39 protein-coding genes are annotated in these 42,435 nt (G+C 66.1%); 24 read left to right on the plus strand and 15 right to left on the minus strand.

Going from position 1 to position 42,435, the window contains the following annotated elements; translation table 11 throughout:
* The first annotated feature begins 438 nt into the window (after positions 1-438).
* Together AC0CH8_RS18010 and AC0CH8_RS18015 are read left to right on the plus strand one after the other, a co-directional pair.
* Positions 439-825 (plus strand): DUF4011 domain-containing protein, encoded by a 387-nt coding sequence (locus AC0CH8_RS18010; RefSeq protein WP_465241095.1) that lies wholly within the window; start codon positions 439-441, stop codon positions 823-825.
* A gap of 133 nt (positions 826-958) precedes the next feature.
* On the plus strand, positions 959-1,399 hold the full coding sequence (locus tag AC0CH8_RS18015; protein ID WP_465241062.1) for a hypothetical protein: 441 nt from the start codon (positions 959-961) through the stop codon (positions 1,397-1,399).
* Here the strand turns inward: AC0CH8_RS18015 and AC0CH8_RS18020 are convergent.
* The 3 genes from AC0CH8_RS18020 to AC0CH8_RS18030 form a co-directional block, all read right to left on the minus strand.
* Complete coding sequence (locus tag AC0CH8_RS18020; protein ID WP_465241063.1) at positions 1,359-1,877, minus strand: hypothetical protein; 519 nt, start codon at positions 1,875-1,877, stop codon at positions 1,359-1,361. The two genes, AC0CH8_RS18015 and AC0CH8_RS18020, sit on opposite strands and share 41 nt — an antisense overlap.
* A 149-nt stretch (positions 1,878-2,026) precedes the next feature.
* Positions 2,027-3,157, minus strand: a complete 1,131-nt coding sequence (gene uvsE / locus AC0CH8_RS18025; protein ID WP_465241064.1) for a UV DNA damage repair endonuclease UvsE — start codon at positions 3,155-3,157, stop codon at positions 2,027-2,029.
* A 52-nt stretch (positions 3,158-3,209) separates the two neighbouring features.
* Complete coding sequence (locus AC0CH8_RS18030) at positions 3,210-4,196, minus strand: bile acid:sodium symporter family protein (RefSeq protein WP_465241065.1); 987 nt, start codon at positions 4,194-4,196, stop codon at positions 3,210-3,212.
* Positions 4,197-4,361: 165 nt separating this feature from the next.
* Between AC0CH8_RS18030 and AC0CH8_RS18035 the strand changes: the two genes are divergently transcribed.
* On the plus strand, positions 4,362-5,225 hold the full coding sequence (locus AC0CH8_RS18035) for a 3-keto-disaccharide hydrolase (protein ID WP_465241066.1): 864 nt from the start codon (positions 4,362-4,364) through the stop codon (positions 5,223-5,225).
* Between the two features lie 148 nt (positions 5,226-5,373).
* On the opposite strand, the gene AC0CH8_RS18040 is transcribed toward AC0CH8_RS18035, so the two are convergent.
* Both AC0CH8_RS18040 and AC0CH8_RS18045 read right to left on the minus strand, forming a co-directional pair.
* On the minus strand, positions 5,374-7,188 hold the full coding sequence (locus AC0CH8_RS18040) for a DUF885 domain-containing protein (RefSeq protein ID WP_465241067.1): 1,815 nt from the start codon (positions 7,186-7,188) through the stop codon (positions 5,374-5,376).
* 56 nt (positions 7,189-7,244) lie between these two features.
* The gene (locus tag AC0CH8_RS18045) at positions 7,245-8,222 is read right to left on the minus strand and encodes an MBL fold metallo-hydrolase (protein WP_465241068.1); all 978 of its coding nucleotides are present in this window, start codon (positions 8,220-8,222) and stop codon (positions 7,245-7,247) included.
* Between the two features lie 115 nt (positions 8,223-8,337).
* Here AC0CH8_RS18045 and AC0CH8_RS18050 point away from each other — a divergent pair, with 115 nt between their 5' ends.
* The 13 genes from AC0CH8_RS18050 to AC0CH8_RS18110 all read left to right on the plus strand — a co-directional run bounded on the left by AC0CH8_RS18050 (position 8,338) and on the right by AC0CH8_RS18110 (position 18,566).
* Positions 8,338-9,711: a LysM peptidoglycan-binding domain-containing protein gene (locus AC0CH8_RS18050; RefSeq protein ID WP_465241069.1), complete on the plus strand. Its 1,374-nt coding sequence runs from the start codon at positions 8,338-8,340 to the stop codon at positions 9,709-9,711.
* Between the two features lie 25 nt (positions 9,712-9,736).
* Entirely contained in the window at positions 9,737-10,204 is a 468-nt protein-coding gene (locus tag AC0CH8_RS18055) for a hypothetical protein (RefSeq protein WP_465241070.1), read from the plus strand.
* Positions 10,205-10,302: 98 nt separating this feature from the next.
* Positions 10,303-11,094 (plus strand): ThuA domain-containing protein, encoded by a 792-nt coding sequence (locus tag AC0CH8_RS18060; RefSeq protein WP_465241071.1) that lies wholly within the window; start codon positions 10,303-10,305, stop codon positions 11,092-11,094.
* 224 nt (positions 11,095-11,318) lie between these two features.
* Positions 11,319-13,322 carry a TadE/TadG family type IV pilus assembly protein gene (locus AC0CH8_RS18065; protein ID WP_465241072.1) on the plus strand — a complete coding sequence of 668 codons (2,004 nt, stop codon included), beginning with the start codon at positions 11,319-11,321 and terminating at the stop codon, positions 13,320-13,322.
* Entirely contained in the window at positions 13,319-13,930 is a 612-nt protein-coding gene (locus AC0CH8_RS18070) for a TadE/TadG family type IV pilus assembly protein (protein WP_465241073.1), read from the plus strand. The genes AC0CH8_RS18065 and AC0CH8_RS18070 overlap by 4 nt, the downstream gene beginning before the upstream one ends.
* A 7-nt stretch (positions 13,931-13,937) precedes the next feature.
* Complete coding sequence (locus tag AC0CH8_RS18075; protein WP_465241074.1) at positions 13,938-14,579, plus strand: TadE/TadG family type IV pilus assembly protein; 642 nt, start codon at positions 13,938-13,940, stop codon at positions 14,577-14,579.
* Positions 14,580-14,686: 107 nt separating this feature from the next.
* On the plus strand, positions 14,687-14,887 hold the full coding sequence (locus AC0CH8_RS18080) for a hypothetical protein (RefSeq protein WP_465241075.1): 201 nt from the start codon (positions 14,687-14,689) through the stop codon (positions 14,885-14,887).
* A 96-nt stretch (positions 14,888-14,983) separates the two neighbouring features.
* Positions 14,984-15,304 carry a hypothetical protein gene (locus tag AC0CH8_RS18085; RefSeq protein ID WP_465241076.1) on the plus strand — a complete coding sequence of 107 codons (321 nt, stop codon included), beginning with the start codon at positions 14,984-14,986 and terminating at the stop codon, positions 15,302-15,304.
* Positions 15,286-15,723, plus strand: coding sequence for a CsbD family protein (locus tag AC0CH8_RS18090; protein WP_465241077.1), 438 nt, complete (start codon positions 15,286-15,288; stop codon positions 15,721-15,723). Before AC0CH8_RS18085 ends, AC0CH8_RS18090 begins: the two co-directional genes overlap by 19 nt.
* Positions 15,724-15,731: 8 nt before the next feature.
* On the plus strand, positions 15,732-17,252 hold the full coding sequence (locus tag AC0CH8_RS18095) for a PAS domain S-box protein (RefSeq protein WP_465241096.1): 1,521 nt from the start codon (positions 15,732-15,734) through the stop codon (positions 17,250-17,252).
* The gene (locus AC0CH8_RS18100; RefSeq protein ID WP_465241078.1) at positions 17,249-17,446 is read left to right on the plus strand and encodes a CsbD family protein; all 198 of its coding nucleotides are present in this window, start codon (positions 17,249-17,251) and stop codon (positions 17,444-17,446) included. Before AC0CH8_RS18095 ends, AC0CH8_RS18100 begins: the two co-directional genes overlap by 4 nt.
* Before the next feature lie 33 nt (positions 17,447-17,479).
* Positions 17,480-18,361: a hypothetical protein gene (locus AC0CH8_RS18105; protein WP_465241079.1), complete on the plus strand. Its 882-nt coding sequence runs from the start codon at positions 17,480-17,482 to the stop codon at positions 18,359-18,361.
* Positions 18,362-18,425: 64 nt separating this feature from the next.
* The gene (locus AC0CH8_RS18110; RefSeq protein ID WP_204200132.1) at positions 18,426-18,566 is read left to right on the plus strand and encodes an entericidin A/B family lipoprotein; all 141 of its coding nucleotides are present in this window, start codon (positions 18,426-18,428) and stop codon (positions 18,564-18,566) included.
* Positions 18,567-18,605: 39 nt separating this feature from the next.
* On the opposite strand, the gene AC0CH8_RS18115 is transcribed toward AC0CH8_RS18110, so the two are convergent.
* From AC0CH8_RS18115 to AC0CH8_RS18125, 3 genes are all read right to left on the minus strand, one after another.
* Positions 18,606-19,283, minus strand: coding sequence for a hypothetical protein (locus AC0CH8_RS18115; protein ID WP_465241080.1), 678 nt, complete (start codon positions 19,281-19,283; stop codon positions 18,606-18,608).
* An 83-nt stretch (positions 19,284-19,366) separates the two neighbouring features.
* Positions 19,367-19,675: a hypothetical protein gene (locus AC0CH8_RS18120; protein WP_204200134.1), complete on the minus strand. Its 309-nt coding sequence runs from the start codon at positions 19,673-19,675 to the stop codon at positions 19,367-19,369.
* Between the two features lie 162 nt (positions 19,676-19,837).
* A complete protein-coding gene (locus AC0CH8_RS18125) occupies positions 19,838-20,359 on the minus strand; it encodes a hypothetical protein (RefSeq protein ID WP_465241081.1) in 522 nt (173 codons plus the stop codon).
* Between the two features lie 279 nt (positions 20,360-20,638).
* On the opposite strand from AC0CH8_RS18125, the gene AC0CH8_RS18130 reads away from it, so the two are divergent.
* The gene (locus tag AC0CH8_RS18130; RefSeq protein WP_465241082.1) at positions 20,639-23,482 is read left to right on the plus strand and encodes a glycoside hydrolase family 127 protein; all 2,844 of its coding nucleotides are present in this window, start codon (positions 20,639-20,641) and stop codon (positions 23,480-23,482) included.
* 170 nt (positions 23,483-23,652) lie between these two features.
* Complete coding sequence (locus AC0CH8_RS18135) at positions 23,653-24,207, plus strand: alpha/beta hydrolase (protein WP_465241083.1); 555 nt, start codon at positions 23,653-23,655, stop codon at positions 24,205-24,207.
* A 328-nt stretch (positions 24,208-24,535) separates the two neighbouring features.
* Here the strand turns inward: AC0CH8_RS18135 and AC0CH8_RS18140 are convergent, their stop codons facing one another.
* Together AC0CH8_RS18140 and AC0CH8_RS18145 are read right to left on the minus strand one after the other, a co-directional pair.
* Positions 24,536-25,009, minus strand: coding sequence for a hypothetical protein (locus tag AC0CH8_RS18140; RefSeq protein WP_465241084.1), 474 nt, complete (start codon positions 25,007-25,009; stop codon positions 24,536-24,538).
* Positions 25,010-25,017: 8 nt separating this feature from the next.
* Complete coding sequence (locus AC0CH8_RS18145; RefSeq protein WP_465241085.1) at positions 25,018-26,118, minus strand: LysM peptidoglycan-binding domain-containing protein; 1,101 nt, start codon at positions 26,116-26,118, stop codon at positions 25,018-25,020.
* A 294-nt stretch (positions 26,119-26,412) separates the two neighbouring features.
* On the opposite strand from AC0CH8_RS18145, the gene AC0CH8_RS18150 reads away from it, so the two are divergent.
* Positions 26,413-27,795, plus strand: a complete 1,383-nt coding sequence (locus tag AC0CH8_RS18150) for a M20/M25/M40 family metallo-hydrolase (RefSeq protein ID WP_465241086.1) — start codon at positions 26,413-26,415, stop codon at positions 27,793-27,795.
* Between the two features lie 71 nt (positions 27,796-27,866).
* Complete coding sequence (locus tag AC0CH8_RS18155) at positions 27,867-28,328, plus strand: DUF3833 family protein (RefSeq protein WP_465241087.1); 462 nt, start codon at positions 27,867-27,869, stop codon at positions 28,326-28,328.
* Positions 28,329-28,443: 115 nt separating this feature from the next.
* Here the strand turns inward: AC0CH8_RS18155 and AC0CH8_RS18160 are convergent, their stop codons facing one another.
* Both AC0CH8_RS18160 and AC0CH8_RS18165 read right to left on the minus strand, forming a co-directional pair.
* The gene (locus tag AC0CH8_RS18160; protein WP_465241088.1) at positions 28,444-29,268 is read right to left on the minus strand and encodes a DeoR/GlpR family DNA-binding transcription regulator; all 825 of its coding nucleotides are present in this window, start codon (positions 29,266-29,268) and stop codon (positions 28,444-28,446) included.
* Positions 29,269-29,277: 9 nt separating this feature from the next.
* Positions 29,278-30,828: a glycerol-3-phosphate dehydrogenase gene (locus tag AC0CH8_RS18165; RefSeq protein WP_465241089.1), complete on the minus strand. Its 1,551-nt coding sequence runs from the start codon at positions 30,826-30,828 to the stop codon at positions 29,278-29,280.
* 126 nt (positions 30,829-30,954) lie between these two features.
* Between AC0CH8_RS18165 and AC0CH8_RS18170 the strand changes: the two genes are divergently transcribed.
* The 3 genes from AC0CH8_RS18170 (at position 30,955) to AC0CH8_RS18180 (ending at position 34,899) form a co-directional block, all read left to right on the plus strand.
* Positions 30,955-31,773, plus strand: a complete 819-nt coding sequence (locus AC0CH8_RS18170; RefSeq protein ID WP_204200144.1) for an MIP/aquaporin family protein — start codon at positions 30,955-30,957, stop codon at positions 31,771-31,773.
* 29 nt (positions 31,774-31,802) lie between these two features.
* A complete protein-coding gene (glpK, locus tag AC0CH8_RS18175) occupies positions 31,803-33,302 on the plus strand; it encodes a glycerol kinase GlpK (RefSeq protein ID WP_465241090.1) in 1,500 nt (499 codons plus the stop codon).
* A 97-nt stretch (positions 33,303-33,399) separates the two neighbouring features.
* On the plus strand, positions 33,400-34,899 hold the full coding sequence (locus AC0CH8_RS18180) for a hypothetical protein (protein ID WP_465241091.1): 1,500 nt from the start codon (positions 33,400-33,402) through the stop codon (positions 34,897-34,899).
* Positions 34,900-35,006: 107 nt separating this feature from the next.
* On the opposite strand, the gene AC0CH8_RS18185 is transcribed toward AC0CH8_RS18180, so the two are convergent.
* The 3 genes from AC0CH8_RS18185 to manD all read right to left on the minus strand — a co-directional run bounded on the left by AC0CH8_RS18185 (position 35,007) and on the right by manD (position 41,059).
* A complete protein-coding gene (locus AC0CH8_RS18185) occupies positions 35,007-36,329 on the minus strand; it encodes an MFS transporter (RefSeq protein ID WP_465241092.1) in 1,323 nt (440 codons plus the stop codon).
* A 130-nt stretch (positions 36,330-36,459) separates the two neighbouring features.
* Positions 36,460-39,702 carry a TonB-dependent receptor gene (locus AC0CH8_RS18190; protein ID WP_465241093.1) on the minus strand — a complete coding sequence of 1,081 codons (3,243 nt, stop codon included), beginning with the start codon at positions 39,700-39,702 and terminating at the stop codon, positions 36,460-36,462.
* 145 nt (positions 39,703-39,847) lie between these two features.
* Positions 39,848-41,059: a D-mannonate dehydratase ManD gene (gene manD, locus AC0CH8_RS18195; protein WP_465241094.1), complete on the minus strand. Its 1,212-nt coding sequence runs from the start codon at positions 41,057-41,059 to the stop codon at positions 39,848-39,850.
* 185 nt (positions 41,060-41,244) lie between these two features.
* Between manD and AC0CH8_RS18200 the strand changes: the two genes are divergently transcribed.
* Positions 41,245-41,991 (plus strand): FadR/GntR family transcriptional regulator, encoded by a 747-nt coding sequence (locus AC0CH8_RS18200; protein ID WP_204200150.1) that lies wholly within the window; start codon positions 41,245-41,247, stop codon positions 41,989-41,991.
* The last annotated feature ends 444 nt before the right edge of the window (positions 41,992-42,435 follow it).

The raw sequence follows: 42,435 nt of genomic DNA on the forward strand, positions 1-42,435 counted from the left end.
AACAGGTCGCTCATTCCAGTCTCCTCTCAGAGCCTGAATCAGATCGCGCCTCTCACATCAATGGGTCCTGACCCTAGACACGGCCGAAGACGGCGTCATCTGCGCCTTCATCAGAGAAGATACCCGTCAAAGCAGGACGTTAGCTGCACCGATGAGGACGCGATCGGTCCGCGACATTCGACGCTCGCCATTTTCCACTGTCGTGCTGGGCATGTCCGCAGGTCGCAGCGGTGATGACTTGCGCGCATTCGGCCGCCGACGTCGCCACTTTCGATGGGAGTTCTATGGACTTGCGCAATCCCCCCGGCCTTAAGGTCGAAGGCGGGGCAGAATGGCGACGAATCCAGAGCACGATGGTGTCGGTGAGCAGACCTCGATCTTCCAAAGTAAATTGCCACTTCGCGAAAAACTGGACGCGCCCGGACCGAACTGCTCGACCTGTCGGCCAGAAACCGCCTTCTCAATATGCCGCGGTCGGCCAAGGGCGCGCGGGCGGTCGAGATCGTAGACGACAAGACCGCTGAGATCTTCCGCCTGCTGGTACGGGACAGTCGTCCCTTCACCTTCGTCGCCGGAAAGGCGGCCCGCATCAGCGACGAGACCGAACCGGCTGACGAGGTCGACGAGATCGACGACCTTGCCCAACCGGTCGACGACGAAACCGACGAGCGTGGCGTCAGCATGCGGCACAGCGACATCCGCCTCCAGACGCGGTTCACGCCCAAGGGACTGCAGAAGCGGTTGCTCGGCCGAGCGATTCCTCGTGCGCTCCGGCAACTCTGCGCAGGAGTTAAGCTCCAGCCAGATCGCAGCGTACATCCGTGAGCATTTTGGCGGATGAGGGCGCTCGACGAAGCGTATGACCGGCCGATTCTCCCATGACCTCAATGCCCCTCTTCGCTATGGCCCGGCACATTATCGGACACGAACGACGGGTTCGACGAGGTGGGGAGGCGAGGTGGACAAGAGCTGGGGCGCATCGCCGACGAGCGGCTTCCGCATCCGCACCAACGCCAGCCCCGAGGATCGGGCGGCCGAACGCGCAAAGGCGCGGGACGAACGCGCCAAGGATCGCGCCACCTTCGCCAAGCAGCAATCCGAGGCCCGTGCCGCCAGCCGCGATGCCGACCTGCGCGCTCGCGAGCAGGCGCGGATCGAACGCCGGGAGCAGGAGCAGCAATCGGCCGCGGGCGATCCGCACAAGGCGGCGGCGCAGCGGCACCGGTCGTCCGGTCGCAAGGATGTCGTCCGCGAACAGCGTGATACGCGGTCCTACACGACGGTCGTGGATGTCGCCCGCATGCGCGAACTGGCGAAACGCGGCGCGTCGGTATCCGGTCTGGCCGGCGCGTTCGGCATCACGACCGACGAGGTCGAGGCGGCGCTGGCGCAGGACTGACCCCGGCCGGGCGCGGTGCCAACGGCGTGCCCGCAGCGGCACAGACATAGGTCGCCAGATCCTCGCGCAGCGGCAGCCCCTCGATCGACCGCAATGGACCGTCATAGGCGATCGCGGTCTCCGCGAACGACCGGCGGTTGCCCACGCCCAGGATGTGGAACAGTCGCCCTTCGCAGTTCACGCCGACGCGGGCATAGGCGACCCGGCCACCGCGTTCCTGCCGGATCACGGCGACCAGCTTGCCGGCCATCAGCGGCTTGCGCTGCCACAACAGGAAATAGCGCGACTGCGTGTCGGACGGTGTCGGGATCAACGTGCCGATATCGTCCCCGCGCGCCGGGGCCGACGTTGCCGCCGTCAGGTTGCGCAGGGTCACGCGCGGCGTGGCATCGGTGTCGTTGCCGAACGTGTCACCGCTGGAACACGCGGCCAGAAACAGGAACGCGGCCGGGACGATCCGCGCCGACGATATCGGCATAGAGGCAACTCTGACGCAGGTTAAGGGACGGCGGCGATACCGGGCGAGCCGTAGCCGGGCAAGCATGACGCTGCGGTGAACCCGTCCGGTTCGGCCGAATTCGGGACTGACCGCGTGTCGCCGACAGGCGTTGTGCCGCGCCCGTCCCCCTAAACCTCGATCCCCTCGTCCACATCCGCCTCGTCCTCCGCGCCGACGCCCTGCTCCAGCCGCGCCTCGTCGGCGGCATACGCTCCGGCGTCCTCGGCGGTGATGCCGAAGCGCGCCGCGACGTCGGGGGCGAACCGCAGCAGGTCGGGGCGCAGCCGCAACAGGCTCAAATCCTTGGACTTGCCCTCCATCATCACATCGAAGACCAGTCCCTCGGCCATACGCATGAAGGTGGCGAATTCGAACGGGTTGGTGAAGTCCGCGTGCCCCGTCCAGATCGGCGGGCGGAGCACCGTCTTGACCCGCGCGGTCGGCTTGACCGGAGCCTTGAGCAACTCGCCCGGCTTGCCCTTCTTACCCGCCCGCGCCGCCGCGCGCTGCTTCGGCGTGATCTTCTGCTTGATCTCCCGCAGCTCGGTGCGCGGCGACGAAAAGTGAATCTTCGGCCGCACCCCCGCCGGCCACGTCGCCAGAAACCGCTCCAGCGTGTCGCGCATGTCCAGCCGTTCGGGGTTCAGGCACCAGAAATGCTGGTAGTCGAAGATCAGCCGCACGCCGGTGCGCTCATGGATCCACAGCGCGTCGGCGGCGGAGAAGCGAACGTCGTCATTCTCCAGCACCAAACGCCGCCGGACATGCTCCGGACACTGTTCCCACCCCGCAATCCAGCGGGCGCGGCTGGCGTCGTGATCGTCATAGACGCCGCCGACATGCGTGATCATCACCGCCTCTTCGTCCAGTTCCATCCGGTCCAGCATCTCCGCCTGCGACGACAGGTCCCAGATGCTCTTGCGCGTCAGGTCCGGGTTGGGCGCGTTCAGCAGCACATATTGCGACGGGTGGAAGGACAGGCGAATGTCGTATTCGCGCGCCTTTGCTCCGAATGCGCGCAGTTCCGCATCGCTTTCGGCGACCATATTGTGAAACTGCGGCATGTCGGGATGCGTCGCGTACGGCGCGATGTCCGACGACAGCCGGTACATATCCAGCCGCTCCGATCGCAGATAATCCAGCACCCCGTCGAGCAGCTCAAGCGAGCATTTCAGGTGCGGGTTCTTCTGCCAGCGGCGCGTGTCCTGCACCTTCAGATCGGGTCGCCCCATCACCTTGACGGGGAAACCGAGGCGCAAAGGTCGTTCGTTCATAAAGACATAACGACGCCGACCCGGACAGGCTCCGCCCTCAGCTGGCGATCACCGCATTCTCGACATCCTCCTCGCGCGGCGCGGTGCCGGCATAGCGCTGCGCCAGATTCGCGCAGACCAGCAACTGCAACTGGTGGAAGATCATCAGCGGCAGGATCACCGCACCGACTTCCGCCGACGAGAACAGCACCCCCGCCATCGGCACGCCCGCCGCGAGGCTCTTCTTCGACCCGCAGAACAGGATGGCGATCGCATCCGCGCGATCGAACTTCAGCCGCCGGGTCACGAACCGCGTCGTCAGCATCGCCGCCGCGAGCAGCACCGCGCAGAACAGGAACACTAAAGCGAGTTGCCACACCGGCACGCGCGTCCACAATCCCTCGACGACCGCGGCGCTGAACGCTGTGTAGACCACCAGCAGGATCGATCCGCGATCGACATAGGACAGCATCGCCCTGCGCCGCTCCACGAACCCGGCGGTCAGCGGTCGCGACAGATGCCCCGCTACGAACGGCACCAGCAACTGGAACACGATCGTCCAGACCTCGCCGCCGGACACGCTCCCATGCCCGCCCATCAGTAGCGCGACGAGTGCGGGCGTGAACAGGATGCCGAGCAGGTTGGATGCGGACGCGCTGCACACCGCCGCGGGCACGTTGCCGCGCGCGATCGAGGTGAAGGCGATCGACGACTGCACGGTCGAGGGCAACAGAGTCAGGAACAGCAGTCCGCTCGCCAAAGACGGCGCAAGCAGCGGCAGCGCCAGCGCGTGTGCCGCCAGCCCGAACATCGGAAATAGGCAGAAGGTGATCGCGAGCACCAGCAGGTGCAACCGCCAGTTCGTCAGCCCCTGCACGATCGCCGCCCGCGACAGCTTCGCGCCGTGCAGGAAGAACAGCAGCGCGATCGCGCCCTCCGTCGCATAGCCCAGGATCGTCGCGGTCGTGCCGCGGCACGGCAGGAACGACGCGAACACGACGGTCGCGATCAGCAGCAGGCTGTAACGGTCTATGCGCTTGAACATCGTGCCTAATCGTCCCGGTGATGCAGTGCGTCAACGGACGGGGCAGCGATACGATGCCGCAGCTTTGGCTACGCAGACGATCCGCCTTCGACTATGACGGCGGGATCGAAGCGATTACCAAGGGCGGCGGATACCGACCGTCGTCGGACAGGAGTAGGGTCAGGAATGGAAGCTATGATCGCGTGTGCCGCCGCTGCAATCGCCTTGACCGGCATCGCCGCCGCCACCCCGCAACCGCAGGCCGCACCCGCCGCGCCCAGCGCGATTGCGGCTTCCGCCGCGCCCAGCGCGATTGCGGCTTCCGCCGCACAGGCCGCCCCCGCCGGCCGACCCGAGGATACCGAGGTCTGGGCGCCCGAGGTGCCGGTGATCGTCCCCGGCCCGGCCACGACGACGCCTGCCCCCTCCGACGCGATCGTGCTGTTCGACGGCAAGGACCTGAACGAATGGGTTTCGACCAAGGACAAGGGCGCAGCGAAGTGGACCGTCGCGGACGGGGTGCTGACCGTGAAGAAGGGCACCGGCAACATCCAGACCAAACGCAGCTTCCGCAACTATCAGGTGCATCTGGAATGGAAGGTGCCGGCGAATATCACCGGCGAGGGGCAGGCGCGCGGCAATAGCGGGCTGTTCCTCGCGTCGACCGGCGACGGCGACAACGGGTACGAGCTCCAGATCATGGATAGCTATCGCAACAAGACCTATGTCAACGGTCAGGCGGGCGCGATCTACAAGCAGTTCGCCCCGCTCGCGAACCCGGTCCGTGCGCCGGGCGAATGGCAGAGCTACGACGTGATCTGGACCGCGCCGGTGTTCGCCGCGGACGGATCGGTGACCAGCCCCGCTTACGTCACCGCCTTCGTCAACGGGGTGCTGGTGCAGGACCATGTCGCGCTGAAGGGCGAGACGGCGTATATCGGCGCACCCCGCTACAACGCGCACGGACCGGCTCCGATCAAGTTGCAGGATCACGGCGATCCGAGCGCGCCGATCAGCTACCGCTCGATCTGGATCCGCGAGCTGAAGTGATCTTGTGGGGGGAGAGCTGCGGCCCACCCCCACTTCCCCGGCGAAGGCCGGGGTCCAGTCGCGGTGAGTTCATTGAAAATCATGAGGTCAGCGGCAACTGGACCCCGGCCTTCGCCGGGGAGGGGAACGGGCGCTGATCGGCAGTCCCCTACTTCGCCTTCGTCGCGGCGATGTAGCGGTCGACCTGCTCCTCCAGCACCGCCAGCGGCAGCGCTCCCTGGCTCAGCACCGCTTCGTGGAAGTCGCGGATGTCGAACTTGGGCCCGAGTTGCTGTTCCGCCCGCTTGCGCAGCTCGGCGATCTTGAGCTGACCGACCATGTAGCTGGTCGCCTGACCCGGCCAGTTGAAGTACCGGTCGACCTCGCGGCCGATGTCCTTCTCCGACACCGAGCTGTTCGCCTTGAAGTACGCAACCGCCTGTTCGCGCGTCCACCGCTTGGAATGGATGCCGGTGTCGAGCACCAGCCGGATCGCGCGCCACACCTGCAGCGACAGCATGCCGAACCGCGCATAGGGGTCCTTGTACACGCCCATCTCGTTCGCCAGCCGCTCCGAATACAGGCCCCATCCTTCGACATAGGCGCCGTAGCCGCCGAACTTGCGGAACTTGGGAATGCCCGTCATCTCCTGCTGGCGCGCGATCTGGAAATGGTGGCCCGGTGCGCCCTCGTGCGCGGCGATGCCGGCGACCTGCACCTTCTGCGTCTGGTTCATGTCGACGAGGTTGACGTAATAAATGCCGGGCCGCGATCCGTCGGCGGAGGGCGGGTTGTAGAACGCGGTCGACGCCGTGCCCTCCCGCCACTTCTCCACCGCACGCACCTCCAGCGGTGCCTTGGGCAGGACGCGGAAATAGCGCGGGGCGGCGACCATCACCGACGCGATGACGGCACGGGCATCGCCCAGATACTCCTCGCGGCCGGCTGCGGTGTTCGGATATTTGAACTTCGGATCGGTGCGGATACCGTCGAAGAACTGCTCCAGCGTGCCGGTAAAGCCGACCTCGCGCTTGATCGCCTCCATCTCCTGACGGATCGCCGCGACCTGACGCAGGCCGAGGTCGTGGATCTGGTCCGCGGTCAGGTCGGTTGTCGTCGAACCCTTCAGCCGGTCCGCATAATAGGCTGCGCCGTTGGGGAGGCTCCATGCGCCGAAATTGCCCTTCGACAGCGGCTCGATCGTGTCCAGCGCCGCGAACAACGTGTCGTAGCCGCGGCGGAACGGGCCGGTCAGCGCCGCGCCGGCATCCGCCAGCAGCTTCGCCTTCATCGCTTCGGGTGCCTTCAGCGCCGTCACCTTCTTGCGGAAATCGGCCATGACGGTCGAATCCGGACCATTGTCGAACGGCGCGCCGGTGATGACCGCCTTCGCGTCGGCACGGGCGGGGGCGAAATTGACCTTGTTCGGGATGATCCCCGCTGCCGCCTGCTCGCGCATCGTCGCGGCGACTTCGCGCATCACCCGCTCGGTTTCGCGGAGGCGCGCAATATAGCCCTCGGCATCGGCGACCGTGTCGACCTTGTGGTTGTTGATGAGCAGCACGGGAATGTCGCCCGCCGGGCTGCCGTTGGTCGACACCGGGAAGCGCAGTTTGCGGAACTGGAAGGACTCGCCCTCGCGCTCGACCTGATATTCGAACAGGCGATAGCTGACGCGCGCACTCTCCCCCAGTTGCTCGGGCCGGAACTGCGCCCGCATCGCCTTCAACTGCCGCTCGGCCAGCGCCCGCCCCCGCACCGCGGCGGCATCGGTATAATCGTCGAGCTTCCCGTAATTCGTCTTGAACCCGAGCTGCGTCTGGTTCTCCGGGCTGAGCGCCAGTTGCTCGTCATAGGCGCGGTCGAGAAATTGCAGCAGCGCGGCGTCCTGCGCCTGAGTGGCGGCGGCTTGCAGCGGCACCGGCGCGCTCGCCTGGATCAGCGGAGTCAGGGGCAAGGTCATGAGGGCGAAGGCAAGACGCATCGAATACTCCTGTGTGTCAGGCGCTTGTCGCCCACCCACCCCTGTGAGGCAATCGCCTAGAAGTGGTAGACCCCGCCCGGCTCGGCGGCCACGAACCGGTCGGCGGCGATGCCCGCATCGACCAGTGCCTGCTGGAGGCCATCGCGCGGTGCCTCCCGCGCTTCGTCGGTCAGTTGAAACGTGCCCCAGTGGATGCCCAGCGCGCGACCGACGCCGACATCGGTAAAGATCCGCACCGCTTCCGCCGGGTCGACATGCTGCGCGGCCATGAACCAGCGCGGTTCGTAGGCGCCGATCGGGATCAGCGCCACGTCCGGCGCTCCCAGCCGCGTTCGAATGTCGCTGAAGATGCGGCCGTCGCCATAGCCGGTGTCGCCGACGAACCACAGCGACCCCGCCGGCGTGTCCAGATGATGGCCGCTCCACAGCATCATGCGCGAGTCGCTCGGCCAGCGATTGGACCAGTGATAGGCGGGCGTCAGCGTCGTCGCGATCCCCTCCGCCAGCACCAGCCGGTCCCACCAGTCGCCCGCGACGCAGCGCGCCTCCGGCACCGCCGCCCGCACGATCGCATCGTTGCCCAGCGGCATCGCCATCAATGGCGCATGCACCGCGTGGAGGCGACGCAGCGTGTCCACGTCGAGGTGATCGTAATGGCCGTGGCTCAGCAGCACGGCATCGATCGGTGGCAGGTCGTCGAACGCGATGCCCGGCGCGGTCACCCGCTTCGGTCCGACGCGGCGGAACGGGCTGGCGCGGTCCGACCAGACCGGGTCGGTCAGGATGTTGACCCCCGCGACCTGGATCAGCAGCGCGGCGTGCCCGACCATCGTCACCCGCAGGCCGTCGACGCGCGCCTCGGGCCTGGCGGGCGTCACCGCCACCGACGCGGGCCAGCGCGCAGCCGCCCCCGCCAGCTTCCAGCGCAGCATGTCGCGCAGGCCGCGGTCGGTAGACGGCTGGCCGGGATTGAAGAAGCGGGTGCCGTCGAAATGATCGCTCGGCGCGCCGTCATAGTATCGGTTGCGGGGCATGCCGCATCCTACTGTCCGGCCGACGCTCCGCGCAAACCCAACTAATCGCTTCGACTAACGACAAGACCCTGCAAGCGTGGGACATTCCGGATCGTCAGCAGAGGAGTCCCGCGTCATGGTCAGCGCAGTATCGGTCGCCGCGAGCGTCCGGGCGGATGCATCCCTCCGTATCGGTGGCGAGCCGCCGAAGCCGGGTGGCAGCCACATCGTGACGTCGGGCGAGACGCTGTCGTCGATCGCGCATCGTTACCAGACCGATGTCGGGGTGCTGGTGCGGCTGAACGACATCCGCAATCCCGACCTCGTCCATGTCGGCCAGACGCTGACGCTGCCGGCCGGCGCAGGCCAACGCTATACGATCGAACATGGCGACACGCTGGGCGACATCGCGGCGAAGCACGGTGTCGGACTGAAGGCGGTGCTGTCCGCCAATCCGCAGATCGACAATCCATCCCGCATCTACCCCGGCGACACGATCACGATCCCGGCCGGTACGGGAAGCGGCGGCACGGGCAGCGGCGGCACGACCCCCACTCACGCGACGGCGCGCACATCCGCTACCGCCGGCATCAGCCAGTCGACGCGCATCGAGAACGGCACACTGTCGTTGACGGACGCCGACGTGACCAACCTCAAGAAGACGTTGCAGACCGAGTGGGTGCAGACCGCCGGCGACGCGCAGGCGCGCGGCATCGTCGACACGATCCTGAACCGCACCGCGTCGGGCCATTGGGGTGAGAGCGTCGCCGACGTGGTCGACAGCTACAACCAGTTCTCCGACATCAACGGTCCGATCGCGCGCCGCGACGGCCGCAATTCGGTCGAGGACATCCCGAACAGCCGGATCAGCACGCGCGTCGATACCTTCGTCGACACCTATCTGGCGGAGCGGGCGAGCGGCACGCCGTCGTCGATCGGATCGCACCTCAACTATGCCAATCCGAACTATTCCAGCGCCAACAATCTCGGCTGGATCAACGCGCTGGACGGGCCGGTGCTGGGGCGCGGCAATGCCGTGCACCATCACGGCACCGTTCCCGAACTGGAACGCTACCGTCCCGGCGAGGTGACCGTCGCACTGCCGGGCACGGCCGCCGCCAACGTCGACGCGAATGCCACCGCGACCGGCCGCATCGACGGCCATACGGTGGCGGCGGAGGCCGGGGTTCAGGTCAAGAGCGACGGCGTGCATATCGGCCGGCTCGACGCGGCGATGTCCCCCGCGATCCGCGCCGTCGCGCAGGCGGCGGAGAAGCTCGGTCTGCCGACGCCGGTCATCACGTCCGGCAACGACAGCCGCCACTCGACCGCGTCGCTCCATTATGCCGACCGCGCGCTTGATTTCCGCGGCAACAACATCACGATCCAACAGGGTCGCGCTTTCCAGGCCGAGGTGCGCGGGATATTGGGCGCGCGATACGACGTTGTGTTCGAGACGTTCGCCAATCGCAGCAACAACCATCTTCACGTGGAGTTCGACCCTGACTGACGGCCTGCCCCGCGGATCGATCCGCATGCTCGTGATGTCCTGCCTCGCGCTGGCCGGCTGTTCGCAACCCGCCCCGGCGACCAAGCCAGCGGAGTCCGCCTCGCCCACGGTTGCGCCCCTGGTTGGGCCCATGCCGGTGGCGGCAAAGCCGACCCCGCCGACGGCTTCGGCTGCGCAGGCCGGGTCGCGCGTGCTCGCGAAGAAGGACTTCGCGTTGCGCGGCAAGCCCGCCTGCAAGGTCAGTTACCGGTATGCGGGACACGCCGCCGACACGCTGTTCTGGGAAGAGCCCTGCGCTGCGGTGACCGCGAAGATGATGACGCAGCCCGAACTGGCGGAACTCGGCAAATGGGATCGCCTCGACGAGTCCGCGCGTACGTTCGTTGCCGCGCTGCCGGGCGGCAAGGTACTGTATGTGGAGGGGAGCTTCAGTGCGTCCGTCTACCCGATCGGGACCACGGGATCGGCCTATGAGGTATCCGTCGCGGACTGAGCGCAGATCTCGCGCGTCGTGCTACGCATCATAGCCATCCTATAGGATTGTGCCCGCGACCGCTTCCCGGCATGACTGTCGGTCAGGAGAAACGCAGGATGTACCGAATTCTGGCAGTGGTCGGGCTGTTGACGGCAGCGCAGTCGGCCCCCGATCCGCACCTTCCACGGGCGACCTATGACACCGTGCGGCCGGTGCTTCCGGCAAAGCTGGACCGCGCGGTGTTGATCGTGTCGAAGACCAACGGCTGGCGGCACATCGAACACATCCCCCATTCCAACGACGTGCTCGCCGACATCGCACGCGGTCTGGGCCGCGCCAGCTACGCGACGGAAAATGCCGCGGTGTTCAACGACGAACAACTCCGCCATTTCTCCGTCGTGGTGCTGAACAGCGCCAGCGGCGACTTCCTGACCCCCGATCAGCGCGCCGCGTTCGCACGGTTCGTCGCGCGGGGCGGCGGCGTGGTGGCGCTGCACGCGGCAGGCGACGATAGCCACACCGCACCCTGGTATGTCGACACCGTCATCGGCACCAAATTCATCGGTCATCCCGGCGGCGACGACCACATCCAGTCTGCGCGGATCGTCGTCGACCAGCCTCGCCACCCGGTCATGGCCGGCGTGACGCTGCCCTGGTCACCGAAGGACGAGTGGTACTCGTTCTCCGGTGATCCGGCGGCCAAGGGTATGACCGTCCTCGCGCGCATCGACGAGGCGAGCTATCGGCCGGGCGCGAAGCTGACGATGGGATCGCATCCGGTGATATGGTTCAATCCGCGAAGCAAGGGGCGGGTCGTCTATTCTGCGCTGGGCCATACGCCGGAAGCGTATGACGACCCGAACTACCGCCGCATCCTCGTCAACGCGGTCCGCTGGGCAGCGCGGTAGCGGTACGTCTTCGCAATGTGTGACGACGTGCATGCAGACACACACAAACATTCGACCCACAATCCTTCTGGAACACAGATTATTGACGTAAGTTCGTTTCATCTGTGGTGAGGATGTTCCCGCAAGTATTTGCAATCGTTCAGAATGGTTTCTTAACTACCGTGACTGCACAGCGGTTTAGCGGGTAGCTGTGGCACCCGCCGTCGACTGCGGGGTCCGGTACAATGCATTTCGGTTCTGACAGACCGCGCGCCTTTCTGGTGCGTCTGGCGCAAAGTCGTCGCGGCAACACGCTGGCAATCATGGCCGCCGCGCTGATCCCCCTATGCGGCATGATCGGCGGCGGAGTCGATGTCGCGCGCATGTACCTCGTCAAGACACGGCTCCAGCATGCATGCGATGCCGGCGCGCTCGCCGGGCGCAAGGCGATGGGCGGCGGCCAGTGGAGCCAGAGCGGCAACATGCCGAACACGGTCGCGCAACGCTTCTTCAAGGCGAACATCGCCGACGACGCGTACGGCAGCAGCGGCATGACGTCCGCGTTTTCGGAGTCTGCGGGCAAGGTCACCGGCACGGCGTCGGCGATATTGCCGATGACCCTGACCAAGGTCATCGGCGCCACGACCACGACATTGTCGGTGACCTGCGAAGCGGAGATGCGCCTGCCGAATACGGACGTGATGTTCGTGCTCGACAACACCGGATCGATGGATTCCAAGGCGGTGTCGACCGACAGCCAGACGAAGATGCAGGCGATGCGCTCGGCAGTGAAATGCTTCTACGAGATCGTCGCCCGGCTGGATACCGACGAGGATTGCGTCGGTGGCGCTCCTTCGGGCGGACTCAGCGATCAGGTCCAGGTGCGCTTCGGCTTCGTGCCCTACGCGATGAACGTCAATGTCGGCCGCCTGCTGCCGACCGACTACATCGCCAACAACTGGACCTACCAATCGCGTGAGGTCGACGACGATCCGGAATATGGCGCGTTCGACCGGTGGAACGACACGTTCGCGACCAACACCGTCGGCAGCTACGGCACCGCCATACCCGTGCAGTTGCGCGGCGTCGGATCATCGGCGGACTGCAATTCGAGCACGTTCCCGACGCCGGCCGATACGTACACGCCGACATCCGGCCAGCGGCAATGGCCGATCGAGAATAGCGACAACGGCACCGAATGGTCGGCCTATACGCCGACGATTCATCGCACCTACAGCACCAGCTACTCCAGTTCGCTGAAGATCTGCACGCTCCGCTATCAGGAACGGACGATGTTCCGGCTGGCATGGCACAAGCGTGTGTCGTCGAAAGCCGCCGGCGCGGTCGGCTTCCCGATCTTCGCCTATCGGCCGGTGCGGTTCGACATAAGCCAGTTGAAGAACAACCCCGGCATGGCCAACGTGTCGCTGCCGATCGGCAAGTTCAATGCCGCCACTTCGGTGGCATGGGGCGGCTGCATCGAAGAACGCCAGACGGTTCGCGCGACCTCCTACGACCCCATCCCCGGCGACGCGCTCGATCTGGACCTGAAGACTGCCCCCACGGGCAGCGAGGAGACGCAGTGGGGCCCATTGTTGCCGGGTGCCGTCTTCGGCCGCAAGAACGCCAGCGGCGTCTATACGACGGACACGATCAGGACGTTCAACGCCCTGCCCTTCTCGCGCGTGTCGGAATGCCCCGCCGCCGCGACGAAGATGATGAAATGGCCCTATGCCAACGAGTTCAGCAACTATGTCGACGGCCTCGTCGCGAGGGGCAACACCTATCACGATATCGGTCTGATCTGGGGCGCGCGCCTGATGTGGCCGACCGGCATCTTCCGGGCAGAGAACGAATTCACGCCGCAAGGCGGCGAGATCCAGCGCAATTTGATCTTCATGACCGACGGCGATGCGTGCACCGACATCGACAATTATCAGGCCTATGGCTTCGCGGCGATCGATCGCCGCCAGACTCCGGCGAATACGTTGCCGACCGAGGGCTGCACGACAACCGGCACCCTGACGCAGCAGGTCAACGCCCGCTACCAGGCGGTGTGCAGGGTGGTCCGCAACGAGAACATCACCTTATGGGTGATCTGGTTCGGCGTGAAGAACAACACGCTCGAAACGCAGATGCGCAACTGCGCCACGCCCGGCCGGTTCTTCGCGGCACGCAACCAAACCGATCTTCAGAACACCTTTCGCCAGATCGCCGACCAGATCTCGCAGTTGAGGATCACCAATTGAACCGGCCTGCGTCCCCCCGTCCGTCGCTGTGCACCGATCGGAAAGGCGCGGCGCTGGTCGAGTTCGCCGTCGTCGCGCCGGTCATGTGCCTGCTGCTGGTGGGCAGCTTCGACGAGGCGCACACGCTGTACATGCAGGCGGCGCTGCAAGGCGTGGTGCAAAAGGCCGGACGCGACAGCAGTCTGGAAGACTCCACGTCCGACGTCCAGAATGCGATCGATGCGCGGGTCAAGGCGCAGGTGCTGGTCCTGGCCAACAATGCCGACGTGACGATCGGACGTAAGTCGTACCGGACCTTCTCCGACGCCGTGAGTGCCAAGGCGGAGAACTGGACCGACAACAACGGCAATGGCCGGTGCGACCAGCACGAACCCTATGTCGATGCCAACCGCAACGGCAGTTGGGACAGCGACGGCAGCAACGGGGCGCAGGGCGGCGCCAAGGACAAGACGATCTATACCGTGACCGTGAAGTATCCGCGGATGCTGCCCCTCAACAGGTTCATCGATGTCCCCGACAAGCAAACGCTGGTGGCGCAGGCGGTGGTGCAGAACCAGCCCTATGCGGATCAGTCGGACGTCGGCACCGACGTGCTGCATTGCGATTGAGCGACCGATGATGTTTGCGACCTTCGCCCGCTGTCTCCGTCGCGATCGCCGCGGCCTCGCGCTGATGGAATTCGCCATCGTCCTCCCGGCGCTGGTCCTGTTGTGTCTGGGCGGAATGGAGATCGCGAATTACGTCACAACCAAGATGCGGATGAGCCAGATCGCCTTGCAGATCGCGGACAACGCTGCGCGGATCGGCTCCGGATCGCCCCTGGCGGCGAAGACGATCACCGAAAACGATGTCAACGACCTCTTCATCGGTGCTCAAACCGCGTCGGGTAAGTTGAACCTGCGCGAGAATGGCCGGGTCGTGCTGTCGGATCTCGAACCGCAGGCGAATCCCAACACCACCAGCAAATACAAGATCGCGTGGCAGCGGTGTTACGGCGCGAAGGTGCACCCCTCCACCTATGGCAATGCCGGCGCGACGAACCTGGCGGGCATGGGCCCCGCGGGTCGCCTCGTGACCGCGCAGGACGACAATGCGACGATGTTCGTCGAAGTCTATTATGTCTACAAGCCGATCGTCGGGCTGACCTGGACGCCGGCGACGGAGATGGTCGAGATCGCGTCGATGGCGGTGCGCGATCGCCGCGACCTTGCCTCCGGATTGACGAATGCGGACAAGGTGACGCCCTCGACCTGCTGATCGGTCGGAACCGTCGACATGTCGCGGCGCGATTGGTGCCGATCTACCAACCCAAGGGTATATCAGCACGATATGGCCGCACCCGGGCGAGTGGTAGCGACGTCAACATGAGCGACGATAGCGACCCTGCCCCCAACTCCGTCCTGCGCCTGGATGCGGAGGAGTATGAGTATCTGCGCAAACGTGCCGCGGATCACCAGCAACTTGCGGAAAAGGCTGATGATTTTGCCTCGAAGACCATTCATCGCCGGCTTCGGCAACTCTACGAGGATCGGGCCAGGGCGCTCCGTTTAGTGCTTCTCCACTAGTAGAACGCGCAAAAATACCAGGAACGCCCAGTCCCGTGACTGGTTGATCCGCCCGAACCAGCTGGACCCGGCGGTACCGGTTGTGGAGGATCGATCATGAAAGCCCTGACCGTCGCGCTTGTCGGCGCGACATTGCTGTCCGGCTGTGCCGCGCCTGCAACCCGCATTTCGACGGGGCTGCAGCGTTACGGATTGGACGGCCCGCGTGCGGATTGCGTCGGCGACCGGTTGCAGGGCGACCTGTCGCTCGGCCAGCTCCAGCAGCTCGGACGCGCCGCTGCCGCCTATCGTAAGGGCGATACCGATCCGGGCGTCCTGACGGTCGGCGACCTGCTTCGGGTCGCGGGCGAGTTGAAGGATCCGGCCATCGCGATCTCCGTCGGCAAGGCTGCCGCCGGGTGCGGCGTCCTTCCCTGACCCCGATCCGTACCTCCCCTTTCGAGTCGACCCAGCAGCAACAGGACAAGATGATGAACAAGGACGAATTCCAGGGCGGCGCCCGCTATGTCGGCGGCAAGGTCGAGAAGGCCGTCGGCGATGCAGTCGACAGCCGCGACTGGCAGGTGGACGGCGTGGTCGATCAGGTCGCCGGCGGCGTGCAGCACGGCTATGGCCGGGCACGCTCGATCGTCGAGGATGCCGTCGACAGCGCGCCCGAGTTGGCCGACGCCGCCCGCGAACGGCTGAAAGCGGCCGGCGAGCGCGTCGCCGACAGCGCCCGGACGGGTGGCCACGCCGCCGTGCAGACCGTTCACGATACACCCGCCCTCTGGGCCCTCGCCGCCGCCCTCGGCGGCTATGGCCTGGCGTGGTTCATCCACGGTCGTCGCGACTGACCCCCGTCATGGCCGAGGCAGCGTTCAAATCCCTTCGCGAGACCGCCGATCTGCGCCACCTGCGCCAGATCATCGTGGGCCTGGACGAGGGCGTGATCCTGATCGATCCCGACCAGAGCCTGCTCTGGGCGAACGACGCTGCCTTGGGCATGCACGGGGTCGGCGACATCGCCGAACTGGGCGCGACCGTCGACGAGTACCGGGCGCGCTTTCAACTGCGCTACCGCAACAACCACCGGGTCGAGGCCGACGATTACCCGATCGAGCGGGTGGTGGCCGGCGACTCGTTCTCGGAGGTGGTGGTCGAGGTCACCGTCGCCGGGGAGGAGTCGCCACGCTGGGTACATCAGGTCCGCAGTCTGGTCCTCAACGACGCCGACGACAGCGAACCGGCGTGCCTCGTGCTGATCATCCAGGACGTCTCCGCCCGGTATGAGGCGGAGGATCGGTTCGAACAGTCGTTCAACGCCAATCCCGCGCCGGCGATCATCTGCCGGCTGAGCGACTTGCGATACGTCAAGGTCAATCAGGGCTTTCTCGACATGACCGGCCACCACCGCGACCAGGTACTGTGCAGGACCGTGTACGACATCGACGTGCTGCGCGGTGCCGAAAAGCGTGATCTCGCGAAGGAACGGCTTGGGGAGGGTCGGACCGTCCCGCAGATGGAGGCGGAGCTGGAACTGCCGGACGGCAGCACCAAGCTGGTGATCGTCGCGGGCCAGCCCATCGATATGGGCGATCAGCCCTGCATGCTGTTCACCTTCGCTGATCTCGAACCGCGCCGAAAGGCGGAGGGCGCCCTTCGCCACAGCGAGGAACGGTTTACGCGCACCTTCCAGATGGCGCCCGTGCCAATGGCGATCGGTGCGCGCGACGGCCATCTGCTTTGCGAGGTGAATGCCAGCTTCACGCAGATGACCGGTTACGGGGTGACGGAGATCATCGGCCGGCCTTTGGGCGACGTTCAGCTGTGGGAGAGCGACGCGACGCGGCGCCAGATCGAAGCCGCCATCGACGGCGGCCGGGACCTGCGCGCGCACGAGGCCCGCATCCACGCACGCGACGGCGCGGCGATCGACTGCCTGATCTCGACGGAGGCGATCCGCCTCGGCGACGATGCGTGCGTGCTGTGGGCGTTTCAGGACATCACGCAGCGCAAGGCCACCGAGCTGGAGCTCGTCGAGGCGATCGAGGCGGTGATGAAGGACACGAGCTGGTTCAGCCGCTCGATCATGGACAAGCTGGCGCGGCTGCGTGCGCCGCAAACCGACGCGCAGGGCCCCGGTCTCGACGACCTCACGGCACGCGAACGCGACGTGCTGGGCCTGATCTGCCGCGGCTGCGACGACAAGACGATCGCTCGCACGCTGGACGTCGCCAGCAACACCGTGCGCAATCACGTCGCCCGCATCTACGCCAAGATCGGGGTCAATCGCCGCATTGCCGCCGTGGCCTGGGCCCGCGCCCGTGGCTTCGACGGAGAGGGCGTCGCTGTGGACAAACACCAACGGGAGACGGCGGCATGACTGCCCGGCCGACGAACACGCGCGCTTCGCGGGACGACAAGGCGAAGGCCGCCACCACGCGGGAAGCCAAGGGATCGGTTCACGAGGCGATCGGCAAGCTGATCGGCGACGATGCCGCCCAGGCGGCCGGCACTGCCGAACGGCAGGCGGGCGCCGCCGATGCCTCGGGCGTCCGGAAATCATCGCGGCCCTGACCGCGGCGTACAATCAGTTCAACAGGAGTAACTATGGCTACCTACGCTACCACCGGCCTCGCGCCGGTCGATGACACGCATCCGGGCAAGACGGCGACCCGACTGTCCTGGGGCGCGATCTTTGCCGGCGTCGTCATCGCCGTCGCGGTCCAGCTGGTGCTCGGCATCCTCGGCGCGGGCATCGGACTGACGATGGTCGATCCGGTCGAGGGCACGACGCCGGGCGCGGCGGGCTTCGGGATCGGTGCCGGCATCTACTGGCTCATCACCACCGTCCTCGCGCTCGGCGCGGGTGGCTTCGCGGCGGCGCGCGTCGCGGGCGTGCACGAGCGGTTCGACGCGCTGGTCCACGGACTGGTGGTCTGGGGCGTGACCCTGATCCTCACGCTGTACCTGCTGACTTCGGCGGTCGGCGGCATCATCGGCGGCGCGTTCCGGACCGTCGGCTCCGTCGCGGGCGCGGCCGGGGCGACGGTCAGCGCCGCCGCACCCAAGGCGGCGTCGCTCGCCGGCATCGACGAGAGCGACGTGCGCAGCGAGGCGGCGGCGTACCTGTCGGACGCGCCGACCGACCCGGCGCAGATGACGCCGGAGCAGGCACAGAAGGAAATCGCGCGCGAGCTGCCCGCCCTGGCCCGCGGTGGCAATGACGGTCGGCAGGCGGAAAGCCGGATCGTCGACATCGTCGCGGCACAGCGCAAGATCAGCCGTCCGGAGGCACAGGCGCAGGTGACGCGGGCCAAGCAGCAGTTCGTGCAGACGAAGAACGACACCGTCGCCACCGCCAAGTCGGCTACCGACGCAGCGGCCGGTGCGGCGGCGGGAACCTCCTTCGTCCTCGTCCTGGCGCTGCTCGTCGGCGCGGCGGCATCCGGGTTCGGTGCCACCACCGCGACCCGCCGGCGGCTGCGGTGAGTATCCGCGGCGGACCGGCGTATCGGGTCCGCCGCCTTCGCTTCCAACGAAAAGGAATGACAGCATGACCAGGAAGATCGGGCTTGTGTTCGCCCTCACCACGATGATCGCACTTGCGGCCTGCAACACGGTCGATGGCGCGGGCAAGGATCTCAAATCGGCCGGCTCGGCCGTGTCCAGCGCCTCGGGCGAAAGCAAGAAGTAACGATCGTGGCGGAGCGCCCCCGGCGCTCCGCGCTTTCGCCTAAGTTGCGGCCCGCTTCATCAGCGCCTGCACGCGCAGTCGCGGGAAGACCTCTTCCAACGGCTTGGTGTCGGGCAGGATGTACACGTAGCCGCCCTTCCGCTGGAACATCGGCCGCAACCGCTTGGCGTAGAACGCCTTGGGTACGTTGATGCAGCCGAAGGTGATGCGGTTGTCGTCCGGGGTGGGAGACAGCATCCGCTCGCGCCGCTGCTCCTTCTTGCCGGCATCGGTCGGGATGGGATGCATGGCCACGGATGTGGCATAATCGACCCACAGGATCCGCTCCTTGCGGAAGGGTATCCCGAACTTGGCGAGAAAACGTCCCGCCGGAGTCGTCTTTTCGGCCGGTCCGATCTCGGCGAGCGTCTTGGCCCCGACACCGGGCGTGGCATCGTCGCCGGGGGCGATCCCGACCAGCACCGGCACCGTCTCGATCAGCTTGCCCTTGCCGTCGAACAACACCAGCGACCCGTTGATCTTGTCGACGATCGCATAGGGTAGCGCATGATTGTCCTTCGACGCCGCCACCCATTCCGTAACCCGGACGACGCCTTCGGACGGGCCGACAGCGGCTTCAACAGGGACAACGCCCGCCTCCGTCACGCCGTCCTGCGCGACCGCCGCGGCGGGGAACATCAGGATCAGTCCGGTCAATATCCGCAGCACGATGGTCATGGATCGATAGCACTTACGCGAAAAGCCGGCCGTCCCCACGAGGAACGACCGACGATCATCAAACGGGAAATAACGTCGTGCGATCAGTGCCGCGGACGCTTCGGACGTGCTTCCTGCGCCTGCAACCGCTGCTCGACGCCGTCGACGCGACCATTGAGCTGGTCGAGCCGCTGACCGGACGCCTGCAACTGGCCGGACGCGGCCTGCGCCTCCGCCAGCGCCGACTTGGCGGTGCCGTCGGTTTCCTGCAGCTTGGCCTCCAGCGTGTCCACGCGCTGGCTGACCGGGGCGACCTGCTCGCGCACATAGGACTTGGTGGCGCAGCCGCCGAGACCGACCGCACCGGCCAGGATCACCATCGCGGGCATGAACTTAGACGCAAACTGAGACATTGCGGTTTTCCAATCGTTAACCAGTCGGAACAACCAAGCCGAGCAGCGATGCGTCGCCAATCCGGATTCTGTTCGGACGTGCATCTTCTCCGTTCAACGGATGAAATTTGCGGGTTCGCACAGGTGCTTGGCAGCGCTTCTCAGGCGCCGAATCGGGCGGAGCTACTGGCGCCGCTTGCGCTTCGACGACGGTGCGAAAGGATCTTTGGGAATATCGTCTGTGCGCGGCTTGTCCCGGATGGCCGCCACTGGCCTGGCGCGCTGGGTCTCCACGCAGCGCCGCAACGCGACGATCGCCGCCCCGCTGCCGTCCAGGTTCAGCCGCTCCACCGGCACGTCGCCGCGATTGATCTCCAGCGTCCGCGAATTCGCGAAATAGGTCGGAAACTGCGGCTCGAAACTCGTGACGAAGCCCGGCTTTCCGTCCGACATCAGACCGATCGCGAAATGGCCGGGATAAGCGCCTTTCGACAGACGGAACGTTAGCTTCAGGCGGTCTTTCGGCCTGATCGACCAATTGGCGTTGAGGAGAGTCAGGTGGTTCGTGCCGTCGGTATCGATCCCGAGCAGCAGCGTGGTGTCTCCGGCGCGATCGAACTCGCGGGTCAGGAAACAGCCCTTGCCATCCTTGCTCACCGCGACCGTCCACTCGCCCACGTCCTGCGGCCCCGGCTGGGCCTGCACCGACGATGCGATAACGGGTGTGAGGAGCAGTGACACAGAGCGAAGAACGGCGGTCGATGGTCGCAGGGTCACCATGGACGCGACTGTAACCGCCCAGGATGCGATTGGCTACGCGTGCTCGACTCCGGCGTCGGCCCGGAGGCGGCGGCGTTCACGGCATTCGTGACGGGTCGTTACGATCGTCTAGTCAGACAAGAGAAGTTCGTATACCATTTGCCGCGTTCACCCTGTCGCACGAGCAGGAATGGCGCGGCCGACGCGGATCGAAGGAGATGATGCATGCCATCCACACCGAAGCTGCCCATGGCCCTGCCCATCGGCCATGCTGACATTCGGCGTCGCCACGTTCTGAAGGTCGCCGCCGGCGCTGTCGCTTTCTCGCTGGCGGACCGTGGACTCGCCTTGCCGCGCGCGGATGCGGAAATCGTCAATCTCGCCAAGGCCGCGACGCCGGGTGGCCTCTACGTTTCGGGCGACACCAGCTTTTCCGCCCTGAACAACGGCGCGGAACCGAGCGGTTCGGACGATGCCGGCAAAGGCGCGTACGGCACCTGGCCCCGCACCGACCGCCAATGGGTCACGTACGACTGGAGCCAGCCGGTTTCGACCGACAGCGTCGACCTTTACTGGTGGCATGACGGCCGGGGCATCGCCGCACCGACGTCTGCACGCCTCCTCTACTGGAACGGCAGCGATTACGTGCCCGTGCGCAGCCGCCGCGCGGCCGGCCTGCTGACCAACCGATTCAATCGGGTGTCGTTCGATCCCGTGACCACCACCCGCCTGAAATTGGAGTTTGAGGGAGACGGCGAGAAGTCGGTCGGCCTCCTCCAGTGGAAAGTGTACAATGCCGGACCAGTCCCGGCGTTCGCCCCCACCGTCGCGGCCGGGATCGACCGCTCGATGGTGATCGGCGCACAGACCTTCCTCGCGGGCAAGGCCGACTGGCTGCAGCGACGGCCGGGCGACGCCCTGCGCTGGACGAAGGTCAGCGGGCCCGGCGACGTGATCTTCGCCGACGCCGCGGCGTCGACGACGCGCGCCACGGTCAGCCAGCCGGGTGATTACGTCCTGAAGCTGGCGGCGAGCGCGGGCGCGAAGACCGCCGCCTCCACGCTCAACCTGCGCGTCGTGGCGCCACCGCCCGCCAAACGCCTCGATGTCGTCTATACGACCCCCTACGCGATCGACAGCCCGCTCTGGAACGAGCGGGCCAAGGCGCTGATCGTCAACTGGATCCCGCACTGCATCGCCTACTGCGAGCGCACCGACCTCAAGGACGGTCAGGGCGGCCTCGATAATTTCATCGAAGCGGCCAAGGCCTTGCGCGGCCAATCGCATGCCCAGCACAAGGGGTATGTCTTCTCCAACGCCTGGGTCCACCAGACGATGGAGTCGATGTGCATCGCACTGATGGTGGACCCGCAGGGCGACGCGGAGATCGCGACGGCGCAAGGACATATGCGCCAGACGCTGGAGCGCTGGATTCCGATCGTCCTCGCCGCGCAGGAACGTGACGGCTACCTTCACACGGCCTACACGCTCGCCGATCGCAGTGCGTGGCCGGAGCGCTGGTCGCCCGAGCATCGCGGCGATCACGAAGGCTATGTCGCGGGCTATTTCATCGAATCCGCGATCAACCACCACACGCTGACCGGCGGCCGCGATCTGCGGCTCTACGACGCCGCGAAGAAGCTGGCGGATTGCTGGGTGGCGAATATCGGACCCGGCAAGAAGCCCTGGTTCGACGGCCATCAGGAAATGGAGCAGGCGCTCGTCCGGTTCGGGCGCTTCGTCAACGACGTGGAAGGCAAGGGTCGCGGCGACGCCTATATCCGGCTCGCCCGTTTCCTGCTCGACTCGCGCGAAGGCGGATCGGAATACGACCAGAGCCATTTGCCGCCTGAACAGCAATATGAGGCTGTCGGGCACGCGGTCCGCGCGGTCTATTTCTATTCCGGGATGGCGGACATCGCCGCCGAAACCGGCGATCGCGACTATCAGAGCGCGACCATGTCCCTGTGGGACAACATGGTGAACCGCAAATACTATGTCACCGGCGGCGTCGGCAGCGGCGACACGTCGGAAGGGTTCGGCGGCAATTACGCGCTGCGCAACGACGCTTACTGCGAATCCTGTTCGAGCTGCGGCCTGATCTTCTTCCAGTACAAGCTCAACCTGTCGTACCACGACGCGAAATACGCCGATCTGTACGAGGAGACGATGTACAACGCGCTGCTCGGCGCCACCGATCTGGCCGGGAAGAGCTTCTGCTACACCAACCCGCTGGTCGATACCGAGCGCGCCAAATGGCACACCTGCCCATGCTGCGTCGGCAACATACCCCGCACGCTGTTGATGATGCCGACCTGGACCTATGTGAAGGACAAGGAGGGCGTTTACGTCAACCTGTTCGTCGGTAGCCGCATTGAGGTCGGCGACGTGGCGGGCACGCCGGTCCAGATGGTGCAGGAAACCAATTACCCCTGGGAGGGCGCGGTCAAGATCACCGTCAACCCCAAGGAGGCCAGACGGTTCTCAGTGCGCGTGCGCGTTCCCCAGCGCAAGACCAGCGCCTTGTATTCCGCCGTGCCGGCGGTGGAGGGACTGACGCGACTGGCGGTGAATGGGCAGGCGGTGACGCCCCGCATCGAAAACGGTTACGCCGTCATCACGCGGGAATGGCGTCGGGGCGACCGGATCGAGCTGCAACTGCCGATGGCGGTCCAGCGTGTGACGGCAGACGACCAGATCGAGGCGACGCGCGGCAAGGTCGCGGTGCGCTATGGTCCGCTGATCTACAACGTCGAGTTGGCCGATCAGCCGCGCATCGACCAACCCCTCTCCACTGCGCCCCTGACGGCGGAGTGGCGCCCGGACCTTTTGGGCGGCGTGACGGTGATCCACGGGACCTGGGCCGACGGGACACCGATGCTGGCCATCCCGAACTTCGCCCGTGCGAACCGCGATGGTGGTGCGATCCCCGAATTTCCGGGGCAGCACGACGGTGTCGAATACGCCCCCGGAGCATCGCAGGGCGACGCCGCTACTGCGCAGGAGGCGGGTCCATCGTCCGGCCGACGGCGCGGGGGGCGATCGCAGGTCTGGCTGCGCAGCGTGTGACGCCGCGGCCCTGTCGCACCGAACCGATCGGTCCCTACCGGCGGTTTTCGGCAGGACGGGCAGGTTGATAGACGATCGGCAGATCGGGGGCTGGTGCTTCCGGTCGCCGCCGCTACGCTCTTTACGGACGATCGCGACGGCAGGGCGATCCTGATCTGGAAGGAACGCTCATGGCCGGTATCGCCCTGCTTTCCCAGCCGCTGGACCTCGTCGTACTGGGCGACGCGGATCGTTCGTTCCTGTCGCGGCTCTCGCCGATGCCGGCCCGGCACATCCCGTTGCGCGCCGACACATCGGCCGACCGCAAGCTGACGGCATCGCACCTCGACCGGGCCGTGCTGGATGCCGGTCGGCCGGTCTTGCTCGTGGCACAGGGAGCGGCATGTCTGGCGGCGGCGTGGTGGACCCGGCTTTCCCCGCAATCCTACGTTTCGCGCGTCACCGGTGCGCTGATGCTGGCGCCCAGGCGTGCAGGAGAACGCGATGCGATGTTCGCCTCGCCGGCATCACGATTGCCCTTCCCGTCGATCGTCGTCGGGGCGGACGATGCGAGCCAGCAATGGGCGGTGGAATGGGGCAGCCGCCTGATCGATGGGCCCCTGCCAGGCGTCGGCCCCGCTCTCAGCAACCGTTTCCAATCGATCCTGAGCCATTTCACGCGCGCCATCGTCGAACGGGATATCCGCACGGCGGAGCGGCTGATGGCGGCCATCGGGGACCATTGACGCCAGCCCGTTTCGGACCGGACTGGTCGTTCAGGCAGCTTGAGCCGCTGGTGCTTTTTGCCGCGGAGCAGTGTGACGATCCGTTCGCCTTCGTCCCTCAGCGCCTTGGTGCGTGCTCGCATGTCGGTGCTGATGACACGGGTCTGGCACGCCACGGTCGTGGCTTGGTAGAACAGGTCGCCCGACGAAATCGGGCGTCTCGCACGCGGAACCATTGGAACGCTCGATTCCGACGTCGCTCCAGCGTTCGCCTGCGCAAGGGCGGCCTAACCGCGAATACTTGCGATCTCCCGCCAAGGCGTGGTCCGCTCGGCCCGAACGTTCCGTTCTACCGCTCGCGAACGGCAATCAGCTTCGTGACGCGTGTGCCGGTGCGACCCGGTTCGCCACTGAGTTCGACGACGATCGAGCGATCCTCGTCGATGGCGATCCGGTACCGCCGCGCCGCATTCGGCAGCGAGGGACTTGGCTTCGCCTCGCCGAACCGCGCGGCGACGGCGTCCAGCTTCAGCCAGACACCCGCCGCCGGGACCAGCGTCAACGTGTCGGGACTGACGCTGACCGCGTCGGTCGCAACCGCGACCGACGATCCCCGGTCGGCCAGATCGGCTATGCGGAAAGCATAGTTGCCGGACTTCGCGAACGTGTCGTCGATCGCCGCCTTGCGGTCCCGAAGGTTGGCAAGAGGATCAGCCCCCTTCAGGAAATCGTCCGCCAATGCGAGCAGCACCTCGGACGATCCCTGTTTCGCTTCGACCGGACCCGTCGCCATTGCCATCGTCGCAACCACCGTCGCCGCCATCACTGGCCTCAGCCATACCAGAGATTGGTGATCATGCCACCGACGCGCCATGCGTCCGCCTCCTCGGGAAGCCTGCGATAATCCGCATATTCCTCGGGCGTGACCGTGGTGCCGTCGTTCAGTGCCGTCAACACGTCGTTACGACGATCCGAACCGCTGCCGTACACGCTTCGATACATCGCGTTGGTAAACCGGCCGCGATCGGTGTCGAGGTCGATCGCCCCCGCCTCCCGCGCGGCCCGGATCACGCCGCGCGGCATGTCGAGTTCGCTCGCCGGACGGCCCTCCGCCAAGTGAATGCGCGCCATGTCGAACCATTGCTCGGCATGGCGGCCTTCGTGATACACGGTATCGGCGAGGTCGAGGAGGTCTTCCGACTTGACGCCGTCCTTCGACAGCAAGGCCGAGTCGACCTTGATGGTGTGGGTGGTGAAATCGTAGACACCGTTACCGTCCAGTCCGTCGATGACGAGGTCGACCGGCGGCACGCCACGCGTGGCCAGCCGCTCGTTGATCGCGTCCTCCAGCGCCTGGAGCCGCTCGGACGGCTCGAGCGCATTCCATTGATGTTCCAGCGTCTTGATATCGGCGATGACCGCCTTGGCCGATGCCTTCGTCCCCAGACCGTAGGCGGTTGGCGGCACCAGCACGATGTCCGATCCCGGCGGCGGCAGTTCGCCGCCAAGCAGGCCGTTCGCCTTGACGATCTGATCGACCGAGACACCGTAGGTCCGTGCCAGCGACCGCAGCGTATCCCCTTCCTGAACCTCCACCACCTGCCGGTTGAGCGGCACCCGGATCGTGTCGCCCTGTCGCAGATCGAAGATGCCGGGATTGTTCTTGTTCAACAGGATCAGCTGCTGGACCGTCGTTCCGTACTGCTCCGCGAGGCCGCTGAGCGACGTCTCGTCGCGAACGGTCGCGCGGGTGGAGGGGATATGCGACCCGTCCCGCCCGGCCGTGGCGACAATCAACTTCGCGGCGTCGAATATTCCGGAGATGCCGCCGATATCGATACCGCCGCCGCCATCGGCCGTGCGAACAGGAGCGAGACCTTCCGGCTTCAGGTAAAGCCGCGGCGTCGCCGTCGAGATGTCACTGGGCAGCATCCTCACGATCTCCGATTACCGCCCCCGACTACCTAACCGCCTGACGGGCCGGAATAATCGAAACGATTATCGGAGATGGATCGGATGTCCGTGAGCACACTCCGACACATCGGGAGGCAGTGGGCCGGAACCGATCATCGATTATGATCGCGGCGCTCCGATCCTGGCCGAACCGATCCCTCAGGTCGTTGTCGTTCGGTATCCGGCAGCATGGCCATGCCCCGACGCGTCCGACGATCTTGATCCTTGCCGATACCGACCGCACAAGAGCGATCGCCTCCTTCGGAGAATTTCATGCGCATACTGTTCGCGGCGCTTGCCGCATCCGCCCTGATCCCGACCGCACTCCCGGCTCAGGATGCGCCGGGCACGCCGGCGGGCGCGGAAGCCCTCGCGCTGTTGACGAAGGGGATCGCGTTCAGGACCGTCGAGGGGCAGGGTCAGGTGCCCGCCTATGCCGCTTATCTGAAGCAGCAACTGGTATCGGCCGGCTTCGCCGACGCCGACGTGTCGTTCGTCGCGATGGGCGACACCGGTTATCTCACCGCGCGATATCCCGGCCGCGATCGCAAGGCGAAACCGACCGTGGTGCTGGGTCACATGGATGTGGTGCAGGCCGATCCGAAGGACTGGACGCGCGATCCGTTCACCCCGGTGGTCGAGGGCGGCTATGTCTTCGGCCGGGGCAGCCTCGACAACAAGGCCGGCGTGTCGATGGTGGTCGCGACGCTGATGAAGCTGAAGCGGGAAAAATGGGTGCCGCAACGGGACCTTGTGCTGGTCCTGACCGGCGACGAAGAAACCACCATGAAGACGACCAAGGCTGCCGCCGCCGCGTTCAAGGGTGCGGGACTGGTCCTGAACGCCGACGCTGGCGGCGGCGCGCTCGGCGAAGACGGTCGACCGATCGCCTATGGTTTGCAGGCGGCGGAGAAGGTCTATGGCGACTGGCACCTGACGATCACCGATCCCGGCGGTCATTCCAGCCGCCCCGGCCCCCGCAACGCGATCGCCAGTCTGGCCGCCGCGATCACGCGCATCGCCGCCTATCGCTTTGCGCCCCAGCAGAACGAGATCACCAAGGCATCGCTCGCGGGCACCGCCGCCGGCATCGCGGGTCCGTTAGGGGCAGCGATGAAGGCGTTCGCCGCCGATCCCGGCGACACCGCCGCCGCCGATCTGATCTCCGCGGACCCGCGCTATGTGGGCCAGATCCGCACGACCTGCGTACCGACCATGTTCAACGGCGGCCATGCCCCCAATGCGCTGCCGCAACGGGCGATGGCGAACGTCAACTGCCGCATCTTTCCCGGCACGCCGCGCGCGGCGATCGAGAAGACGCTGGTGGAACTCGTCGCCGACCCGACGATCTCGGTGGAATTGTTCGACAACGGCACGATCCAAGCCGGGGCATCGCCGCTCGACCCGCGCGTGATGACGGCAGTCAAGGCCGCCGCGGCGAAGCGGGCGCCGGGCCTGCAAGTGCTGCCGCTGCAGGAAGCGGGCGCAACCGATTCGATGCACTTCCGTGCCCTCGGCATCCCCAGCTTCGGCGTGGGCGGTGTGTTCATGAAGCCCGGCGACATCTTCGCGCATGGATTGAACGAACGGGTACCCGTGGCGACGTTCGACCCCGGCATCGTCTGGTGGGAGGGGCTGCTGAAGGCATTGGGCTGATCGGCTCACGACACCGGCTTCGTGCGTCGCTGCTTCCGAAGCGATCCGCCGCGCGTTGAACGCTGATGCTGATGGCTATCCTTCTCGCCGGTGCTGCCGCAGATTTCGACCCGTTCCGCTTTTTCATCGGCCGGACGCGCGGTGAGGCGCAGTTGAAGGTGATCCTGCGCGCGCGGGTGCCGGTGGTCGTGCGTGGCACCGGCCATGTGGACGGCGACACGCTGGTGCTCGATCAGGTGGTCCAGGAAGGCGGCAAGCCGCCCCGCTCGCGGCAGTGGCGACTACGTCGCGTGACGGCTGGTCGCTACGAAGGCACGCTCAGCGACGCGCGCGGACCGGTGCGGGGCGAAGTGGACGGCGCGCGTCTGCACCTCGCCTTCACGACCGACAAGGGCTTCAAGGTGCAGCAATGGCTGACACTCGCCCCGGATGGACGTTCGGCCGCCAACATCCTCGAAGCGCGAAAGTTCGGCATCAAGGTCGCCACGCTGCAAGAGCGGATCACCAAAGACGACCCTGACGTCCGGCGATGACCATGCGAGCCTCGTCGGACCGGCGAAGCGATATCGCTCCGAAGCGAATGATGATGGACACTCGGACCGGTGACGTCGGCCCCGCCCCCCCGTGACCCGGTCGAGTCCATAAGACCTACGATTCGCCGCCGAAGCCGGTCTCGACCACCCGAACATCATGCCGCTCGCACGCCTCGCGCAGCGTTGCATCGACAAGACGGTCGGTCACGAGATGGTCGATCGCCTCCAGCGACCCGACGCGGACCGGTGCGGCGCGGCCGATCTTGGAGGAGTCGGCGACGAGGATCACCTGCCGCGCGTGCTGGATCAGCGTGCGTGTGACCTGCACCTCGTCCACGGCGAAATCGAGCAGGGTACCGTCTAGATCGATCGCCGATGCACCGATCAGCGCGTAATCCACCTTGAACGAGCGGATGAATTCCATCGCCAGCGCGCCGACGACCGCGCGGTCGCCTTGCCGCACCTGCCCCCCGACCACGATCATGTCGATGCCCTCGCGACCGTTGAGGATGTCGACGACGTTGAGGTTGTTGGAGACGACCATCAGGTCGCGGTGATGCACCAGATGGCTCGCCACCGCCTCCGTCGTGGTGCCGATATTGATGAACAGCGATGCGCCATTCGGGATCAGCCCGCCCGCTGCCTTGCCGATCGCCGCCTTCGCGCCCGTGGCGACCGTACGACGGGTGCCGTAGTCGATGTTGTCGACCCCCGACGTGACGATCGCGCCGCCATGCACGCGCGACAGCATCGACCGGCGCGCCAATATGTTCAGGTCCTTGCGGATCGTCTGCGGGGTGACGTCGAACCGGTCGGCAAGGTCGTCCACCGCGACGCTGCCGGCATCGCGGGCGAGCGCCAGGATCTGCCGATGCCGCAACGCGATCGCGTCGTCAGCGCCGGCTTTGTCCGTCCCATTGTCCGGTTCGATCGCGGCCATGCGCCTTCCCTACGATGCGGGCGGCAGGGGTGCCGCCAGTATCCGGCGGTCGACGAGGTAGGCGTCGATCCGCTCCGCGGTGCCGGGCGGAACGTGCAGGCCCAGCTTGCTGCGCCGAAACAGGATGTCCTCCGCCGTGGTCGCCCATTCGTTCGCGACCAGATAGTCGATCTCGCACGCATGCAGCCCCGCGCCGAAATCCTCGCCGAGATCGTCCTCCACTTTCGAATCGCCGAGCAGCGCATCCGTCCGCGTCCCGTAAGCGCGGGCCAGCCGCCGCAGCAGTGCTGCGGGCATCGCCGGGTAACGCGTCGTCAGCGTCGCCAGATACCGGCCGAAATCGGCGTCGGGCATGTCGCCGCCGGGTAGCGTCGCATCCTCCGTCCACGCTCCACCCGCAGCGGGGAAGAACCGCGCGAGCTCCTGCAACGCATGCTCCGCGAGCTTGCGATAGGTCGTGATCTTGCCGCCGAACACGCTGAGCATCGGCGCACGATCGTCATCGCCGTCGAGGTCCAGAACATAGTCGCGCGTCACCGCGGAGGCGTCGGCGGCGTGATCGTCGTACAGGGGCCGAATGCCCGAATAGGTCCAGACGATGTCGTCCTGCACCACCGGCCGCTCGAAATAACGATCGACCGTTTCGAGCAGATAGTCGATCTCGCCCTGATCGATCGTGGCTCGGCCGGGTGCGCCCTGCCACGCTTCGTCGGTGGTGCCGATCAGGGTAAAATGCTCCTGATAGGGGATCGCGAACACGACGCGCTTGTCGGGGTTCTGGAGCAGGAAGGCATGGTCGCCGTCGTACAGGCGCGGCACGACGATATGGCTGCCCTTGATCAGCCGGACGCCACGGTCGCGGCGCGCGTCCGGCACGGTGCCGAGCACGTCCGCCACCCAGGGTCCGGCGGCGTTGACCAGCGCGCGGGCGTGGATATCGCGGCGGCCACCCTCGTCGTTCTCAATCGTGGCGATCCAGCCGGCACCCTCTCCGCCACGCCGGGCCGATACGAGGCGGGTGTGGGTCAGGACCGCCGCCCCGCGATCCGCGGCGTCGCGGGCGTTCAGCACGACCAGCCGGCTGTCCTCCACCCAGCAGTCCGAATAGACGAACGCCTTGGGATTGCCCGGCTTCAGCCCGTTGCCGACCGTGTCGCGGTCCAGCGCGACGGTGCGCGTCGCCGGTAGCCGCTCGCGGCCGCCGAGATGGTCGTAGAGCAACAGGCCAAGCCGGACGAGCCACGCCGGACGCGGCGAATTGCTCTGCGGCAGCACGAACTCCAGCGGCCAGATGATGTGCGGCGCCATGCGCCACAGCCGCTCCCGCTCGATCAGCGCCTCGCGCACCAGCCGGAACTCGTAATATTCCAGATAGCGCAGGCCGCCGTGGATGAGCTTGGTCGAGGCCGAGGAAGTGTGGCTGGCGAGGTCGTCCTTCTCCACCAGCAGGACCGACAGTCCGCGCCCGACCGCATCGCGCGCGATCCCGACGCCGTTGATGCCACCGCCGACGACCAGCAGGTCGACCTCGTCGAACGCGGATGCTGTCTCCTGAGCCACGCGGCACCTCTCTCGCGCCGGACCTCCGGCAGGTTCGAAACAGACATGGCGTCGTTCGTTCGAACTTTCAAACGAAACTGTTGACGCTCGTCCGAAACGGGTGGTTATATCCGGTTAGGGGCAGCGATGGCTCCGGGGGAGGACGCGGGCATGACGGGGCGGATGGCGTTGCGAGGCGAGTTGATCTCCGAGGCGCTGGCGGTGGCGATCATCATCACGCTGGGCGATTCCGCGGCGGCGATGCTGATCCTGTACGACCCCAGCCCCTATGCGACCGCCTATTGGGGCGTGTGCATCGCCTGGGGCCTGGCGGTGACGCTCGCGATCTTCGTCACCGGCGCGGTGTCCGGCACGCACGCCAATCCCGCAGTCACGCTGGCGCTGATGCTGTTCCGCGACTTCCCGCGCCGCAAGGTACTGCCCTATGTGGCGGCGCAGATCGTCGGGGCGATGATCGGCGCGGCGTTGGTCTATCAACTGTTCGGCCCGGTGATCGAGGCGTTCAACACCGCGCACGGATTGACCCGCGCCGGCGGCGGCGCGGCGGGCGTGTTCTTCACCGCACCGGGCGCGCACATCACCCCGATCCATGCCTTTTGGGACGAGGTCGTGCTGACCGGCATCCTGCTGCTCGGCATCTTCGCGATCACCGACGAATTCAACACGCAGGCGCCGATGGCGAACGCCAGTGCACCGATCATCGGCCTGCTCGTCGCCTGCATCGGCGCATCGGCCGGTTTCCTGGAGGGATGGCCGATCAATCCCGCGCGCGACTTCGGTCCACGGCTGTTCTGCTGGTTGATGGGCTGGGGCGACTCCGCTTTTCCCGGCCCCGGCAACTACTGGTGGGTACCCATCGCGGGGCCGCTGGTCGGCGGCGTCGCGGGCGCAGCGGTCTATCATTATCTGGTCAGGCCCTATTTGCCGCCCCGCGCGGCTCGCTAGACCCCGGATACGACAACAAGGAGAGCGACGTGGCCGGCCTGAAGCTCATCCTGGCGATCGATCAGGGCACTACCTCCACCCGCGCGATCGTATTCGATGCGGAAACACGCGCGGTCGCCACGGCGCAGAGCGAGTTCACCCAGCATTATCCCCGCCCCGGCTGGGTCGAACACGACCCGGAGGATATCTGGCGCGACACGCTGGCGACCGCACGACAGGCGCTGGCCGAGAGCGGCGTCGATGCGGCGGGGATCGCCGGGATCGGCATCACCAACCAACGCGAAACCGTCGTCGTCTGGGACCGCGCGACCGGCGCGCCGATCCACAATGCGATCGTCTGGCAGGACCGGCGCACCGCCGACCTGTGCGCGCGGCTGAAGCAGGAGGGGCACGAGGCCGCGGTCCGCGCGAAGACCGGGCTGCTGCTCGATCCCTATTTCTCCGCGACCAAGCTGGCGTGGATTCTCGACCATGTCGACGGCGCCCGTGATCGCGCGGATCGCGGCGAACTCGCCTTCGGCACGATCGACAGCTTTCTGTTGTGGCGGCTGACCGGGGGCACGGTCCACGCCACCGACGTGACCAACGCCGGACGCACGCTGCTGTACGACATCCATGCCCAGCGCTGGGACGAGGCGCTGTGCGAACTGTTCGACGTGCCGATGGGCCTGCTGCCCGAGGTGCACGACAACAGCCATATCTTCGGCCACACCGCCGAGGGTCTGTTCGACGCTGCGATCCCGATCGCCGGGATCGCCGGCGACCAGCAGGCGGCGCTGTTCGGGCAGGCGTGTTTCGAGGCGGGAATGGTCAAGTCCACCTACGGCACCGGCTGCTTCATGCTGCTCAATACCGGCGAGGAGGCGGTGGAGTCCGGCCACCGTCTGCTGACCACGCCCGCCTATCGGTTGAACGGCAGGATGACCTACGCGCTGGAAGGGTCGATCTTCATCGCCGGCGCGGCGGTGAAGTGGTTGCGCGACGGCATCGGCGTCATCACCCATGCGCGCGAAACCAACGACATGGCGACGCAGGTGCCCGACAGCCACGGCGTCTACATGGTGCCGGCGTTCGTCGGCCTCGGCGCGCCGCACTGGGACCCCGATGCGCGCGGCGCGATCTTCGGCCTGACCCTGGGATCGACGCAGGCGCATCTGGCGCGCGCGGCGCTGGAGGCGGTGGGGTACCAGACGATGGACCTCGCGGATGCGATGGTCGCGGACGGCGGCGATCCGCCGGCGACGATCCGCGTCGACGGCGGCATGGCGGCGAACGACTGGCTGTGTCAGTTTCTGGCGGACATGCTGCAGGTCGCCGTCGAACGCCCCCGGCATCTGGAGACGACCGCGCTGGGCGCGGCGTTCCACGCCGGTCTGGCGACGGGCGTCTGGGCCGATCTCGACGCGCTGGCCGCGACCTGGGTGCGCGGCGACTGTTTCGAATCGAAGATGGACGCGGAGTCCCGCGCGACGCTGGCCGCCGGCTGGCACGCGGCGTTGGCGAAGACGCTGACCGGCACCGGACGCTGACGCTGCGGCGCGACCCTCACCGGAGGTAATCGGAACGACTATCCAGCCGCCCCGGCGCTTCCGGTAGACTTGGTCCCAAGTCATTGGGAGTTATGCCATGTACGCCGTGGATGCTGGTGGGATGCGGTCGGTTGCACCGACCTATAACCCGGTTCCCTCGCCGCCCGTCGATACCGCCGTCACCGATGCCGTCGTCGCGACGGTACAGGCCGGAACCCGCTTCGGTCCCGAGCCGGTCGGCGCGATGGCGTACCAGATCGGCGAGAAGCTGGCCGACCCCGACCTGACCCAGGCGCAGAAGGACGAGTATATCGCGCAACTGGTCGACCTGACGCACTCACCCGGCTGGTCGGTGCTGGACAATGGCAAGACGGTGCCGGAACTGGTCACGGCGGCGCTGGAGCAGGTGGGGACCGGCGACGGGACTGAGGAGTCCGCGGATCTACGCGATCAGGTCAGCGCGGCGGTGGGCCGGGGCGTGGAGGCCGGGCGCATCGACGTGGACGACCTGTACAGTCTCGTCGATCCGGCGGTGAACGCGTATTCCGATGGCGGCCGTCAACTCCTGTCCGACGTCACGGATGGCCGCATGCTCAACCAGGTCGCCGGTCGCCTGCTCGACGACGCCAAAGCCGCTGGCTATGACGTGAACGACTATCAGGATGGCCCCGCATTGCTCGTGGCGGCGGGCGACGTCGCCAACATGGCCGCAAGCCACGGCATACCGGCCAGCGCCAACGCCGTGGTTCGGGAGATCGGTCGCGTGCAGGCGGCCGGCCCCGTTGCGGGCGACATGACCCTGATCGACGCGATGAGGACCTTTACCGCGACCGGCCCGTATTCGTCGCTCGTCGCGCCCGATCGCAACGGGTTCGATGTGCTGGCAGGTCTGATCAACGCGGCCAATCCCAACGCCCCGGGTATCCAGACGACCACCGATTCGATGTTCGCGACCCTCGTTCGCACGGGCCAGTCCGGGTCCGAGAACGGCAACGGCCTGGGCGAGCTCGGAACGTATTTCAACACGAACATCTCCCGTATGAACGAGAGCGGCTGGCGCTACGACAGTGCGGAAGACGCGCGCGAGAACCTGGTCCAGGACTTCGTGTCGAAGGTGATGCTGGACGCGGACTATCCCCTGAAGGATCAAAGCGTCGCGGCGATCGGAACGGAGATGGACCGGCTGGCCGGACAGTTGCAGGACCCTGCCCTCTCCGATGACCAGCGCAGCGCGGCGGCCACCGGCCTCGGCGAACTGGTCGGCTCCGTAAAGGGTGGCGCGAACGACTTCTTCGACGCCAGCAAGGAGAGCAAGGACGCCAAGATCGACGCGATCCGCTTCTTCTCGGACAAGTTGACCGGCTTCGTGTCGAGCAAGGCGGGACCGCTCGGATCGCTGATCGACGCCGGCGTCGATGCCGGATGGAATGCCGGGTCGACCGCGCTGGACGAGGGAATCCAGAAGGACGTTCGCGACGCCCTGGGATCGTTCTACGATCAATCGAACCAGTTGCGCGTAGCGATCGGCGACATGAACGACGCCACTCTCATCAACGGCTACGATCAGCGCTATGTGGAGCATGTGCCGGATACGTGATCCGGCCCCTGCCGACCTTTTCGTCTCGCTGGACCGACGCGAACAGACCGGGTCGATAACCCGGTCGGCCTCGCGTCATCCTGGTTCGCGACAAGCGCGCTACGCGCTCACGCCTCTGCCTCGACGACCAGCGTCCGCTCGTCGACCTGATCGTACCGCGGCACGATGAGGTGGACGACGAGCAGCGCGACCAGATAGGCCGCCGCGGCTACGAGGAAGATCGGCTGGAAACTGCCGACCGTCTCCAGGATGATGCCCGCATATTTCGCCATCAACATGCCGCCGATCGCGCCAGCCAGTCCGCCCAGGCCGACGACGGAGCCGACCATCCAGCGCGGGAAGACATCGCCCGGCAACGCGTAGAGATTGGCGGAAAAGCCCTGATGCCCTGCGCAGGCGAGCCCGATCAACGCGACCGCGACCCACATCGACGGTGCCGCCGTCGCGAACGCGATCGGTACCGCGCACAGCGCGCACACGAACATCGCCGTCTTGCGCGCGCGGTTCACCGTGATGCCCCGCCCGATCAGGCGCGAGCTGAGCCAGCCGCCTCCGACCGAGCCGATATCGGCCAGCAGATAGACCGCCACCAGCGGCGGACCGAATTCCCGCAGCGACAGGTTGAACTGGCGCGAGAAGAAGTCGGGGAGCCAGAACAGGAAGGTCCACCAGATCGGATCGATCAGGAAACGGCCCATGATATAGGCCCAGCTCTGCCGCGTGCGCAGGATCGTCGACCAGCGCACCGGCCGCGGCGGCACCTCCGGTTCGGACTGGATCCAGTCGCGCTCCTCCCGGCTCAGGGTCGGATGATCGGCCGGGCGCCGGTAAAAGCGCCACCAGGCGAGCAGCCAGACGATCGACAGCGCACCCGTGACGATGAAGGCGGCGCGCCAACCCAGCCCGAGTGTGACGACGATGAACGGCACCAGCAACGGCGTGACGATCGCACCGACGTTGGAACCGGCGTTGAAGATGCCGATCGCCAGCGCACGCTCGCGTTTCGGAAACCACTCGGCGGTCGCGGCGAGTGCGGCCGGAAACGTCGCGGCCTCGCCCGCTGCCAGCGGCAGCCGCGCCCAGATCATGCCGGATGTCGTCGTGAAGGCGATGTGGAGGACGTGTCCGACCGTCCACAACGCCACCGCCGCCGCATAACCGACGCGCGCGCCGACCCGGTCGACGATGCGACCCGACACGACATAGGCAAGGCCGTAGACGAGCTGGAAATAGAGCGCGAGATCGGCATAGCCCGTCTCGGTCCAGCCATAGCGGGCCGACAGATCGGGCTTCAGGACCGAGATGACGAGGCGGTCGATATAGCTGAGGACCACCGCGAAGAACAGCAGCGCGCACACGATCCAGCGCGTATTGCCGCCCGGTCGGCGCGGCGCGGCATCCGCCTCGATGGCGGCGGCTACCCCCTGCACGCCCCGCCCGCCTCGTCAGCCATGGGCATCGGCATGAGCGCCGGCATAAGCGCGGGCCTCGCTGTCGGAGAAAAGGGGGCCGGCCCGAAAGCCAGCCCCTGCAAGTACCTTGGGAGAGGTTCCAAGGATCCTAGAACCGGCCACGGATGCCGACGAGCAGCGTTCGACCGGGATTATATTCGTTGAAGGTCGCGTTGCTGAACTGGAAGTAGCTCGACTGCGCTTCCTTCGTGATGTTGATCACGTTCACGACAAGCGTCGGCAGATACGTGTTGCCCAGGATCTTGCCGAGATCCAGGTTGCCGGAGAAATCGAGCTGCCCGTAATCGCGCCCGAAGATCGCCGCTGCCGGAATACCGTTCTGGTTCAGCGACGAACCCTGCGATCCCTCGTTATAGGTGTAGGTCAGGCGGGTGGAGAGGCCGTTGCCTTCGTAATAGCCCGTCAGCGTATAGGTCGTCGGAGCGACGCCCAACGCGATCGCGGGCGCACCGGCCCCTTCGCCCTTCTGATCGATCAGCGTCAGATTGCCCTGAAAACCGAAGCCGCGAACGCCGATATACTGGGTCAGGAAGTCGAGCGGCTGCGTCAGCTGGAACTCCAGTCCGTTGACCTTCAGCTTGCCGTCCGCATTCACCTGCTGCTGGATCTGGATCAACGCCTGTTCGGGCGCGACGCCGGTTCCCCGGACACGGTCGATCAAGGCCTGCTGCTGCGCCTGCGTCAGCGATCCGAAGGTGATCCCGAACGGCTCCAGTGTCGAGAAGGGCACCGTCGTCAGGCCGTTGACCGTGAAACCCGTGATCGACTTGCGGAACGCCGCGAACGCGATGACGCCTTCACCCCCGGTATAATATTCGAAACCGAGGTCGAGGTTGTCGGAGATGTACGGGTTGAGGGCATTGTTGCCCAGCGTGCCGACGTCCGCCGACGGCTGCACGAAACTCGCACCCGGCAGCAACTGGTTCGGGTCCGGTCGCGTCAGGGTCCGCGAGATCGAGCCGCGCGCGACGGCCTTGGTGCCGAAGCTGTAGGCGACGCTCGCCGACGGCAGGAAGTTGGAATAGAGGCGGTTCGTCTCGGTGAAGTTCACCTGCACCGGATAACAGGACCCATCCAGCGCGAAGCCCGGGCTGACACCGGGACACGTCACCCCGCCACGCGTGTTGCGCGGATCGGGGATGGTGGTGCGCCCACCGACGATCTGCTGGGTACGGACGTAACGGACGCCGCCATTCAACCGGATGGTGTCGTCGTCGCCGATATCGAAGATGCCGTTGGCTTCGACGAACGTTCCCGTCACCTTCTCCCGGATCAGGCCGCCATTGGCACCACTGCTGCCGGCCCCCGTCTCCGTCGCTCCGGCCAGGAGCGCGTCGTAATTCGTCGCGCCCTTGAACTTGTCCCAATCGACGGTGACGAAGCCGTTCGGGCCGGGCAGCAGGTAACTGCCGACCGCTGCGGTGGGGATGAGCGAACCCGCATAGACTAGCGGCGGCGCGCCAGCCGAGAAGCCGGTGCCGTAAGCCGCGTAAGTGGGATAGCCGGGAGGTGCTGCGGAGCCGGGAAGATTGGTGCCGTCGCACAGCGGTTGCCGGTTCGGGCCGGGCAGCACGACGTTGGGATTGTTGCCGCAGATCGCCGCCTGCCACGGGTTGGTGTTGTCAAACGGCGTGATGCGACGGCTGACATCGTCATACGCCGCACCGACGCGAACGCTGAAGCGCTTCTCGTCGCCGAACAACAGGCTGCCGCGGATGCCCTTCGTCTCCGTCTCACGCTCTTCGCCGTTCAGGTTGACGCGGCCGCCGCCCGCCCAGCCGAAGCTCGCGGGATTGTTGAGGTCGACGTTCGTCGTCACCGACGGAATGCCGCCGTCGTTCGTGTAATCCACCGTCACGCCGCTGCTGGGCGGCGTGATGACGAGCACCGTCGGACTTTCGCGACGGAAATTGCTCTTCGTGTAGTTGGCTTGCAGATCGCCCTTGATGAAGTCGTTGACGGTGAACTCCATCCCCGGATTCACGCCCCAATAATCCTGACGATCACGGTACGGACGATATTCGAGGAAGAACTGGGAGTTGGCGAAAGTGCCGCCGGTGACCGTGCAGCCAGCAGCGCAATCGGCTTTGTCGTACGTCGTGTTCAACGGGATCGCAGCGCCGTTGCGGACAGCCCAGTTCATCGCCGATCGGTCGAAATCGGTGTTACGCTTGGCGTACATGCCGTCGACGTAGAAATGAAGGTCGTCGCTCGGCCGCCATTCGAGCGACACCAGCCCGTTGTAGCGGGTCCGCTCGCCGATCTCGGTCCGCGGGCGGCTGAGACGCGGCAGCAGGCCGTTGTCGATCTGGTCGATCGTCGCGCCCGGGTTGCGCGCCAACAGGAACGCCTGGTCGATGACCGTGCCCGGGACCAATCCATTGCCGGCGTTGGCCGGGACCGTCGCGGGGATCGTGAAGTTACCGCCACCCGTCGCGTTGCGCGTGCCCGAACTGCTCTGCGCGGCGGTCAGGTTGGGATTGGTGAAGCCGATCGTTTCATAGCCGTTGACCTGGAAACGGTTCTTGACCGCGGCACCACCGACCAGGATGCCGAAATTTCCGAACGTGGCGCTGGCGAGCGCATAGCCGCGATAGCCCCATTTATCGGCCGTGCTGACCTTCGATCCCTGCAAGCCATAGCTCAGATACGGCTTGGGATTGTCGAACGGCCGCGCCGACCGCAGATTGACCGTGCCCGCGGCACCGCCTTCGAGCTGACTGGCGATGGGTGATTTGCTCACCGTCAACTGCGTGAACAATTCGGTCGGGATCAGATCGAGATCGACCTCGCGATTGGTGCTCTGCGCGTCGAACCGGACCGATGCGATCGCGACCGGCGCGCCGTTGAGCAGCACGCGCGTGAAATTGGTACCCAGCCCGCGGATCGCGACATTGGCACCCTCGCCCGTCACTTCGCGACTGATCGTGACGCCGGGGATGCGGTTGACCGATTCCGCGATGTTGGTGTCGGGAAACTTGCCGATATCCTCGGCAAAGATCGTATCCGTGAAGCCGATCGAGTTCTTCTTGGCGTTCGCCTGGCTCTGCAACGATGCGCGATAGCCGGTGACGACGATATCCTGATTGCCGGTCGCCGAGGGATCGGCCGCTGCGCCGTCCGTCGTGTTGATTTCGGTCGGAGCCGTGTTGCCGGCGCCGTCCTGCGTCGTTGCCGTGGGGACGGTCGTGGCGCTGCTGCTGGAGGCCGCTGCGGGAGCCGACTGGTCGGCCGGGGGTGTCGACGTGCTCTGCGCGAGGGCCGGCCAGGAAGCGGTGCCCAGCAGGAGGGCGAGCGGCGTGCCGACGTGGCGGAGTGCTGATCGGGTCATGGTTGTCCTCCCCTGTGGAACGGCTGGCAGCCATTAACTGGCTGTCCTGCGATGCGCCTATGTTAGCGCTACCCGAAATCGCATGTCAACAGGCAACCTGTCCAATCTACAGTATGTGTATGACACCTTGTCCCAGAAGCATCAGCTACCAATGGAACAGCGTTCCATCCTCCAGCCGGTTCACGGGCAGGTACGCGCGCGCATAGGGGTAATCGGCTGCCAGCGTATCATCGATCTCGACGCCCAGTCCGGGCGCATCTCCGGGATGCATCATGCCGTCCGTATAGGTGTAGGCGTGCGGGAACACCGCGTCCGTCTCGGCGGTGTGCGGCATATGCTCCTGCACCCCGAAGTTCGGGATCGACAAACCGACATGCAGCGCCGCCGCCATTGCCACGGGCGACAGGTCGGTGGCGCCGTGGCAGCCGGTGCGGACTTGATACAGGTCCGCCAGCGCGGCGATCCGACGCAGGTGCGTGATGCCGCCTGCATGAACCACGGTCGCGCGGATGTAATCGATCAACTGGTGCTCGATCAGGTGCTTGGCATCCCAGATGCTGTTGAACACCTCGCCCACCGCGATCGGCGTCGTCGTATGCTGGCGGATCAGCCGGAACGCCTCCTGGTTCTCGGCTGGCGTCGGGTCCTCGATCCAGAACGGGCGGTATGGCTCCAGATCCTTGCCCAGCCGCCCCGCCTCGATCGGGGTCAGCCGGTGATGGACGTCGTGCAGCAGGTGCACGTCCCAGCCCAGCGCCTCCCTCGCGGCCGCGAACAGCTCCGGCACGATGCGAAGATAACTTTCCGTCGCCCAAACACTCTCCCTCGGCAAATCCGCGTCGGCAGGTTCGTAGCGCTGCCCCGGCTTCGCCACGCCGTAGGTGCTGGCAAGCCCCGGCACCCCGCATTGCAGGCGGACGGCCTTGTATCCCTTTGCGATCTCGGCCTTCGCAACGGCAATTGTATCCGCGACGGTGGTGCCGTTGGCATGCGCATACACCATGCAGCCGTCGCGGCTCGCTCCGCCGAGCAACTGGTAGACCGGCAGTCCCGCCACCTTGCCCTTGATGTCCCACAGCGCCATGTCGACTGCAGCGATCGCGGTCATCGTCACCGGCCCGCGTCGCCAATACGCGCCCTTGTACAGATACTGCCAGATGTCCTCGATCCGGTGCGCGTCACGCCCGATCAGGCACGGCACGACATGCTCCGACAGATAGCTTGCCACCGCCATCTCGCGCCCGTTCAGCGTCGCATCTCCGACGCCGGTGGTACCGTCGTCGCATGTGATCTTGAGGGTCAAGAAATTGCGCCCCGGACTGGTGACGATGACGCGGGCAGAAACGATACGGGGCATGGCGGAATGGGGCTCCAGACGACATCGTGATCGGGCGATGTCTGCGACCGACATCGTGCCCCGCGATGTGTTGCCGTTTGGACCTACACGTCAAGCGATTTGGTCTGTCATATTACAGCGCTGTGTGTGGCTAGTGCAACCAGTAGAGCGTTGCGCCGATGGTCGGAACACGCAATGTTGGCATCATGGCCCAATCCGACAAACTCTATCGCCGCATCACCGACGGCATCCTGCAACGCCTTGCGGCTGGGGAATTCGAGATTGGCCGCCGTCTGCCGACCGAGCGCGAGATTGCTGAGCACTACGCTGTCAGCCGCACGACCGTTCGCGAAGCGATGGTGGCGCTCGAAATGATGGGCGTCGTCGAGATGCGGAAGGGGTCCGGCATCTATGTTGCCGCGCTACGCCTTCCCGGCCAGGAGGCCGAGACGCTCGACATCGGTGCATTCGAACTCCTCGAAGCCCGACGCAGCATCGAGGCGGAAGTGACAGCGTTGGCCGCTCTGCGCATCGGCGATACCGACCTCACGCGATTGGAGGCGTTGCTGGTCACGATGACCGATCCGGATGTCGCCGTCAGCGAACGGGCCGATCGAGATTTCCATTTCGTCATCGCCGCAGCGACAGGCAACAGCGCAATGATCGCCGTCGTGGCCGATCTCTGGGCCATGCGCGATCGATGCGATCTTGCAAGGACGATACACGAGCGCGCGCGGGGCGGTGGCGAACTGCTCCGCGTCGAGGAGCACCGCGCCATTCTGGACGCGTTGAGGTCGCATGATGCGGATCTGGCGCGGGCCGGAATGCGCCGACATCTCGACGCCGTGATCGAACATCTTCTGGCAAAGACGGAAAACGAGGAAGTCGCGGCCGTGCGGTTGCGCAGCGCGCATCTCCGCCAGCGGATCTTCGCCGGCCATCGTGCCGCGTGAACCGGACCTCCCGGCCTCGGCGGTTCGCATGTCCCTCCGGCAAAGCGCTCCCGCTGCTCGCCAGGCGGATCGATGCTGGTCGCGGAGAGTGACGCCATGTCACGTCCGCCTTTCTGACCCTGTCTGCGCAAGGAGGCTCAGCATCACAGCTGCGGCTCCGGCGCAACACTGCGGCCGGCTAATTTCCCTATCGTTTCTCGACAGTTGCAACTCTCGACAGGTCAATTAATGGCGCCGCCCTTGCCGCGTGGTGCGGCAGAACAGGGATGACGAATGAAGACGGTGTTCATGGCCTTGATCGCGCTCGCCGGTGCCGCGCCGGCCTACGCTCAAAATGTGGGTACGACATCGCCGTTCGGCGGCGTGCGTGTTGATTTCCACTGAGAGCTGACCCGGCGAAGGCATAAATTTCCACCGAGAAGTGACCCGTGTCTCAACCTCACC

Source organism: Sphingomonas sp. AC435 (assembly GCF_979253005.1).

Bases quoted from the DNA above. Each gene is read 5' to 3' on its own strand.
- AC0CH8_RS18140 (WP_465241084.1), bottom strand. From the start codon at position 25,009: ATGGCGGCGACGGTGGTTGCGACGATGGCAATGGCGACGGGTCCGGTC.
- AC0CH8_RS18130 (WP_465241082.1), top strand. From the start codon at position 20,639: ATGCCATCCACACCGAAGCTGCCCATGGCCCTGCCCATCGGCCATGCT.
- AC0CH8_RS18100 (WP_465241078.1), top strand. From the start codon at position 17,249: ATGACTGCCCGGCCGACGAACACGCGCGCTTCGCGGGACGACAAGGCG.
- AC0CH8_RS18110 (WP_204200132.1), top strand. From the start codon at position 18,426: ATGACCAGGAAGATCGGGCTTGTGTTCGCCCTCACCACGATGATCGCA.
- AC0CH8_RS18155 (WP_465241087.1), top strand. From the start codon at position 27,867: ATGGCTATCCTTCTCGCCGGTGCTGCCGCAGATTTCGACCCGTTCCGC.
- AC0CH8_RS18135 (WP_465241083.1), top strand. From the start codon at position 23,653: ATGGCCGGTATCGCCCTGCTTTCCCAGCCGCTGGACCTCGTCGTACTG.
- manD (WP_465241094.1), bottom strand. From the start codon at position 41,059: ATGCCCCGTATCGTTTCTGCCCGCGTCATCGTCACCAGTCCGGGGCGC.
- AC0CH8_RS18040 (WP_465241067.1), bottom strand. From the start codon at position 7,188: ATGCGTCTTGCCTTCGCCCTCATGACCTTGCCCCTGACTCCGCTGATC.
- AC0CH8_RS18080 (WP_465241075.1), top strand. From the start codon at position 14,687: ATGAGCGACGATAGCGACCCTGCCCCCAACTCCGTCCTGCGCCTGGAT.
- AC0CH8_RS18180 (WP_465241091.1), top strand. From the start codon at position 33,400: ATGTACGCCGTGGATGCTGGTGGGATGCGGTCGGTTGCACCGACCTAT.
- AC0CH8_RS18085 (WP_465241076.1), top strand. From the start codon at position 14,984: ATGAAAGCCCTGACCGTCGCGCTTGTCGGCGCGACATTGCTGTCCGGC.
- AC0CH8_RS18190 (WP_465241093.1), bottom strand. From the start codon at position 39,702: ATGACCCGATCAGCACTCCGCCACGTCGGCACGCCGCTCGCCCTCCTG.
- AC0CH8_RS18145 (WP_465241085.1), bottom strand. From the start codon at position 26,118: ATGCTGCCCAGTGACATCTCGACGGCGACGCCGCGGCTTTACCTGAAG.
- AC0CH8_RS18160 (WP_465241088.1), bottom strand. From the start codon at position 29,268: ATGGCCGCGATCGAACCGGACAATGGGACGGACAAAGCCGGCGCTGAC.
- AC0CH8_RS18075 (WP_465241074.1), top strand. From the start codon at position 13,938: ATGATGTTTGCGACCTTCGCCCGCTGTCTCCGTCGCGATCGCCGCGGC.
- AC0CH8_RS18170 (WP_204200144.1), top strand. From the start codon at position 30,955: ATGGCTCCGGGGGAGGACGCGGGCATGACGGGGCGGATGGCGTTGCGA.
- AC0CH8_RS18050 (WP_465241069.1), top strand. From the start codon at position 8,338: ATGGTCAGCGCAGTATCGGTCGCCGCGAGCGTCCGGGCGGATGCATCC.
- AC0CH8_RS18060 (WP_465241071.1), top strand. From the start codon at position 10,303: ATGTACCGAATTCTGGCAGTGGTCGGGCTGTTGACGGCAGCGCAGTCG.
- AC0CH8_RS18200 (WP_204200150.1), top strand. From the start codon at position 41,245: ATGGCCCAATCCGACAAACTCTATCGCCGCATCACCGACGGCATCCTG.
- AC0CH8_RS18035 (WP_465241066.1), top strand. From the start codon at position 4,362: ATGGAAGCTATGATCGCGTGTGCCGCCGCTGCAATCGCCTTGACCGGC.
- AC0CH8_RS18150 (WP_465241086.1), top strand. From the start codon at position 26,413: ATGCGCATACTGTTCGCGGCGCTTGCCGCATCCGCCCTGATCCCGACC.
- AC0CH8_RS18105 (WP_465241079.1), top strand. From the start codon at position 17,480: ATGGCTACCTACGCTACCACCGGCCTCGCGCCGGTCGATGACACGCAT.
- AC0CH8_RS18065 (WP_465241072.1), top strand. From the start codon at position 11,319: ATGCATTTCGGTTCTGACAGACCGCGCGCCTTTCTGGTGCGTCTGGCG.
- AC0CH8_RS18045 (WP_465241068.1), bottom strand. From the start codon at position 8,222: ATGCCCCGCAACCGATACTATGACGGCGCGCCGAGCGATCATTTCGAC.
- AC0CH8_RS18095 (WP_465241096.1), top strand. From the start codon at position 15,732: ATGGCCGAGGCAGCGTTCAAATCCCTTCGCGAGACCGCCGATCTGCGC.
- AC0CH8_RS18120 (WP_204200134.1), bottom strand. From the start codon at position 19,675: ATGTCTCAGTTTGCGTCTAAGTTCATGCCCGCGATGGTGATCCTGGCC.
- AC0CH8_RS18055 (WP_465241070.1), top strand. From the start codon at position 9,737: ATGCTCGTGATGTCCTGCCTCGCGCTGGCCGGCTGTTCGCAACCCGCC.
- AC0CH8_RS18115 (WP_465241080.1), bottom strand. From the start codon at position 19,283: ATGACCATCGTGCTGCGGATATTGACCGGACTGATCCTGATGTTCCCC.
- AC0CH8_RS18030 (WP_465241065.1), bottom strand. From the start codon at position 4,196: ATGTTCAAGCGCATAGACCGTTACAGCCTGCTGCTGATCGCGACCGTC.
- AC0CH8_RS18020 (WP_465241063.1), bottom strand. From the start codon at position 1,877: ATGCCGATATCGTCGGCGCGGATCGTCCCGGCCGCGTTCCTGTTTCTG.